The 54,369-nt window shown below is 70.4% G+C and carries 57 protein-coding genes and 2 pseudogenes (2 of these 59 running past the window's edge); 24 read left to right on the plus strand and 35 right to left on the minus strand.

The window, feature by feature from the left end:
- From ABD340_RS35145 to ABD340_RS35155, 3 genes are all read right to left on the minus strand, one after another.
- A protein-coding gene (locus tag ABD340_RS35145) for an aldehyde dehydrogenase family protein (RefSeq protein ID WP_344594950.1) crosses the window boundary here: on the minus strand, positions 1–114 show its beginning. It extends 1,368 nt beyond the left edge of the window; 114 of the gene's 1,482 nt are visible here — the first part of the coding sequence; its start codon is at positions 112–114; the stop codon falls past the left edge of the window.
- 70 nt (positions 115–184) lie between these two features.
- Positions 185–958: an SDR family oxidoreductase gene (locus ABD340_RS35150; RefSeq protein ID WP_344594952.1), complete on the minus strand. Its 774-nt coding sequence runs from the start codon at positions 956–958 to the stop codon at positions 185–187.
- Positions 955–1,740 (minus strand): SDR family oxidoreductase, encoded by a 786-nt coding sequence (locus tag ABD340_RS35155; protein WP_344594954.1) that lies wholly within the window; start codon positions 1,738–1,740, stop codon positions 955–957. The genes ABD340_RS35150 and ABD340_RS35155 overlap by 4 nt, the downstream gene beginning before the upstream one ends.
- Before the next feature lie 357 nt (positions 1,741–2,097).
- Here ABD340_RS35155 and ABD340_RS35160 point away from each other — a divergent pair, with 357 nt between their 5' ends.
- A complete protein-coding gene (locus ABD340_RS35160; RefSeq protein ID WP_344594955.1) occupies positions 2,098–2,862 on the plus strand; it encodes a carboxymuconolactone decarboxylase family protein in 765 nt (254 codons plus the stop codon).
- Positions 2,863–2,931: 69 nt separating this feature from the next.
- Complete coding sequence (locus tag ABD340_RS35165) at positions 2,932–3,606, plus strand: TetR/AcrR family transcriptional regulator (protein WP_344594956.1); 675 nt, start codon at positions 2,932–2,934, stop codon at positions 3,604–3,606.
- Here the strand turns inward: ABD340_RS35165 and ABD340_RS35170 are convergent.
- Together ABD340_RS35170 and ABD340_RS35175 are read right to left on the minus strand one after the other, a co-directional pair.
- On the minus strand, positions 3,541–4,227 hold the full coding sequence (locus tag ABD340_RS35170) for a TetR/AcrR family transcriptional regulator (RefSeq protein ID WP_344594958.1): 687 nt from the start codon (positions 4,225–4,227) through the stop codon (positions 3,541–3,543). The two genes, ABD340_RS35165 and ABD340_RS35170, sit on opposite strands and share 66 nt — an antisense overlap.
- Positions 4,228–4,365: 138 nt before the next feature.
- A complete protein-coding gene (locus ABD340_RS35175; protein WP_344594959.1) occupies positions 4,366–5,289 on the minus strand; it encodes a phosphotransferase family protein in 924 nt (307 codons plus the stop codon).
- Between the two features lie 31 nt (positions 5,290–5,320).
- On the opposite strand from ABD340_RS35175, the gene ABD340_RS35180 reads away from it, so the two are divergent.
- On the plus strand, positions 5,321–5,500 hold the full coding sequence (locus ABD340_RS35180; protein ID WP_344595068.1) for a hypothetical protein: 180 nt from the start codon (positions 5,321–5,323) through the stop codon (positions 5,498–5,500).
- Positions 5,501–5,531: 31 nt separating this feature from the next.
- Here ABD340_RS35180 and ABD340_RS48185 read toward each other — a convergent pair.
- Positions 5,532–5,654, minus strand: a pseudogene (locus ABD340_RS48185) (hypothetical protein); the annotation flags it as partial.
- 58 nt (positions 5,655–5,712) lie between these two features.
- On the opposite strand from ABD340_RS48185, the gene ABD340_RS35190 reads away from it, so the two are divergent.
- A complete protein-coding gene (locus ABD340_RS35190) occupies positions 5,713–6,381 on the plus strand; it encodes an RNA-guided endonuclease InsQ/TnpB family protein (RefSeq protein WP_344594961.1) in 669 nt (222 codons plus the stop codon).
- A gap of 93 nt (positions 6,382–6,474) precedes the next feature.
- On the opposite strand, the gene ABD340_RS35195 is transcribed toward ABD340_RS35190, so the two are convergent.
- The 4 genes from ABD340_RS35195 to ABD340_RS35210 form a co-directional block, all read right to left on the minus strand.
- Positions 6,475–6,723 carry a ferredoxin gene (locus ABD340_RS35195; protein WP_344594963.1) on the minus strand — a complete coding sequence of 83 codons (249 nt, stop codon included), beginning with the start codon at positions 6,721–6,723 and terminating at the stop codon, positions 6,475–6,477.
- 12 nt (positions 6,724–6,735) lie between these two features.
- Complete coding sequence (locus ABD340_RS35200; RefSeq protein WP_344594965.1) at positions 6,736–7,926, minus strand: cytochrome P450; 1,191 nt, start codon at positions 7,924–7,926, stop codon at positions 6,736–6,738.
- A 40-nt stretch (positions 7,927–7,966) separates the two neighbouring features.
- Positions 7,967–8,803, minus strand: coding sequence for a mycofactocin-coupled SDR family oxidoreductase (locus ABD340_RS35205; RefSeq protein ID WP_344594966.1), 837 nt, complete (start codon positions 8,801–8,803; stop codon positions 7,967–7,969).
- 224 nt (positions 8,804–9,027) lie between these two features.
- Positions 9,028–9,633, minus strand: a complete 606-nt coding sequence (locus ABD340_RS35210; RefSeq protein WP_344594968.1) for a TetR/AcrR family transcriptional regulator — start codon at positions 9,631–9,633, stop codon at positions 9,028–9,030.
- A 144-nt stretch (positions 9,634–9,777) separates the two neighbouring features.
- Between ABD340_RS35210 and ABD340_RS35215 the strand changes: the two genes are divergently transcribed.
- Genes ABD340_RS35215 through ABD340_RS35230 form a run of 4 tightly spaced genes read left to right on the plus strand, consistent with a single transcriptional unit; the run spans position 9,778 to position 14,150 of the window.
- The gene (locus ABD340_RS35215; protein WP_344594969.1) at positions 9,778–12,120 is read left to right on the plus strand and encodes a xanthine dehydrogenase family protein molybdopterin-binding subunit; all 2,343 of its coding nucleotides are present in this window, start codon (positions 9,778–9,780) and stop codon (positions 12,118–12,120) included.
- Positions 12,117–12,992 carry an FAD binding domain-containing protein gene (locus ABD340_RS35220; protein WP_344594970.1) on the plus strand — a complete coding sequence of 292 codons (876 nt, stop codon included), beginning with the start codon at positions 12,117–12,119 and terminating at the stop codon, positions 12,990–12,992. The genes ABD340_RS35215 and ABD340_RS35220 overlap by 4 nt, the downstream gene beginning before the upstream one ends.
- Entirely contained in the window at positions 12,985–13,467 is a 483-nt protein-coding gene (locus ABD340_RS35225) for a (2Fe-2S)-binding protein (protein ID WP_344594972.1), read from the plus strand. Before ABD340_RS35220 ends, ABD340_RS35225 begins: the two co-directional genes overlap by 8 nt.
- A 23-nt stretch (positions 13,468–13,490) precedes the next feature.
- Entirely contained in the window at positions 13,491–14,150 is a 660-nt protein-coding gene (locus ABD340_RS35230; protein WP_344594973.1) for an SRPBCC family protein, read from the plus strand.
- On the opposite strand, the gene ABD340_RS35235 is transcribed toward ABD340_RS35230, so the two are convergent.
- From ABD340_RS35235 to ABD340_RS35280, 10 genes are all read right to left on the minus strand, one after another.
- Positions 14,117–14,740, minus strand: coding sequence for a TetR/AcrR family transcriptional regulator (locus ABD340_RS35235; protein ID WP_344594974.1), 624 nt, complete (start codon positions 14,738–14,740; stop codon positions 14,117–14,119). The two genes, ABD340_RS35230 and ABD340_RS35235, sit on opposite strands and share 34 nt — an antisense overlap.
- Before the next feature lie 62 nt (positions 14,741–14,802).
- Positions 14,803–16,116 carry an ABC transporter substrate-binding protein gene (locus ABD340_RS35240; protein ID WP_344594976.1) on the minus strand — a complete coding sequence of 438 codons (1,314 nt, stop codon included), beginning with the start codon at positions 16,114–16,116 and terminating at the stop codon, positions 14,803–14,805.
- 22 nt (positions 16,117–16,138) lie between these two features.
- Complete coding sequence (locus tag ABD340_RS35245; protein ID WP_344594978.1) at positions 16,139–17,155, minus strand: branched-chain amino acid ABC transporter permease; 1,017 nt, start codon at positions 17,153–17,155, stop codon at positions 16,139–16,141.
- Entirely contained in the window at positions 17,152–18,045 is an 894-nt protein-coding gene (locus ABD340_RS35250; RefSeq protein ID WP_344594980.1) for a branched-chain amino acid ABC transporter permease, read from the minus strand. The genes ABD340_RS35245 and ABD340_RS35250 overlap by 4 nt, the downstream gene beginning before the upstream one ends.
- Before the next feature lie 7 nt (positions 18,046–18,052).
- Positions 18,053–18,763: an ABC transporter ATP-binding protein gene (locus ABD340_RS35255; protein WP_344594981.1), complete on the minus strand. Its 711-nt coding sequence runs from the start codon at positions 18,761–18,763 to the stop codon at positions 18,053–18,055.
- Entirely contained in the window at positions 18,760–19,524 is a 765-nt protein-coding gene (locus ABD340_RS35260; RefSeq protein ID WP_344594983.1) for an ABC transporter ATP-binding protein, read from the minus strand. The genes ABD340_RS35255 and ABD340_RS35260 overlap by 4 nt, the downstream gene beginning before the upstream one ends.
- Before the next feature lie 124 nt (positions 19,525–19,648).
- Positions 19,649–21,832, minus strand: a complete 2,184-nt coding sequence (locus ABD340_RS35265; RefSeq protein WP_344594985.1) for an acyl-CoA dehydrogenase family protein — start codon at positions 21,830–21,832, stop codon at positions 19,649–19,651.
- A gap of 12 nt (positions 21,833–21,844) precedes the next feature.
- Positions 21,845–22,711, minus strand: coding sequence for an amidohydrolase family protein (locus ABD340_RS35270; RefSeq protein WP_344594987.1), 867 nt, complete (start codon positions 22,709–22,711; stop codon positions 21,845–21,847).
- Positions 22,712–22,839: 128 nt separating this feature from the next.
- Positions 22,840–24,552 carry a class I adenylate-forming enzyme family protein gene (locus ABD340_RS35275; RefSeq protein WP_344594989.1) on the minus strand — a complete coding sequence of 571 codons (1,713 nt, stop codon included), beginning with the start codon at positions 24,550–24,552 and terminating at the stop codon, positions 22,840–22,842.
- A gap of 39 nt (positions 24,553–24,591) precedes the next feature.
- On the minus strand, positions 24,592–25,782 hold the full coding sequence (locus ABD340_RS35280; protein ID WP_344594991.1) for an amidohydrolase family protein: 1,191 nt from the start codon (positions 25,780–25,782) through the stop codon (positions 24,592–24,594).
- 335 nt (positions 25,783–26,117) lie between these two features.
- Between ABD340_RS35280 and ABD340_RS35285 the strand changes: the two genes are divergently transcribed.
- The 3 genes from ABD340_RS35285 (at position 26,118) to ABD340_RS35295 (ending at position 29,683) form a co-directional block, all read left to right on the plus strand.
- Positions 26,118–27,227 carry a glycoside hydrolase family 5 protein gene (locus ABD340_RS35285; RefSeq protein ID WP_344594992.1) on the plus strand — a complete coding sequence of 370 codons (1,110 nt, stop codon included), beginning with the start codon at positions 26,118–26,120 and terminating at the stop codon, positions 27,225–27,227.
- A gap of 224 nt (positions 27,228–27,451) precedes the next feature.
- A complete protein-coding gene (locus tag ABD340_RS35290) occupies positions 27,452–28,021 on the plus strand; it encodes a TerD family protein (protein ID WP_344594994.1) in 570 nt (189 codons plus the stop codon).
- Between the two features lie 6 nt (positions 28,022–28,027).
- Positions 28,028–29,683, plus strand: a complete 1,656-nt coding sequence (locus tag ABD340_RS35295) for a TerD family protein (RefSeq protein WP_344594995.1) — start codon at positions 28,028–28,030, stop codon at positions 29,681–29,683.
- Between the two features lie 7 nt (positions 29,684–29,690).
- On the opposite strand, the gene ABD340_RS35300 is transcribed toward ABD340_RS35295, so the two are convergent.
- On the minus strand, positions 29,691–30,359 hold the full coding sequence (locus ABD340_RS35300) for a response regulator (protein WP_344594997.1): 669 nt from the start codon (positions 30,357–30,359) through the stop codon (positions 29,691–29,693).
- Positions 30,356–31,510, minus strand: a complete 1,155-nt coding sequence (locus ABD340_RS35305) for a sensor histidine kinase (RefSeq protein ID WP_344594998.1) — start codon at positions 31,508–31,510, stop codon at positions 30,356–30,358. The genes ABD340_RS35300 and ABD340_RS35305 overlap by 4 nt, the downstream gene beginning before the upstream one ends.
- Positions 31,511–31,729: 219 nt before the next feature.
- Here ABD340_RS35305 and ABD340_RS35310 point away from each other — a divergent pair, with 219 nt between their 5' ends.
- From ABD340_RS35310 to ABD340_RS35325, 4 genes are read left to right on the plus strand one after another with little or no spacing between them, the layout of a single operon-like run.
- On the plus strand, positions 31,730–33,190 hold the full coding sequence (locus ABD340_RS35310) for an MFS transporter (RefSeq protein WP_344595000.1): 1,461 nt from the start codon (positions 31,730–31,732) through the stop codon (positions 33,188–33,190).
- Complete coding sequence (locus tag ABD340_RS35315) at positions 33,187–33,579, plus strand: cupin (protein WP_344595002.1); 393 nt, start codon at positions 33,187–33,189, stop codon at positions 33,577–33,579. Before ABD340_RS35310 ends, ABD340_RS35315 begins: the two co-directional genes overlap by 4 nt.
- The gene (locus ABD340_RS35320) at positions 33,576–35,360 is read left to right on the plus strand and encodes an ABC transporter ATP-binding protein (RefSeq protein ID WP_344595003.1); all 1,785 of its coding nucleotides are present in this window, start codon (positions 33,576–33,578) and stop codon (positions 35,358–35,360) included. The genes ABD340_RS35315 and ABD340_RS35320 overlap by 4 nt, the downstream gene beginning before the upstream one ends.
- Positions 35,357–37,072, plus strand: a complete 1,716-nt coding sequence (locus ABD340_RS35325) for an ABC transporter ATP-binding protein (RefSeq protein ID WP_344595005.1) — start codon at positions 35,357–35,359, stop codon at positions 37,070–37,072. Before ABD340_RS35320 ends, ABD340_RS35325 begins: the two co-directional genes overlap by 4 nt.
- A gap of 209 nt (positions 37,073–37,281) precedes the next feature.
- On the opposite strand, the gene ABD340_RS35330 is transcribed toward ABD340_RS35325, so the two are convergent.
- Entirely contained in the window at positions 37,282–37,680 is a 399-nt protein-coding gene (locus tag ABD340_RS35330; RefSeq protein ID WP_344595007.1) for an ATP-binding protein, read from the minus strand.
- Positions 37,681–37,816: 136 nt separating this feature from the next.
- Here ABD340_RS35330 and ABD340_RS35335 point away from each other — a divergent pair, with 136 nt between their 5' ends.
- From ABD340_RS35335 to ABD340_RS35345, 3 genes are all read left to right on the plus strand, one after another.
- On the plus strand, positions 37,817–38,617 hold the full coding sequence (locus ABD340_RS35335) for a helix-turn-helix domain-containing protein (RefSeq protein WP_344595066.1): 801 nt from the start codon (positions 37,817–37,819) through the stop codon (positions 38,615–38,617).
- Positions 38,608–38,859 carry a DUF397 domain-containing protein gene (locus ABD340_RS35340; protein WP_344595008.1) on the plus strand — a complete coding sequence of 84 codons (252 nt, stop codon included), beginning with the start codon at positions 38,608–38,610 and terminating at the stop codon, positions 38,857–38,859. Before ABD340_RS35335 ends, ABD340_RS35340 begins: the two co-directional genes overlap by 10 nt.
- Positions 38,860–39,074: 215 nt before the next feature.
- Positions 39,075–39,797 carry a class I SAM-dependent methyltransferase gene (locus ABD340_RS35345; RefSeq protein ID WP_344595009.1) on the plus strand — a complete coding sequence of 241 codons (723 nt, stop codon included), beginning with the start codon at positions 39,075–39,077 and terminating at the stop codon, positions 39,795–39,797.
- Between the two features lie 26 nt (positions 39,798–39,823).
- Here the strand turns inward: ABD340_RS35345 and ABD340_RS35350 are convergent, their stop codons facing one another.
- From ABD340_RS35350 to ABD340_RS35370, 5 genes are all read right to left on the minus strand, one after another.
- Positions 39,824–40,285: a hypothetical protein gene (locus ABD340_RS35350; protein WP_344595011.1), complete on the minus strand. Its 462-nt coding sequence runs from the start codon at positions 40,283–40,285 to the stop codon at positions 39,824–39,826.
- Positions 40,286–40,421: 136 nt separating this feature from the next.
- Entirely contained in the window at positions 40,422–40,859 is a 438-nt protein-coding gene (locus ABD340_RS35355) for a nuclear transport factor 2 family protein (RefSeq protein WP_344595013.1), read from the minus strand.
- Positions 40,860–40,890: 31 nt separating this feature from the next.
- Positions 40,891–41,769 (minus strand): TIGR03619 family F420-dependent LLM class oxidoreductase, encoded by an 879-nt coding sequence (locus tag ABD340_RS35360; RefSeq protein WP_344595014.1) that lies wholly within the window; start codon positions 41,767–41,769, stop codon positions 40,891–40,893.
- A gap of 256 nt (positions 41,770–42,025) precedes the next feature.
- On the minus strand, positions 42,026–43,009 hold the full coding sequence (locus ABD340_RS35365; protein WP_344595015.1) for a CU044_5270 family protein: 984 nt from the start codon (positions 43,007–43,009) through the stop codon (positions 42,026–42,028).
- A complete protein-coding gene (locus tag ABD340_RS35370) occupies positions 43,006–43,614 on the minus strand; it encodes an RNA polymerase sigma factor (protein ID WP_344595016.1) in 609 nt (202 codons plus the stop codon). Before ABD340_RS35370 ends, ABD340_RS35365 begins: the two co-directional genes overlap by 4 nt.
- 200 nt (positions 43,615–43,814) lie before the next feature.
- Between ABD340_RS35370 and ABD340_RS35375 the strand changes: the two are divergent.
- The 3 genes and pseudogenes from ABD340_RS35375 to ABD340_RS35385 all read left to right on the plus strand — a co-directional run.
- Positions 43,815–43,954: pseudogene (locus ABD340_RS35375) on the plus strand (IS5/IS1182 family transposase); the annotation flags it as partial.
- Between the two features lie 326 nt (positions 43,955–44,280).
- Positions 44,281–44,610, plus strand: a complete 330-nt coding sequence (locus ABD340_RS35380) for a hypothetical protein (protein WP_344595018.1) — start codon at positions 44,281–44,283, stop codon at positions 44,608–44,610.
- Positions 44,607–45,119 carry a hypothetical protein gene (locus ABD340_RS35385; RefSeq protein ID WP_344595019.1) on the plus strand — a complete coding sequence of 171 codons (513 nt, stop codon included), beginning with the start codon at positions 44,607–44,609 and terminating at the stop codon, positions 45,117–45,119. The genes ABD340_RS35380 and ABD340_RS35385 overlap by 4 nt, the downstream gene beginning before the upstream one ends.
- A 532-nt stretch (positions 45,120–45,651) precedes the next feature.
- Here ABD340_RS35385 and ABD340_RS35390 read toward each other — a convergent pair.
- Entirely contained in the window at positions 45,652–46,191 is a 540-nt protein-coding gene (locus ABD340_RS35390; protein WP_344595020.1) for a hypothetical protein, read from the minus strand.
- 111 nt (positions 46,192–46,302) lie between these two features.
- On the opposite strand from ABD340_RS35390, the gene ABD340_RS35395 reads away from it, so the two are divergent.
- Together ABD340_RS35395 and ABD340_RS35400 are read left to right on the plus strand one after the other, a co-directional pair.
- The gene (locus ABD340_RS35395; RefSeq protein WP_344595021.1) at positions 46,303–46,620 is read left to right on the plus strand and encodes a hypothetical protein; all 318 of its coding nucleotides are present in this window, start codon (positions 46,303–46,305) and stop codon (positions 46,618–46,620) included.
- 424 nt (positions 46,621–47,044) lie between these two features.
- On the plus strand, positions 47,045–47,584 hold the full coding sequence (locus ABD340_RS35400) for a putative immunity protein (protein WP_344595022.1): 540 nt from the start codon (positions 47,045–47,047) through the stop codon (positions 47,582–47,584).
- Between the two features lie 688 nt (positions 47,585–48,272).
- On the opposite strand, the gene ABD340_RS35405 is transcribed toward ABD340_RS35400, so the two are convergent.
- From ABD340_RS35405 to ABD340_RS35425, 5 genes are all read right to left on the minus strand, one after another.
- Entirely contained in the window at positions 48,273–48,743 is a 471-nt protein-coding gene (locus ABD340_RS35405; RefSeq protein WP_344595024.1) for a PH domain-containing protein, read from the minus strand.
- A gap of 335 nt (positions 48,744–49,078) precedes the next feature.
- Positions 49,079–49,513 (minus strand): hypothetical protein, encoded by a 435-nt coding sequence (locus ABD340_RS35410; protein WP_344595026.1) that lies wholly within the window; start codon positions 49,511–49,513, stop codon positions 49,079–49,081.
- Between the two features lie 449 nt (positions 49,514–49,962).
- The gene (locus ABD340_RS35415; RefSeq protein ID WP_344595027.1) at positions 49,963–51,471 is read right to left on the minus strand and encodes an alpha/beta fold hydrolase; all 1,509 of its coding nucleotides are present in this window, start codon (positions 51,469–51,471) and stop codon (positions 49,963–49,965) included.
- A 317-nt stretch (positions 51,472–51,788) separates the two neighbouring features.
- Positions 51,789–52,265 (minus strand): DinB family protein, encoded by a 477-nt coding sequence (locus tag ABD340_RS35420; RefSeq protein ID WP_344595028.1) that lies wholly within the window; start codon positions 52,263–52,265, stop codon positions 51,789–51,791.
- Between the two features lie 42 nt (positions 52,266–52,307).
- Positions 52,308–52,970, minus strand: coding sequence for an SAM-dependent methyltransferase (locus tag ABD340_RS35425; RefSeq protein WP_344595030.1), 663 nt, complete (start codon positions 52,968–52,970; stop codon positions 52,308–52,310).
- Between the two features lie 121 nt (positions 52,971–53,091).
- Between ABD340_RS35425 and ABD340_RS35430 the strand changes: the two genes are divergently transcribed.
- Positions 53,092–53,670, plus strand: coding sequence for an XRE family transcriptional regulator (locus tag ABD340_RS35430; protein ID WP_344595031.1), 579 nt, complete (start codon positions 53,092–53,094; stop codon positions 53,668–53,670).
- Between the two features lie 207 nt (positions 53,671–53,877).
- On the opposite strand, the gene ABD340_RS35435 is transcribed toward ABD340_RS35430, so the two are convergent.
- Positions 53,878–54,369, minus strand: the 3' portion of a protein-coding gene (locus tag ABD340_RS35435) for an IclR family transcriptional regulator (RefSeq protein ID WP_344595032.1). 426 nt of this gene lie beyond the right edge of the window; only the last 492 of its 918 coding nucleotides appear in the window; its start codon lies off the right edge, out of view; it ends in the stop codon at positions 53,878–53,880.

Below are 54,369 nucleotides of genomic sequence, written 5' to 3' on the forward strand. Positions count from 1 at the left end.
CGTCGCGGGGTTGACATGGTCCATCGTGCCTGCGGACGCCCGATCGAGCCATGAGCCGTCGATGAGGGGTCCGGTGACGCCCAGATCGTGCGAGGTGGGTGGGGACACGGTCATTCTTGGTACCGCCTTGTTTCTTCAGGGGCCTGGCGTCGTCGGGCGGGTGGCCGGCAAAGCCGCATGATCTTCAAAGCCGCATGACCCAGCCGCCGTCGACGCTGATCGTCTGGCCGTTGATCCACTCACCGGCCGGGGAGGCCAGCAGGAGCAGCGCGCCCAGCAGGTCTTCGGCGGGCGCCTGCTTCTTGCCCGGAATGCCCGCGGCCAGCGCGGCCCGCGCGGGGTGGTCGGCCGGCAGGCTCCGCATGCCCGGTTCGTTCTCGACCAGGCCGGGGGCGATGGCGTTGACGCTGATGCCCAGCGGGCCGAGGGAGCGGGCGAGGCCGGCGGTGGCGCTGACCAGGGCGAGCTTGCTGATCCCGTAGATGCCGCCGCCCATGAAGGCCGCGGCGGACACCTGGTTGATGATCCGACCGCCGCCGCGCTCGACCATGGACGCCTTGACCGCTCTCGTGCACAGGATGGCGCCCATGACGTTCACCCGCATCACGCGGTCGAACCAGTCGGGCGGGAGTTCGAGGAGGTCGCCCTGGGGGATCTCGGCCATGAGGGCGGCGTTGTTGACCAGGATGTCGATGCCGCCGTGCGCGGCGACCGCGGCTTCGGCCATCGCCGCCGTCGACTCGGGGTCGGTGATGTCGACGCGTACGCCGGTGGCCTGGAAACCGTCGGCCCTCAAGGCCGCGGCGGCCCGTTCGCCGCCGTCGCCGTCGAGGTCGGCCAGCACCACCGCGGCGCCGGCCTCGGCCAGCGCGCGGCCGTAGACCTGGCCGATGGCTCCGGCGCCGCCCGTGATGATGGCGACCTTGCCGTCGAGGCGGAGGCGATCGAGAGTGCTCATGGCGCTTCCTTGAGGAGGTGGGACAGGTAGGCGTCGACGTCGGCTCCGTGTTCGCGGAGTTCGTCGGCGGCCTCCGGGGCGGTGAGGATGAGGAAACGGTCCGCGGCGACGCCGTCGGCGACGATCTCGCCGACGGTCTCGGCGTCGAGGACGGGGAAGCTCGGCCCGCGCGGCGGTGCCGGCTCTCCGTGGAAGGTGATCTGCTCGACGATGTTGGTGGCGACGCCGGCCGGGCACAGGCAGGAGACGCCGATGCCGCGCGGCCGCAGGTACAGCGCGAGCGCTTCGGACAGTCCGACGACCGCGTGCTTGGTAGCGGTGTAGGGCAGCCGGTCGTACCCGTAGGGCAGCAGCCCCGCGGTCGAGGCGGTGTTGACCACGTGTCCCGCCCCCTGCTCCAGCAGCAGCGGCAGGAACACCAGGTTGCTGCGGACGATGCCGAGCAGGTTGATGTCGACGACGCGCTGCCAGGTCTCGAGGGGGATGGCCTCGACCGGACCGACGGCGAGGACGCCGACGTTGTTCATCACCAGGTCGACGCGGCCGAACCGGTCGAGTGCCAGATCGCGCACCGCCTCCAGGTCGCCGAGGCTGGTGACGTCGCAGGTCGCGGCGGTGCCGCGGTCGGCGAGCGGGGCGGCGACGGCGGCCGCGCGGTCGCCGTCGATGTCGGTGACCACGACGCGCGCCCCGCGCCGGGCGAAGGCGTGCGCGGCGGCGCGCCCGATGCCGCTGCCCGCGCCCGTGACGACCGCGACGGCGTTGTCCAGATCGATGCTCATGGGACGCTCGCTTTTCCAGCGGGTGACGGACAGGTGAGTGGCGCGCGAGAGTTGGATTACCGATGATGAGAACGAGGATTACGGTCAACGACTGGCATCAAAACATGCGGCCACGGCGAAGTCAATCGCCTTAGTTTGATGGCGGCCGCATCATCGGGATGCCCGTCCTGGGAGGCGGGTTCGGGGGGTGTGGTGTCGCTGACATTTCCCTGGTGGGTGCGGCATAGCTGCTTTGGTTGGCGCTCTCGGGAGCGGTGATCGTGACGAATCACGGGCCATGCTCCCCTTGTCCGCGAGAGTCACGCGACTTAGAGTTCTGCCACTCGAAGGCAAGTCGGGGCGTCAGAGGAGATGCGCATGGGCGATACAGCCGCCGAGCGGACCTATCGCGAGGTCATGACCCGTGAAGCGCCGCCACCGGCCACGCCGTTCGAGGCGGCGACCCGCGACTTCGTCTTCGGGGAGGTGTGGCCGCGCCCCGGGCTGAGCCGGCGCGACCGCCGCTGGGTGACGCTGACCTGCGTCGGCGCGGCGGACGCACCCGAGCCGATCGACGAGCACGTGTACGCGGCGCTCAACAGCGGGGACATGGACTTGGGCGCGATGCTCGAGTTCGTGCTCCACTTCGCCGTCTACTGCGGCTGGCCGAAGGCGTCGCACGTCGAAGGCGTGATCCGCCGGCAGTGGGCCCGGATCCGGCAGGAGCGCGGCGAGGAGATCGAGGCGCTGCCGTTGCTCGACAACGCCACGCTGGGCCCCGACGACTGGGCGGAACGGCTCAAGCGCGGAGCGGCGGAGTTCGTCGACGTCAATCTCGTCCCGGCGCCGAAAGGCGAGACGCCGTACACCCATGCCGGCATCCTCAACTTCGTCTTCGGGCATGTCTGGCAGCGTCCCGGACTCACCCGCCGCGAGCGCCGCGTCATCACCGTGGCGTGCGTCGCCATCGATGACTCGCCCGTGCCGTTGCGGTCGCACGTCGGTGCCGCGCTGAACTCCGGCGACATCTCCAAGGAGGAGATGGACGAGATCGTGCTCCAGTTCGCCGCCTACTACGGCTTCGCCAAGGGGGAGGCGCTGGGTGGCACCGCCGATGCGATATGGGCCGAGCGAAGCCGCTGAGACCGAGGAGGGCGGGCGTCACGTGACTGAAGTTCAAGTCATTTGACTTACATGCCGCCACTTGGTTACATGACCGCCATGTCAACGCTGGCCTCGACCAAGGCGCAGATCGTCGCCGCCGCCGAGCGCCTCTTCGCCCAGCACGGAATCGAGGGCGTATCGCTCCGCCAGATCGGCGCCGAGGCGGGCAACGGCAACAAGTCGGCCGTCCAGTACCACTTCGGGACGAAGGACCGCCTGCTCCAGGCGATCTTCGAGCACCGGTTGCCCGGCATCTACGGGCGGCGCAGGATACTCATCGCCCAGTACCGCCCGGACGACCTCCAGACGTGGGTCAAGTGCTACGTGCTCCCGATCCTGGAACAGGGCGAGCAGGAGGGCAGCCACTACCTCGCCTTCGTCAACATGCTGCGGCATCACGGCCGCCGGGACGTGTTCGAACGCGTTCCCGAGGAGTTCCTGGCATTGACGCGCGAGTTCTCCGAGCGGGTCGCGGCGCTGCTCCCGCACATTCCCGAGCCCCTGCGGGCGCACCGCATCAGCCAGGCCGTGGTCTTCGGCATCGACGCCGCGTCGCACCGAGAGCACGCCAATGTGAACGGGAACCCGGTGCTGCCCTTCGCCGTGCACGTCGCCGATCTCCTCGACGGCCTGGTGGGATTCCTCCAGGCTCCCGTGTCACCGGTCGCCCGCGCCGTCCTCGACGACACCCCGCTCCAGATGACCTGGTCGCCGTTCCTGTGACCGCGGGGCGCCGTTGAAGGCGGCCAGGCAGAACGCCCACAGGCGCTCGGTGGTGTCCTCGAGGCTCTCGCGGGTGGTGGCGAAGGCGTAGCGGTGGTAGACCGACATCACCAGCTTCATCACGAACCATGAGTCGGCGGCGGGATCGGTCGGCTTGAGCAGGCCCAGCGCGGCCGCCTCGTGCAACTCCTGTTCGATCAGATCCGCGAAGGGCTGGTTGATCCGCGCCATCTCGTCGGGAAAGAGCTGGTGGAGGCGCCAGTGCTCGGCGGTGATGAACCGCGGACCGACATCGCCGTCCTGGTGGTGGTGCAGCGATTCGAGCGTGCTGGTGATGAAGAAGCGCAGGCGCGCGACGGGGTCCGGCAGCCGGCGCGCGGCGGCGTCGGTGCGAGCGGCCTCGGCCATGATCTCTTCTTCGAGGACGGCGAGCAGCAGCCGGTCCTTGTCGGCGAAGTACCGGTAGAAGGTCCGCAGCGCGATCCCGGCCTCCTTCGCCAGCTCCTGGATGGTGAAGGAGGACCCCTTGGCGCGAGTCAGCCGGCGCGCCGCCTCCACGATCTCCCGCACCTGCCGGGCGCTGCGCGTCCGCGACCGCCGGACGGAGGGGGACCGTTCCACTGCCCGCTCATTCGTCGTCAATCCGATGGCGCCTTCTCGTCTCGGGGAGGACGCGACGACCGGGATGATCCGCTCGGCACGCTGCTGTCAAGTGTCGCAGTTCGGCCAGGAGCTCGTCGCGTCGGGCGCGTGGACTCCTCAAAGAGAGACCGATGCAAGGGACTCGTGCTCGGTGACCGCGATCCCGAGACGGCGCAGGAGCGTGCCGGTTATCTCCGGGGCGACCTTCTGAGTGACGCCCCAGAGGTAGAAGCCGTAGAGGATGCCCCGGCGGAAGCCCAGCCAGACGTCGTCCCAGGACGGGGGGTCGATTCCGTTGGCGCGAAGACTGTCGAGGTAGTGGCGGAGGAGGTCCTTCTCGGTTCGCCGCCTGTCCTCCACCGTAAGAGTGGAGACGATGTGGTAGCCGACGTCGAGGTACCAGGGTCCGCGCTGTACCAGCTGCCAGTCGACGAGCGAGGGTCGCCGGTCTCCGTCGAGGTAGAGGTTGCCGACGTGGGCGTCTCCGTGGATCACCGACCACGGCGACGCGGTGAGCGTCTGCTCGGTGAGCGCCCGATACGCCGAATACAGCCGTTCGGCGTCGCGGACCTCGTCCGGCACCCCCGCGCCGATATCGCTCTCGAAGTTGGCGCGGAGCTCCTTGACGCCGCGGTGCACGAGAAGGGCGCCGAGCCGCGGCGCCAGCCAGTCGGCCGCGGCGGCCGTGGCGTCGCCCCAGGTCGCGGCGTGCAGCTTGGCGAACTCGGCGAGGCTCTGGGACGTCTGTTCCGGCGTGTAGTCGCTGGTGGCGTCGAGGAACGTGCCGCCCTGGGTGACGGCGTCCTCGGTGATGACCACGCCGTGCTGCGTCTCGGGGTCGATGTCGGCGTACACGCTGCGCAGGGTCCGCACGCCGCTCGTGCCCGCGAGGTGACGGTAGAAGGACACTTCGGGGATTCCGGTTTGACGGGCGTACCAGGTGCCGATGTCGGAGAAGTAGCCCTTGCCGCACAGGTCCGGCGACAACCCGCTGGGGAGGCCGCCCTCGCATTCGATGTGGAAACGGACGTTGGTCGACACGCGGCTCACCACGGGCCCGGGGGTGACGTCCGTGACCCGGATTCCCGGAAAGCGCGGCGCGAGCGCCGAACTGAGCCATTCCGGCGACATCAGTTCCGTCACGGTGCTGGGCACTGGCACGGTGGTCTGGTTCGGCATTGCCTTCCTTTCAGGCGGTCGCCTGCTTGGGATCGAGGCCGGGCGCGGGTGCCGGCGCACACGTCCCGCATGATCTGCTCGCAGCGGTCCAGGATCTGCCCCGTGAACACCTCCCGCCGGTACCTGGGTGTGAAGACCAAGTGCGCATGCAGGGTGTGGACGCCTGGCCCGGGACGACGCTGCGGCCCCTGCGTACATCGGGGTTTCGGTGCCCATCGAGGTGACATGGATGGATTTTGGGATCTGTGGGTGCCGTAACGCTAACGGAGAGTAATCAGCGGTCAGTTGCGGGACGGCATGTGGTTCCTGATCGGCACCCTGGAGATCCCCGAGCCCGAACAGATCGAACCGGCCGACTGGATCGGGGTGGACCGGGGCGTGGTGAACCTGGCCACCACCTCCGACGGGGACAACCACCAGGGCCGCCGCCTTTGCCGCTATCGGCGGTGGCAGGCCCGCAAACGCGCCGAACTCCAGGCCCGCAAGTCCCGCTCGGCCAAGCAGTTGCTGCGCAAGCGGGCGCGCCGGGAGGCCCGGCACGCCGCCCATGTGAACCACAAGATTGCCAAGAAGGTCGTTGCTGTCGCCGCACGCACCGAGCGTGGGATCGCCCTGGAAGAACTGGGCGGGATCCGCGATCGGGTCACGGTTCCCCGCGACCAGCGAGCACGACTTTCCCATTGGCCGTTCCACCAGCTGGGCGAGTTCATCGCCTACAAGGCCCGCCTCAAGGGCGTGCCGGTGATCAAGGTGGACGCCCATTACACGTCCCAGAGGTGTCCCGTGCCGTGGTGCGGGCACCTCGAGCGGGCCAACCGGCCTGACCGGGACACCTTCTGTTGCCGTCGGTGCGGGTTCGCCGGCCCCGCCGACGTCGTCGCCGGGATCAACGTGCGCAACCGCGCACGCTCGGCGTGGGTATTTGTCAACATGCCCGACCCGGCCCCCACATAGGGACGCGGGTGGATGTGACCCCGGCGCGCCAGCCAGTCGTGAAAGGGGAGCATAAGCGGAGCCCTCCCGGACCGAGTCAAACAAGCTCGGCCCTCAGGGCCGAGTAGTTGACGGCTGCTGCGGGAAGACTCGTCGTCCGGTGTCGGTGTCGGTGATGGTGATGGCCTCGACCGGGCACGACTCGGCGGCGTCCAGCACCGCCTCGGACGCCGGCAGCGGCTCGGCCGTCGCGCGTCCCTTTCCTCTCTCGTCCAGGTCCAGCTCGCCGGGAGCGGTGGCGGCGCACAGGCCCGTCCCGACACAGAGGTGCCGGTCGAACGTGACCGTCCAGCGGTCGGTCATCGGTGCCTCCTTTCAGCCGATGACGAGCGGCAGCGTCTTCCAGCCGCGGACGGTCGAGGTCTGTGCCAGTTCGGCGTCGTCCCAGTCCACGTCCCAGTCCGGGAAGTTCTTCAGGATCTCCTCCGCCGCGACGCGGCCCTCCAGCCGGGCCAGTGCCGCGCCCAGGCAGTAGTGCGCGCCGACGCCGAAGGTCATGTGCTGGGAGACTCGGTGGACGTCGAAGCGGTCGGGGTCGGTGAAGCGCTCGGGGTCGCGGTTCGCGGCGGCCGCGATGAAGAGCATGGCGCTGCCGGCCGGCACGGTCTCGCCGTGCACCTCCACGTCGACGGCCACATAGCGGGCCGTGAAGGGGCTGGTCGGCTCGAAGCGCAGGATCTCCTCGATGGCGTTGGGGATGAGGGAGGGGTCGGCCGCGAGTTCGCGGCGCTGCGCGGGATAGCGGGCCATCAGCGCGCCGAACCACCCGATGAGGCGTCCCGTCGTCTCGTTCCCGGCACCGGCGATCACCGAGCAGTAGGTGAGGACCTCGTCGTCGGTGAGCGTGCGGGTGACCCCGTTCTCGTCCTCGAACTCGGCGTTCATCAATTCCGTCATGAGGTCGTCCGAGGGATGCTCCTTGCGCCACTCGAGGTAGTCCCGGTACGCCTCGATGTTGAGGATCTCGCCCTCTCTCGGGTTCATCTTCTCGCGGCCCTCGGTGCTCAGCACGGCGTCCACCCTGTCGCGGATGGCCGGCTGGTCGGGCTCTGGAATGCCGAGCAGCATGCCGATGACGCGCATCGGCATCTCGGCGCCGACGGCCTCGATGAGGTCGAACCGGTCGCTTCCGATCACCGGTTCCAGGGTCCGCTCGCAGTAGGCCCGGATCTGCGGTTCGAGCAGGGCGATCCGGCGCGGGGTGAAGACGCGTGCGAGCAGGCGGCGGTGGATGTCGTGGACGGGCGGGTCCTCCATGATGAGGGTGCCCGGGGGCCACTCGATGCCCGACTGGACCAGTTCGAGGATGTCGCCGCGGACGGAGGGGTAGGTGCGCCAGTCCGCGAGGCCGCGCTGGCAGTCGGCGTACCGCGTGAGCGCGTAGAAGTCGTGCTTGTCGTTGCGGTAGAGCGGTGCCTCCTCCCGCATCCGCTGGAAGATGGGGTAGGGGTTGAGGACGAGTGAGGGGTCGTAGGGGTCCCAGTACAGCTCGTCGACGGTGCTCATGAACTCGCCTCCTGTTGAAGGGCGGGCGTCGGTCGGTGGCCTACTTGAGGAGCGCTCCCGCGTCGATCGGGAGTGTCACGCCGGTGAGGAAGCGGCCCTCGTCCGAGGCCAGGTAGACGACCGCGTTGCTGATGTCGAGCGGCTCCACCCACGGGGTGGGCAGGAGGTGCATGCCCTGCGACACCGCCGCGAAGTCGTCGATGGTCGGGTTCTCCAGGTCGGGGCGGAACATGCGGTAGGTGCCCTCGTGCATCACCATCGGCGTGTTCACCTGGCTGGGGTGCAGCGTGTTGACCCGGATGTTGTGCGGGCCCAGCTCCCACGCCAGGGTCCGCATCAGGCCCACCACGCCGTGCTTGGCGGCGATGTAGTGGCCGATGTTGGCATGGCCCTTGAGCCCTCCGACGGAGCTGGTCAGGATGATCGTCCCGCCGCGGCCGCCGGCGAGGATGTGCGGGGTCGACACCCTGGTGGTGAGCCACACGCCGGTCAGGTTGACGTCGATCATGTCGCGCCAGGTCTTCTCGGTCATCTTGTGGAGCACGGTGCCGTCGCTGCCGAGACCGGCGTTGGCGACGACGATGTCCAGGCGCCCGAGCTCGGTCACGCCGTCGTCCACCGCCGCCTTGAGCGCGTCGTGGTCGCGCACGTCCGCCCGCACGGCGACGATGCGGCGGCCCAGCGCCTTCACCTGCGCGACCGTCTCGTCCAGGTCCTCGGGGGTCGACATCGGGAAGGTCACGCCGTCGAGTTGCGCGCAGACGTCCACGGCGATGATGTCGGCGCCCTCCTCGGCCAGCCGCACCGCGTGGCTGCGGCCCTGGCCGCGCGCCGCACCGGTGATGAAGGCGACCTTGCCTTCGACTCGTCCAGGCATGGGAGACCTCGTTTCCTGAGTTGATCAGCTCGTGGGGGGTGCTGCCGAACCGATGCGGACGGGGGCGTGCCGCCCTCGCCGCCGGCAGGGGGAGACGTTCGGTCTCCACGACGCGCGGTGGCCGCCGGGATCCCCGTGCCAGGGGACCGCGGTGATGCTGAACAACTGTGTAACACGGCGCTTCAGGCAGGGTCAACCATGGTCCGGGCGCGACTTGCGCTCGCTTACTTCGCCTTCTCGGGCGGAGCGGGCGGGCCGTCGATCTGGAGCAGGGACCGCTCGATCAGGTCGAGCGTCTCGGCATGGCCGGTGGTGAGCCCCATGGCCCGTTCCATGACGAAGATCCGGGAGATGGCCGAGATCACCACCAGGATGGCGAGCGGGTGCAGGTCGTCGGCGTCGATCCCGCGCTCTTCCAGGTACCCGGTGAGGGACTCGATCTGAGCGTTGCGAAACCGCTCCGCGTAATCGGCGAGCTCCTGGCGGATCACCTTGCGGTGGTTGGAGAGGGCCGTGAACTCCATCATCAGCGTCGCGCCGGCGGGATGGCTGCTGTACTTCCACAGGGCCCGCAGCGGCTGGTCGGATTCGAGGGCGCGGGACTGCAGCGCGAACTCCTGCTCGGCGCGCCGCCGGAGCACGGCGAGGAAGAGCTCGTCCAGTGACGGGAAGTAGTAGTTGACCAGCGCCGGCGTGACGTCCGCCTCCCTCGCCACCCGCCGGATCCCGACGGCGGCATAGCCCTCGTCGAGCATCAGCCGTTCGGCGGTGTCCAGGAGGAGGAAGCGAGTCTTCGAGCTCTCGGTGCCCCTGCGGCGAGGTGAGGTCATGCCTGCCATTGTTCCTTGACGGTTCACTTGGGGCGATGCTACACAGTCGTTCAGCACCGGACGCGCCCCGGGTGAACGGAGGATCTGCGTGAGACGGATCATGCCCTTCTCGATGATCGAGGGCGTCCCGGCGCCGGTGGGCCGATGAGCGGCTCGCGAACGGGCGCCGCCGCCGCCCGCTATGCCGGCGCCCGCGTCCCACGGGTGGAGGACCTGCGGCTGCTGACCGGCCACGGCGGGTTCGTCGACGACGTCGTCCGCCCGGGCATGCTGCACGCGCATTTCGTCCGCAGCCCGATGGCGCGGGCCCGCATCGCCGGCATCGACGCCTCCGAGGCGCTGGAACTCGAAGGCGTCCATGCCGTTTTCACCGCCGAGGACCTGAACCCGGAGGTGCGCGATCCCTGGTACTCGCTGATCGGCCGTGATGTCGCGGACGCGCCGCGGCCCCCGCTGGCCGAGGGTGAGGTGCGGTTCGTGGGGGACCCGGTGGCGCTGGTGGTCGCCGAAGACCGCTACGTCGCCGAGGACGCGGCCGAGCTGGTCCTCGTCGACTACGAGCCGCTGCCGCCGGTCGTCGACTACGCCACCGCCCAGGACGCCGGGGAACTCGTGCACGCCGGCCATCCCGGCAACCTCGTCGGCGAGCTCGGCGGACGCCCGGTGGCGGATCTGGCCGAGGCCTTCGACCGTGCGGCCCATGTGGCGCGGGAGACGATCCACCAGCAGGCCTACGCGGCCGTGCCCATGGAGACCCGCGGGCTGATCGCGGAGTGGTCGCCGCCCGAGGGTGAGATGACGATCTGGGCGTCCACCCAGGTTCCGCACGAGATGCGCCTGTTCTGCGGCCGGCTGCTGGGCCTGTCCGAGCACCGGATCCGGGTCGTGATGCGCGACACCGGCGGTGGTTTCGGGCAGAAGGCCGTGCCGCAGCGCGAGGACATGTGCGTCATGCTGGCCGCGCGAAAGGTCCCCGCCGCGCTGAAATGGATCGAGGACCGGCAGGAGAACCTCACCTCGGCCGGGCAGGGCCGCCACGAGCACGCGGACGCCCGGATCGCCTTCGACGCCGACGGCCGGATCCTGGCCGCAGCGATCGACCACGTCCAGGACGCGGGCGCCTACCCGGTGCCGTGGCCGGTGCAGACGACCGCCGTCGTCGGTCTGCTCTTCCCCGGGCCTTACCGGGTCCCCCAGGCCACGTTCTCCTGCAAGTCGGTCTTCTCCAACACCACCGGCCGCACGGCCTACCGCGGCCCTTGGCAGTTCGAGTCGCTGGCCCGCGAGGTGCTCCTGGACATCGCGGCGCGCGAGATGGGGATCGACCCGGTCGAGCTCCGCCGCCGGAACCTGCTGCGGCGGGACGAGCTGCCGGTGACGAACCCCAACGGCATGCCCTACAGCGACATCACGCCGCTGGAGACCTTCGAGCAGGCGCTCGAGATGCTGGACTACGAGGCGTTCCGGCGGGAACAGGAGCGGGCCCGCGCCGCGGGCCGCCACATCGGGGTGGGCACCTGCACCTACGTCGAGCCGACCACGAGCGGGATGGGCTTCCACGCCACCGAGGGCGCGACGATCCGGATCGAGCCCTCGGGCAAGGTCAACGTGTACGTGGCGGGCGGCTCGACCGGCAACAGCCTGGAGACCACCGTCGTCCAGCTCACCGCCGACGCGCTCGGCGCGGACATCGCCGACGTCAACACCATCCAGGGCGACACGGCGATCACGCCGTTCGGCGGCGGCACCGGCGGCAGCCGCTCGGGTTCGATGACCGCGGGCGCCATCGCCGAGACCGCGTCGATCCTGCGGGAACGCATGGTGGCGATCGCCGCGCACCACCTGGAGGCGGCCGCCGGGGACATCGAGCTGACCGGCGGGCGGGCCCGCGTACGCGGCACGCCCGACATCGGGCTGACCTTCCCCGAGATCGCCTCCATCGCCTACTTCCAGCCCGAGAAGCTGCCGCCCGGCGTGCCCCCGGGCCTGGAGCACAGCGGCCGCTACCGGGCGCGGAGCCCGATGATCTGGGCGAACGCGACGCACGTGTGCACGTGCGAAGTGGACGTCGTGACGGGCGAGGTGAAGCTGCTGCGCTACATCGTCAGCGAGGACTGCGGCCCGATGATCAACCCGGACGTGGTGGAGGGGCAGATCGCCGGCGGCACCGTGCAGGGGATCGGCGGCGCGCTCTACGAGCACTTCGGCTACGACGGCGACGGCAATCCGCTCACCACCACCTTCATGGACTACCTCCTGCCGACCACCACCGAGGTGCCCGTCATCGAGTACGGCCACGTCGAGACGCCGGGGCCCGGGCAAGGCGGCTACAAGGGCGTCGGCGAGGGCGGCGCGATCGGCGCGCCGCCCGCCGTGGTGAACGCGGTGGCCGACGCGCTCGCGCCGCTCGGCGTCAAGATCACCAGGCTGCCGCTGTCCCCGGCGTCCATCGCGGACCTGGTGAGCGAGGGGACGGCCGCGAAATGAAACCGGCACCGTTCGACTATCACGCGCCCTCGACGATCGAGGAGGCGGTCGGCCTGCTCGCCGAACTGGGCGAGGACGCCAAGGCGATCGCCGGAGGGCAGAGCCTGGTCCCCATGCTCGCCCTGCGGCTGGCGGCCTTCGACCACCTCGTCGACCTGCGCCGGGTGGCGGGACTGCGGGGCGTCGAGCGGCGCGACGGGTCGCTGTGGATCGGAGCCGGTACGACGCAGGCCGCGATCCAGCGGTCCGCGGAGGTCGCCGAGGCCGTTCCGCTGCTGGCCCGCGCCACCCCTCTGATCGGCCACTTCCAGATCCGCAACCGCGGCACCGTCGGGGGTTCGATCGCGCACGCCGACGCCGCCGCCGAATACCCCGCGGTGGCCCTGGCCCTGGACGCGCGGCTCGAGGCGTTCTCGCCCCGGGGGCACCGGACCATTCCCGCCGCCCGCTTCTTCACCGGCCTGTGGAGCACCGACCTGGCCGACGACGAGCTGCTGACGGGGATCACCTTCCCGGCCCGCGGCCCGCGCAGCGGATTCGCGGTCGAGGAGTACGCCCGCCGGCACGGCGACTTCGCGATCGCCGGCGCCGCCGTCGCGATCGGGCTGGACGCCGGCGCCCGGATCCGGCACTGCGGCATCGGCCTGTTCGGCCTCGGCCCGACGGCGCTGCGCGCCTCGGCCGCGGAGTCGGCGGTGACCGGCTCCGCGGCCGCCGAGGTCCCGCCCGACGACGTCGGCCGGACCGCCATGGCGGAGCTCCGGTCGGTCCCGTCCGACCTGCACGGGTCCGCCGACTACCGCAGGCGCGTGGGGGCGGCGATGGTGGCACGTGCCTGGCAGAAGGCCCTCCGGGAGGCGAGCGATGGCTGAGATCGACATCGAGATGAAGGTCAACGGCAGGGTGCGGCGCGCGAGCGTACAGCCCCGGCTCACCCTCGCCGACTTCCTTCGGGGGAACTGCCAGCTGACGGGGACGCACCTGGGCTGCGAGCACGGAGTCTGCGGCGCGTGCACGGTCCTGGTGGACGGCGAGGCCGTCCGCGCCTGCCTGGTGTTCGCCGTCCAGGCCGACGGCACGGACGTCACGACCGTCGAGGGCATCGCCTCACCCGACGGCGAGCTGTCCCCCGTGCAGAAGGCCTTCCGGGAACACCATGGACTGCAGTGCGGATTCTGCACCCCGGGCTTCATCGTCTCGGCCACGGCGCTCCTGCGGGAGAACCCCGATCCCACCGACGACCAGATCCGGGAGGGCCTGTCGGGCAACCTGTGCCGCTGCACCGGTTACCAGGGAATCCTCAAGGCCGTCCGGGCGGCGGCGGACGAGTCCGCCCCCCGGCGCTGAAACCACTGACAGCAAGGATCCGGATGAAACTGGAGAACAGCCTCAGCATCCCCGTGACCGTGCCGGAGGCCTGGCGGGTACTGCTCGACATCGAGCGGATCGCCCCCTGCGTGCCCGGGGCGACCCTCACCGCACGCGACGGCGACCGCTACACCGGCAAGATCAAGGTCAAGCTGGGGCCCATCGGCCTGACCTACAGCGGCACCGTCACCTTCGTCTCCCAGGACGAGGACGCCAGGATCGCGGTGCTGGAGGCCGCCGGCCGGGAGACCCGGGGCAACGGGACCGCGAAGGCCGTCGTCACCTGCCGGCTCGTGGAGGCCGGCGAGGCGACCGATGTCCTGGTGGAGACCGATCTCGCCATCACCGGCAAACCCGCCCAGTTCGGCCGCGGCGCCCTGGCGGAGGTGGCGGGCACGCTCATCGGCCGGTTCGCCGCCAACCTCGCCGAGGTGATCTCCGCCGGGTCCCCGGGCGGCGGCACGGAGCCGCACCGGGCGGACACGTCCGACGCGCCGGCGGCCGGATCCGAGCCGATCGACCTGCTCGACACGGCGGGCGGCGGGATCATCAAGCGCATCGGTCCCGCGGCCGCGGTCACCGCCCTGCTCCTGCTCCTCCTCGTGCTCCGCCGGCTGGGCCGGCGAGGTCAGGAATCCTCGGCGGCGGGGGAGAAGTCGTAGATCAAGCGGATCGCGCTGTCGATGCTCTCGTACACGTTGTCGATCGTCACGCGGCCCATGATCCAGCCGCGCAGTCCGCCGTCGAGAACGGCGCTGAGCGTGTAGATGATCGCCTGGTGATCCGCGTCGGACCGGGTATCGCCGTTGAAAGCCGATTGCACGATGTGGATGAACGCCTTGTCGAGCGAGCGGTAGATGTCGACGACATAGGGGTCGGACGCCGATTGGAGCACCACGAGGACCCGGAAGAACTGCGGTTGCAACTGAAAGGCGCGAATCGTGCGATGGAGCACGTCCCGCACCCGCTCCTTCTCCGTCCCCTCGGGCGGGGCGGTCCGGTCCAGCTTGCGCTGGAGGCCTTCCTGCCAGGCCAGGAATGCGGCCGCGAACAGGTGTTCCTTCGACGTGAAGTACCGGTAGAGGGTGCCCAGGGCCACGCCGGAGTCGCGCGCGACGTCCAACACCTTGACCCGGTCGTAATCGCTGTTCGAAAGGCTCCGCAGCGCGGCGCGGATGATGCGTTCGCGGCGCTCGCGCTGGTCCCGGCGAAGCGTCTCGGGCGCGACCGGGCCCGAGGCATCGGCGATCATCGACACTTCCCCCCGCCGCGTCCGGACAATGAACCTAGAATACAAGTCTAGTCCAGCGGCGGTCAGCGGGTGATCTTCTCGTAGGGGTTGCGGCCGTTGAAGTCCTGGATCCCTCCCAGCGGGATCATCTTCCCCGCCTTCCGGTCGAACCTCTGCTGCGCCACGCCCTCGATGAGGTAGTGGTCGTCGGGGTCGGTGACGAGCTTGACGCCCGGCAGGTAGAAGTTGGGGCCGGTGAAGTTCATGTTGTGGGCCGCCTCCATGACCCCGGCACGGTCCATGGTCTCGGCGTGCTCGATCGCCCATGTCATGAACATCGCGGCGGTCCATCCGGTGGTCGCCGAGGACGGGAGCGTCTTCGCGCCCCCCGGGGTCTTCCGGAGCCATTCCTTGAACAGCTTGACGGCCGGGATACCGGCGTTCTCCGGGGCGTCGGTGTCGTACGCGTTGGTGGAGATGACCAGGCCGTCTCCGGCGCCGGGTTCCAGCTTCTTCAGGAGGGATTGGCTGATCTGCGCCGACTGGATGATCCGGGGCTTCCAGCCGCCGGCGTGCACGTGGTTCAGCGCCTGCATGGCCTGGAGCCCGACGGCGACGTCGTAGAAGGTGTCGGCGCCGGTGGCGGCGAGGCTGGTGATCTGGTTGCCGACGTCGGGGTCGGTGGACTCGAAGGTCTCGACCTTGACGATCCGGATGCCCGATCCGGCGATCCCCTTCTTGAAGCCCTGCAGATACGCGCGTCCGAGGTCGTCGTCCTGATGCAGGACCGCGACCTTCGCGTCGGGGTCGACCGACTTCAGGTACTCGCCGCTGGCCCTCGCTTCGAGCAGGTACGAAATGCTCCCCGCGGGCCCTCCCCAGGGATGGCGGGGGTTGCCGAGTTCGGGCGCCCCGGAGGAGGCGAACAGGGACGGCAGGCATTCCTGCGCGAGCAGCGGCCGGGCCGCCAGGTTGCCGGACGTGCCGAACAGGCCGAGCAGCGCGAACACCTTGTCCTCGTTGATCAGCGCGGAGACGTTCGCCTTGGCCTTGGTCGCCACGTACTGGTCGTCCTTGGCGACGATCTCGACCTTGCGCCGCCTGCCGTCCGCGCCTTTGACGCCGCCCATGCTGTTGACGTAATTGAAATAGGCGTTCATCCCGACGACGAACCCGCCGCCGATGGCGACGAGAGGGCCCGACAGCGGCTGCGACACGCCGAGCTTGATCGTGGTGTCGGTGAGGCCCACCGTGCCGTTGTCGGGGCAGTTCTCGAGTGCCCGGTCGCCGGAGCCGGACCGCGCCCCGGAAAAGGCGGCGCTGCCGCTGCAGGCGGTGAGCCCGAGGGAGAGCAGCGCCACGGCGGCGGACAGGCGCGTGCGCGACATGGATGACATCGGGTTCTCCTTGATGTGCATGTCAGGCGGCGTCGAGGGTCGGCTGCGGGCTGATCGATTCCTCCTTGGCGGCGGTGCCGCGCAAGCGCCGGACCAGGTCACGCAGTCCGCCCGCGAGGCCGCCGGGGAGGAAGAGGGCGAGGAGGATCAGTAGCACGCCGTAGACGGCGGGCGTGAGCTGGGGATCGACACCGAGCTCGGGCAGCAGCTCGGGGACGTAGTACAGGAACAGCGCGCCCATGATCGGTCCGACCAGCGTGCCGGAACCGCCCACGGCCATGCCGAGCAGCAGGTTGATCGACAGCAGGACGGTGAAGTCACCGGGGCTGACGAACTGGTGGGCGACGGTGAACATCCATCCGGAGACCCCGGCGATGGCGGCGCTGCCCGCGAACACGCCGACCTTGACCGCCCTGACGTTGATGCCGACCGTGTGCGCCGCCACCTGCTGGTCCCGGATCGCGATCACCGCACGCCCGAGCGAGCCGTGCACGATGTTGCGGATCAGCAGGAAGACCAGAGCGGCGATCAGCAGCAGCACCCAGTACTGCCAGGCGACGTCGCTGACGCCCAATGCCGCCGGTGCCTCCAGCGACTCGTCCACCGTCAGCCCGGCCGTGCCTCCCGTCCAGTCGGTAAGGCGTACCGGTACCTGTGGGAACACCAGGGCCAGGGCTATCGTGACCAGGGCCAGGTTCATGCCGCGGATGCGCAGTGCGGGCACGCCCGCGCCGGCGCCCACCGCACCCGCGATGAGGGCGGCGACCGGCAGCGCCGTCCAGTACGACCACCCGTAGCTCTGCACCGCGAGTGCGGTGGTGTAGGCGCCGAGTCCCATGAAGGCGCTGTGGCCGATCGACGGCTGCCCGTTGAAGCCCGTCAGCAGATTGAGGCTCATCACCGCGACGGTGAGGACGAGCACCTGCAGAAGACCCCGGATACCGGCCACGCCCAGGACGAAGGGCGCGGCGAAGAGCAGGACGAACCCGACGATCCACGGCAGCGCCGGGACGATCGACCGTTGTGCGCTCGTGTTCATACCCGCTCCACGGGAACTCGGCCGAACAGTCCTTGCGGACGGACCAGCAGGACAAGAAGGATCACCGCGAACGCGGTCGCGAGCTGGAGCTGGGTGCCGATGAACGGCAGGTACCCGGCGGCCAGGGATTGGATCAGGCCGACGAGCACGCCTCCCACCAGCGCTCCGAACGGGCTGTCGAAGCCGCCGACGACCGCCGCGGCGAAGCCGTAGAGCAGCAGGGCGGCCATCATGTTCGTGCTGACGTACACGACGGGTGCCACGAGGATCGCCGCGAGGGCGCCGATGGCCGACGCCAGCCCCCAGCCGATCATCATCATGCGGCCGACGTCGATGCCCGCGAGCCTGCTCGACGCCGGGTTCATCGCGGCGGCGCGCAGGCCGAGGCCGAGCTTGGTGCCCATGAACAGCTGCCGGATGAGCAGCGCCACGACCAGGAGCACGGCGACCGTGCCCAGTTCCATGTACGTGATGGTGACGCCGCCGAGATCCACTCCGCCCGAGGGGAACGGCGAGTCCAGCCGTTCGGTGTCGGTGGTGAAGACGTACCCGGCCAGCGAGTTGATCGCCAGGTACAACCCGAGGGTGACGATCAGCAGCGTCAGCGGCCCGCTGCCGGTGAAGGGCCGGATCACGGTGCGTTCGAGCGCCGCGCCGAGCAGGAACGCGAAGACCAGGCCGGCGGAGATGGCGACCGCCAGGGCCAGGCCGAAGCCCAGTCTCTCGTCGGCGAGCTTCCAGACCACGAAGGTGCTGAACATCGCCATCTCGCCCTGGGCGAAGTTCACGAGCCCCGTCGAGCGGTGGATCAGCACGAGGGCCAGTGCCACCGCGCCGTAGAGGAAGCCGTTCGACGTCCCGTCGACCAGCCGTTGGATGACCAGTTCCATGGCGGCCTCAAACTCCCAGGTAGGCCCGGCGGATGGAGTCGTCGGCGCGGATCTCCGCCGCGGTGCCGGCCGCGACGATCCGGCCGTGCTCCAGCACGTGCGCACGGTCGGCGATCGACAGCGCGATCTGGGCGTTCTGCTCGACGACGAGCATCGCGGTCCCGGTCCGCTCGTTCGTCTCGGCCAGGGTTCGGAAGAGCTCGGCGGTCACCATCGGCGCCAGCCCCATCGAAGGCTCGTCCAGGAGCAGCAGCTTCGGGGCGCCCATCAGCGCCCGGGCCACCGCGAGCATCTGCTGTTCGCCGCCGCTCATGCTTCCCGCGGCCTGGCCGCGCCGCTCGCGCAGCGGTGGGAAGAGCTCGAACATCCGCTCCATGGCGGGGCGCACCTCCGCGGACGGACGGTGGTACGCACCGACCCGCAGATTCTCCTCGACGGTGAGGTCGACGAAGGTGCCGCGGCCTTCGGGCGCGTGCCCGATGCCCAGCCTGGCGCGCTGGTCGGCGCGCAGCCTGCCCACCTGCTCGCCGTCGAACTCGATCGACCCCTGGCCGGGGATCTCTCCGCTGAGCGCCCGCAGGGTGGTGGTCTTGCCCGCGCCGTTCGCCCCGAGGATGACCACGATCTCGCCGGGGTCCACCCGGAAGTCCAGGTCCCGCAGCACGATCAGGGAGCCGTAGCCCGCGGTGAGCGCCTTGACGCCGAGCAGCGCGGTCATGCGGCGGCTCCCAGGTAGGCGGCCACGACGGCCGGGTCGTTCGACACCTCGCCGGGCAGTCCCGCTGCGATGACCTTCCCGAGGTTGAGCACGATCACCTTGTCCGAGATGGACATCACCAGCCCCATGTGGTGCTCCACCAGGACGACGGTGAGCCCGTGCGCGTCGCGCAGCGCTTGGATCGTTCCGCCGAGCTCGTCGACCTCGCCGTGGGTGAGGCCGGCGGCCGGCTCGTCCAGCAGCAGCATGCGGGACCCGCTCATCACCGCCCGGGCGATCTCGACGCGTTTCAGCGTGCCGAACGGAAGGCCGCCGGCCGGTGTGTCCGCGAGGTGGGCCAGCTTGTGCTCGTCCAGCAGGTCGAGCGCCCTGGCCCGCGCCTCCCGCTCGCGGCGCCGCTCCCCGGGCCAGCGCACCGCGCACGACAGGACGCTGGACCGGTACGAGGTGTGCCCTCCCACCAGCACGTTCTCGAGCACGGTCATGCGGGGGAACAGGGCGAGGTTCTGGAAGGTGCGCCCGATTCCTCTGGAGGCGAGTGCGTGGGACGGCAGCGCCAGGACGTTCTCGCCGCCGAACTCGACGACGCCGCCGTCGGGCCGGTACAGCCCGCTGACGCAGTTGAACACGCTGCTCTTCCCGGCGCCGTTGGGGCCGACCAGGGCGACGAGGGAGCCTTCCGGCACCCCGAAGGACACCCCGTCCAGCGCGCGGACGCCGCCGAACCGCAGGGTCAGGTCTCGTACTTCGAGGAGGTTCACCGGGGATCTCCTCGACGGTGGGGGACGGGTGGGCTGATGGCGATCACGTGACCGCCCCCTTCCTCTGTGACACTTCGACGTCCGGAGGTTGCGACTTCCAAGGACGCGGAGGCGCCGGGGCCGGTCAGCGGACCTGTTCCCGCGGCAGCCCCAGGACCTGTTCGGCGATCACGTTCAGCTGGATCTCGCTGGTGCCTCCGCCGATCAGCAGCGACGGCACCGAGAGGAACGCTTGGGCGGTGTCGTCGTCCTGGCCGGTGAGGACGCTCGCCCGGGCGCCCGCCCAACCCAGTTCCACGCGGCGGACCTCCGCGGCGTTCCAGGACGAGGCGACCTTGAGCACGCTGGACTCGGCGCCCGGCCGCAGGCCCGACAGCCGCTTGAGGAAGACCCGCTGCCCCAGCGCCTCGAAGGCGTTGATCCTGGCGGTCAGCGCCCCGATGTCCCGCACCACCTCGGGTCCGTCGGCGCCGAGCGTCTCGGCGGTGCGGGCCGGACGCTCCCGCACGCCGGACATGCCGCTCCCGATGCTCACCCGCTCGTTGCCCAGGGTGGTGCGGGCCAGCCGCCAGCCCTCGCCCGGCCGCCCGACGAGGCAGTCGCCGGGGACGAAGACGTCGTCGAAGAACACCTCGTTGAACATGTAGCCGCCGTTGGCCTCGCGCAGCGGCCGGACCCGCAGGCCGGGGGAGCGCATGTCGACGAGGAAGTAGCTCAGCCCCTTGTGCTTGGGCGCGTCGGGGTCGGTCCTGGCCAGGCAGATGCCCCAGTCGGCCTCGTGGGCGCTGGACGTCCACACCTTCTGGCCGTTGAGCAGCCAGCCGCCGTCCCGCCGCTCCGCCCGCGACCTCAGCGAGGCGAGGTCCGAGCCGGCCGCCGGCTCGCTGAACAGCTGGCACCACACGATCTCGCCGCGGAGCGTCGGCATGACGAACCGTTCCCGCTGGGACTCGGTCCCGTGCTCGATGATCGTGGGCAGGGCCCACTCTCCGACGACGGTCGACGGCTGGGCGAGGCCCGCCCGCTCGTACTCCTGGGAGATCACGACCTGGGCGGCCGGGTCCGCCGCCATCCCGTACGGCTCCGGGTAGTGCGGGGAGACCAGACGGGCCTCCGCCAGCATCCGCCGCCGCTCGTCCGCCGGCGCGGCCGCGACCGCGCGGAGCGCTTCCGCGACCCGGGCGCGCAGGCCCGGCTCCTCGTGGGACAGGTCGATCGTCCTGGTGCGCTCGGTGACGCGGGCGAGCCGTCCCGCGCATTCCTCCCAGCCGTGCACAGGGCCGAGCAGAGCGGCCAGGCTCATCCCCCGCCGCCAGTACAGGTGGGCGTCATGCTCCCAGGTGTAGCCGATGCCGCCGAACAGGGTGACGGTCTCCAGTCCCAGTTCGGCGATCCCGCCGAGGCAGGTGACCGCCGCGGAGGCCGCCGCCAGCGCGAACTGCTCCCGGTCCCGGCCCAGGGCCGAGGCCGCGTCCCAGGCGGCCGCCGACATGAGCCGGCTCTGGACGAACATCCTCGCGCACTTGTGCTTGATGGCCTGGAACGAACCGACCGCGCGGCCGAACTGCTCGCGCACCTTGACGTACTCCAGCCCGGTCTCCTGGCACCAGCGCGCGATGCCGGTGGCCTCCGCGGAGAACAGCGCGGCGGCGAGCGACCGCAGCTCGGTGCTGTCGATCGAGAGCACCCGGTCGGACGGTACGAGCAGCCCCTCGGCCGTGACGCAGCCGATGTCGCGGGTCGGATCCACCCCGGACTCGCGGGTGACCTTGACCGCGTCCCGGTCGTCCGGCTCCAGCAGGAACCAGACGGTGCCCTCCGGGGCCTGCGCGCCGAGGACCACGTGCTCAGCGCTGAGGGCGCCGAGCACGGGCGCCGTCGTGCCGGTCACCTCCCAGCCGTCGCGCCCGCGGACGGCGGCAAGGCCCTCCGCGGTGGTGGCGCACGCGCCCGTGGAGCCTGCGGCGAAGCGGGGCAGCACTTTGGCGCACAGCTCCGCGCGGCCGTGCCGTGACACGACCAGGCTGGTCAGCAGGGTGGGCAGCAGGGGACCGGGCATCAGCCGCCGTCCGGTCTCCTCCAGGACGACGGCGAGCTCGACCAGCCCCGCGTCGTCACCGCCGTATCGGGCGGGAAGGTGCAGCGCGAGGATGCCCTGCTCCACCAGGTGGGGCCAGATCGCCGGCCACATGCCGGCGGCCAGGTCCTCGAACTCGGCCCGGGTCGATTCCGAGCTCACATGCCGGGCGGTGAATCCCGAGACGGACTCGGCCAGCGCCCGCTGCTCCTCGGTCAACGCGATTGACATGTCCGTCCCGCCCTACTTGTCCAGCTTGAGGACGCGGCGGCTGTTCTCGTACAGGAACTTCGGCCACACCTCGTCCTTGAAGGGCACGCGGGGCATGTCGGTGAAGATCCGCTCCAGGGAGAGCCCCATCGGGAAGTAGCCCGCATAGATGATCTTGTCGGCGCCCCGCGTGTTGGCGTACTTGATGATCGCTTCGGGGTAGTGCTTGGGCGCGAACGCCGAGGTGGAGTAGTAGAGGTTGGGCCACTTGAGCATCAGCTTCACGGCGAGCCGCTCCCAGGGCTCGCACCCGTGCCGGGTGACGAATACCAGGTCGGGAAAGTCGTACATGACGGTGTCGATCAGCGCGACCTCCTGCGGGGCGAACTTCAGCCTGGGTCCGGGGACGCCGGCGCAGACGAAGATCGGGATGTCCAGCTCGACGCAGGTGGCGTAGATCGGGTACATCTTCGGGTCGTCGATCGCGACCTGCGGGAAGGTCCCGGCGGGAAAGGCGCCCACGGCGCGGATGCCGTGCGTCTCGTAGTCGCGCCGCAACGCCTGCACGCTGCCCATCACGTCGTTCGGATCGTCGATGTTGCCCGCCGGGATGAACCGGTCCGGATGCCGCTTGAGCGCGGTACGGGAGGTCTCGTCGGAGACGCCGATCAGGCCCTGCGCGATGCCGAAGCGGTCCATCTCCCGCAGCGTGACGCCGATCGGGTCGTCGGCGGGAAGGTCCTTGGGCACCTGCTTGAACATGTACTCCGCGGGGAACCGCATCTCCTCCAGCGAGCCGCGGTCCTTGGTCTGCCGGCGGATGAAGTCGTACTGGGAGAAGTCCTCGTGCGGAAATCCGATCATCGTGTCGACGACGGGCAGGCCGGACGGCATGGCCATGAACGATTCCTTTCCGGGTCTGCGTGCTATCTTGAAACAAGAATTCAGTTTCGACAAGGGGGTGGAAGTCGGATCGTCTCGCAGTGCCATGCCCTGGGTGACAGCATGAGCTCGCTCAAACTGAAATCTCATTCTGTGCTGGCGCGCGGCCGCTCCTCCTGCTCCAGCCGCTGCTTCAGCAGCTTGCCGGTCTCGGTGTAGGGAAGCGCCTCCCGGAACTCCACCCGCGCCGGGACCTTGAACGACGCCAGCGCCGCCGCACACCACTCGCGCACCTGCTCCTCGCCGAGCCGGGAACCCGCGCGGCGCACGACGAAGGCCTTGGGCTCCTGCCCGTACTCGGGGCTGTCGACGCCGATGACCGCGGTCTCCACGATGTCGGGGTGCTCGATCAGGCGGTTCTCGATCTCGATCGGATAGACGTTCTCGCCGCCGCGGAGGATCATGTCCCGCCGCCGGCTCTCGAGATACAGCAGGCCGTCGCGGATCCGTCCGAAGTCGCCGGTCCGGTACCAGCGGTCCTCGCCGAGACAGGCCCGGGTGGCCGCGGGGTCCTCCCAGTAGCCGAGGAAGACCGACGGCGTGCGCAGGTGGATCTCGCCGGCCTCGCCCTCGGGCAGGACCTCCCCGTCCTCACCGCGGACCTGCACCTCGACGGTCGGCTGCGCCGGCCCGACGGACTCCGGTACGGCGAGGAAGAGGTCGCCGCCGGTCAGGGTGCCCAGACCGACCGTCTCGCTCATACCGTAGCCGTTGCCCAGCCGCAGCGCCGGCAGGCGCTCGTGCAGTCGGCGCACCAGTTCGGGCGGGAACACCGCCCCGCCGGAACCGGCGCTGGTCACGGAGCCGAGGTCGTAGGAGTCGATGTCGGGATGGCGGAGCAACCGCCAGTACTGGGTGGGCACGCCCGACCAGGTCGTGACCCTGTGCTCGGCCGTCAGCCGCAGCCAGACCTCCGGATCCCAGGGGCCGGGCGGCGGGAAGACCAGCTTGGAGGGAAAGGCCGCTCCGGTGATGAGGACGGCGACCAGGCCGGAGATATGGAACATCGGGCTGGACACGATGAAGCAGTTCTGCGGCGGGGGCGCGGCCGGCGCGGGCGAGCCGGCGGCCGCGATCGCCGCGCCGAGCAGGTTCACCATCGCGAAGTTGATGATGTTGCGATGCGACAGCGTCGCGCCCTTGGGACGTCCGGTCGTCCCGCTCGTGAAGAGGATGACCACCGGGGCGTCCTCGGAGATCTCGGGCGGGGACGGCGCCCTGCCCCGGAACGCGCGCGCCTCGGCGTGCAGCTCGTCGAGCAGCCTGACGGGCACCCCCGGGGGAACGGACCCGGGCCCGAGGCGGGCGAGCCGGCGCTCGTCTCCCGCGACGAGCACCGGCTGCGACAGCTCGATCCCGTAGTCGAGCTCCGGGCCGGTCCACCAGCCGTTGAGGCTGGTGATGACACCGCCGAGCGAGACCACCGCCCACATGAGGATCGCGTACTCGGCATGGTTGGCGGCGACGATCGCGACGCGGTCCCCGGCCCGGACGCGGTACCGCTCGCTCAGCAGCACGGCCGCGGCGTCGATGTCCGCGAGCGCCTGGCGGTAGGTCCACCGCCGCCGCGGCGAGATCAGGAACGGCCGGTCCAGCGCGGCGGCGGACCGCGCGTCGAGCAGCCTGCGCAGCGTGCGCGGCCGCTGCGCGAACACGAGGTGGTCGTGGCCGAGCACCGGCTCGGTGACGAGTTCGAAGGGGGCGCCCGGACCGAGCAGCGCCTCGCGGACGTCCGGCGGTACGACGGCGGAACCTTGCCAGCGCAAACGTGACGGCCGCACCCGGGCCGGCTCATCCATGGCGTGTGCGTCCCGCGCGAGTTCCACGGCCGCCCCCGGTCAGACCGGACGGCGGGTGGCGAGGAACAGGCCGCTGTCGCGCATGACCGTCCGGCACTGCTCCGGGGTGTAGTCGAAGTTCTGCAGGTCCTTGATGTACGACGCGGGCTCGGCCAGACCCTCGACGTGCGGGTAGTCCGAACCCATCAGGATGTGCTCGGCGCCCACCAGCCGGAGCAGACCGGCCAGTTCGTCCTCATAGAAGGGTGAGACCCAGATGTGCCGCTTGAAGGTCTCCCGGGGATCCTCCGGGAAGAGATGGGGGATCTGACCATAGGCCTTGGTCAGCTTCTCGAAGAGGTGGAAGACCCAAGCCGAACCGACCTCGATGGAGGCCACCCGCAGGTTCGGAAAGCGGTGGAAGAGCCCCAGGGCGAGGTGGCTGCCGATGGTGTCCTGCAGGGCGTCGGCGGACACCAGGCCGCGGAAGGCGTTGGCTCGGAACGCCTCAGTGAAATCGCTCTCGCCCCAGGCTTTGAGGTACTTCGTGTACGCCGTCTCGCCACCGTGGTAGAGCACCGTGATACCCGAATCGTTCGCCAGCTTCCAGAACGGGTCGAACATGGGGTCGGCGGGAGCACGCGACCCGACCTCGGTCATCACCGGTCCTCCCACCATCACGACGAACCGCGCGTCGCGTTCGAGGGCCCACTCCAGCTCTTCCGCGGCATTGGCCGGGTCGGAGAGCGTGATGTAAGGGGCGGCGAAGAGCCGCTCCTGGTAGGCGAAACCCCAGTCCTCCTCCAGCCAGCGGTTGAACGCGCGGAAGGCGGCCCGCTGGGCGGGCAGGTCGTCGACCAGCGCCTGCTCCATGCCGACCCCGAGGGTGGGCAGCATGATGCACCCCTGCATGCCCTGCTCGTCCATCAGCGCGATGCGGGCATCGCGGTCGCGGTACTCCGGACGGATGGGCTCGAGATCGCCGAACAGCCTGCTCGGATCGGCGTTCCGCGGGTTGCGCCCGCGGAAGTACTCGTCCATGACACCGGGAGCCGCGACCGGATCGAACGTCGGGTTCGGGATGAACTTGTTGATCTTCCCTCCGACCAGGAGGCGGGTCTTGCCGTCGATCCGCGCCCACTGCATGGCGCGCTTGCGGTACTCCGGCTCGAGGTGGCGCGTGAACGCGTCCAGGGCCTCGTAGTAGTGGTTGTCGCAGTCGAAGAAGCGGAACGGCAGTTCGGTCGTCATGTGTGTTGCCCTTCGTGAGGGATCAGCGACGGACCGCCCCGGGCGACTGGCCAGAGCGGCCGCTCGGATGCCACTTCAAGCTAGAACAGAATTCTTGTTCTGACAAGGATCGCTCGACCGGGCGGCGCCGCTCGACCGTCGGTTCGGCCGCATGCCAGGTGCTTCCGCTTGGCCGACCGGCACCGGATGGCTCCGGCCAGGGGCATCGGGATAGAACAGAATTCCTATTTAAGGATCGACGTCGGCAACGGTCCGCTAACGGTCACTTCGTCCGATGGCGGTACGCCCTCCCCGTCGGACGATCTCCAGTGCGAGATCATCGAAGGGAAGCGCCTATGCGTCGAATAATCCGGCCGCTCGCCGTGGTCGTCCTCGCGGCCGTCACCACGGCCTCCGGGACGGCCGCGGCCGCCGAGCGGGGCGGCCCCCTCGCCCCGGACTCCGGGCCCCTGGCGGGCGGTAAGCTGCGCGCCACCGCCGATCAGCCGTTCGTGGGCGACCGCGGCCCGGAGACCCTCAAGGGTCCCAACCTCCAGCCGGTGTGGGGCCCCGCCGACACCGGTACCTGGGGGCAGGACACCTACGACCAGATCCGTGCCAAGGGCTTCACCAGCGTGCGGTTCGTGCTGTTCTGGAGCCATTTCGAGCCGGCCCAAGGCCAGTGGAACGAGACGGCCTTCACGGTGCTGTCGAAGGCGCTCGCCCGCGCCAAGGCCGCCGGGCTGTACGTCGTCATGGACTCCGTGCACCTGGTCGGCGAGGACGAAGGCCAGCGGGACGTGCCCGTGTGGGCGCGCGAGACCGACGGCATGGAGGCGGTCGCCGCCAACGGCCTCGGCTTCCTGAAGGAGCTGGCGTCCCGGTACGGCGACGACGAGACGGTCGCCGCCTACGACCCCGTCAACGAGCCGCATCGCTGGCCGGTCGACCACGCCGGCGTCCTGGCCGACTACACCAAGATCGTGAACGCGATCCGGACGGTGGACGCCGACACGAGCATCGTCATCGAGCCGACCTATGGCGACGCCAAGGTCCCGGCTTCGGCGTTCGCCTCGTTCACGCCGTCCTCGCGCACGGGGCTGATCTGGTCGTTCCATGACTACTACGTGGGCGACGCCGGCGAGGGCTACGACGCCAACGGCGTGGGCAAGAGCCCGAACGCCTCGGACGGCACGACCGGCTACAACGCCTCAGGCAAGGCCAACATGGCGACGCACCTGCAGGTCCAGATCGACATCGCGGCGCGGGCCGGGATGCCGCTGTGGATCGGCGAGTTCGGGATCGGCGCGGGTGCGACCGGGCACGACCAGTTCATCAAGGACAAGGTGGCCCTCTACAAGTCCAAGGGCATCGGCTACGCCTGGTGGGAGTACAGCGACGACGGCACCTTCGCCATGGTCGACGGTAACGACGCCTGGAAGCCCTGGGTCTCCTACCTGTTCTGACCCCGGAGTCCGCACGTCCTGAACGGCAAGAGGGCACGGCCCCGATCGCGGTCGGATCGGGGCCGTGCCGTTGGACGGCACTCCCGGCGAACGGGGTGACAACCGAGGGCCGGGCTGCAAGGCTTTTCGTCGCACCTTGTTCGCCTTTGTGGTGATCGGGATGCCATCGGTCGGCGCGCTCCCGGGGAGCGGCGCGGCACAGGGGACACGGGAGGGCGACGGTTGTGACCGTTTCGATGGTGAAGGGCCAGCGGATCTCGCTGGAGAAGCCGGGCGGAACGCTGCGCATGGTCCGGATGGGCCTGGGCTGGGACGCGGTGCGGAAAGAGGGCTTCTTCGGCTCCCGGCAACGGGAGGTCGACCTCGACGCCTCCTGCGTGCTCTTCGCCGACGGCCGCCTCGCCGACGTGGTCTTCTTCGGCAAGCTGGTCAGCGACGACGGCTCGGTCCGGCACACCGGGGACAACCTGACCGGCGCGGGCGACGGCGACGACGAGTCGCTGATCGTCGATCTGGCCAGGGTGCCGGTGCACGTCAGCTCGCTGGTGTTCACCGTGAGCTCGTTCAACGGGCAGACCTTCGACGAAGTGGACAACGCCTTCTGCCGGCTGGTCAACGAGAGCGAGGGCGGCGAGCTGGCCCGGTACACGCTGACCGGCGGAGGCGCCCATACCGCCATGGTGATGGCCCGGCTCTACCGGCACGGCGAGGGGTGGAAGATGAACGCGATCGGTGAGCCGTGCAGCGGCCGTACCTTCGAGGACATGCTGCCGACGATCGCCGGTCTGGCCTGACCCGCGATGCTCGAACTCTCGCGCGGCGCCAACACCCCGCTGCCCGCCCTGCGGGTGACCGCCACCGTGTCCTGCGCCCTGCCCGTGGACGTCAGCGCCCTGCTGGTGGGCCCGGACCTGCGCGTGCGCTCCGATTCCGACCTGGTGTTCTTCAACGCCCCCGAGGCGTCCGGCGTGCGCTGGACCGACGGCGGCGGCCGCCAGCGCGTCGACCTCGACCTCGACGCCGTCCCCGCGGACGCCCAGGCGGTGCTCATCGCGGTCAGCCTGGCCGGGAGCGGGGTCTCGTTCGGGGCGGTGCCGCCCCCGCAGGTCCAGCTCGGCGCGTCCGGAGGCGAGCCGGTGGCGCTGTTCACCGTCGCGGGACTGGGCCCCGAGAAGGCGATCATCGCGCTGGAGCTCTACCGCCGCGCCGACCGCTGGAAGGTGCGCGCCGTCGGGCAGGGCTACGCCGGCGGGCTGGCCGAGCTGGTCGAGGCGCACGGCGTCGAGGTGGACGACCCGGGCGAGGCGGCCGACGGGGCAGCGCAGCGGGGCATGGGCGCACCGCCGCCCGGCCCCGCCGTCGGGGCGCCGCCGGGCCACCCGGCCCCGCCGCCCGCCCCGCAGGGGACGCCCGAACCGCAGGCGCCGTCCGCCGCGGAGGTCGGCTACCTGGAACGGTGCTGGCTGGTCTGGGAGGACGCGAGCCGCTCGGTGGCCGCGTCCCGCGCGTCCACCGAGCACGCGCTCAACATCCGCAACGACGAGGTCGCGGGGCGGGCGCCGCGCGGGCGCTTCGAGCAGCTCATGGCGGCGGCCGACCAGCGGCTTCGGGGCGACGCCGCGCAGCTGCGCGACGAGCTGGCCCGGGTGGAGCCGCACGTCACCGCCGAGGCGGCGCCGTTCGAGGCGCCCTCCTGGCTGACCTGGCGGCCCCGCGCCGACCTGGCCGAGGGGATGCTGCTGGGGCGGCTGTCCACCGCGGAGCTGCCCGATCTGCGGGTGCCGCTCCTCCTGCCGGTGCCCTGGCGGCGCGGCGTGTGGATCTCGCGGGGCACGGTGCCCGGCGACGCGGCCGCCTACGCCTGGTCGCTGGTGACCCGGTTCCTGGCCGCCGTCCCGCCCGGGCTGGTCGGGCTGGAGGTGATCGACGCGGCGGGACTGTCGGGCGCCGGCTGGCTGAACGCGCTCGACCCGGCCCGCGGCGCCGGGCTGCTGGGCGGCGGGGTGGCGGCCGGCCCGGCCGCGGCCGAGCGGCTCCGGCGGCTGCTCGACCTGGTGGACCTGCGCCGGATCGGCGGCCCGGACGGCGAGCCGCCCTCCGGGCCGGGCGGCGGCCCGCCGCTGCGGCTGGTGGTGATCATGGACGCCGGTGCCGCCCTCGACGGCGAGGAGGCGCACCGGCTGCTGCGCCTGGTGGAGGACGGACCGCTGGTCGGGGTCCCGGTGCTGCTGGTGGAGACCGACACCCCGGCCGCCGAGTCCGTGCGCGCCATCCGGCTCCGGCAGTCCTGCAACAACCTCCCGGCCGGCCAGGGCATGGTCGGCGACTCGTGGGTGGGCGTGGACTGGACGCTCACCCCGGAGGTGCTCCCGGACGGCGGCGACGGCTCGCGCGCCCCGGCGCTGCTCGCACACGTGCTCGGCGCCCACGCGCGCACCATCGCCTCGTACGACTAGGGGTACGTCACGTCCGGCCGCCGCGCCGCGGGGTGACGAGGCCGGATTCGTAGGCGAACACCACGAGCTGGGCGCGGTCCCTGGCGCGCAGCTTGGTCATCGCCCTGCTGACGTGCGTCTTCGCGGTGGTCGGGCTGATCACCATGTGCGCGGCGATCTCGTCGTTGGACAGGCCCCGGGCCACCAGCGCGGTGACCTCGCGCTCGCGGTTGGTCAGCACGTCGAGCCCCTCGGGCGCGGGCGCGGGGCGGCGGGTGACGTACTCGCCGATCAGGCGGCGGGTGATCGCGGGGGACAGCAGCGCGTCGCCGCGGGCCGCGACTCTGACGCCCTGCAGCAGGTCGGCGGGCTCGGTGTCCTTGACCATGAAGCCGCAGGCACCGGTGCGGAGCGCGTCGAAGACGTACTCGTCGAGGCCGTAGTTGGTGAGGATCACGACGTGCACGCCGCTCAGCCGCTCGTCGCCGGCGATCAGCCGGGTCGCCTCGATGCCGTCCATCACCGGCATCTGGATGTCGACGAGGGCGACGTCGGGCCGGTGCTCGAGGGCGAGCGCGACGCCCTGCTCGCCGTTCGCGGCCTCGGCCACCACCTCGATGTCGTCCTCGATCTCCAGCAGGGCCCGGAAGCCGCCGCGAATGAGCGCCTGGTCGTCCACGAGCAGCACGCGGATCACGATGGTTCTCCAGCCGGTTCTCTCAGGGGGAGCTCGGCGTGCACGGTGAAGCCGCCCTCGGCGCGGGGCTCGGCCCGCAGCCGGCCGCCGAGCGCGGCGACGCGCTCGCGCATGCCGAGCAGACCCTTGCCGGGCACGGGCGGCGCGTCCGGGTCGGCCTCGCCGTCGTCGTCGACCCGCACGACCAGTTCCCCGTCCGCGTAGTCGATGCGCACCGCCGCGGCCGCCCCGCCGGCGTGCCTGGAGACGTTGGTGAGCGCCTCCTGGACGATCCGGTACGCGGCCCGGTCCACCTCGGCGGGCAGCTCCCGCCGCGTGCCGGAGATCGTCACCGTGGCCGGCAGCCCGGTGGAGCGGGCCCGCTCCACCAGGTCGTCGAGCCGGTCGAGGCCGCTGGCCAGGGGCTCGCCGTCGGAGTGGTCGGGGTCGCGCAGCACTTCGAGGGTGGCGCGCAGCTCGCGCATGGCGTCGCCGCTGGCCTCCTGGATGGCCAGCAGCGCCGGGGGCACGTCCTCGCCGCGCTTGCGGGCCACGTGGACGGCCACCCCGGCCTGGACCTTGATGACCGAGATGCTGTGCGTGAGCGAATCGTGCAGTTCCCTCGCGATGCGCAGCCGCTCCTCGCCCGCGCGGCGCCGGGCCGCCTCGTCGCGGGTGCGCTCGGCCTCGGCCGCCCGCCGCTCGGCCTCCTCCAGGTACGCCTGCCGGTGCCGGGTCACCGTCGCCGCCACGCCGGACGCCACGAACCAGCCGAGCAGCAGCGAGACGTCCAGGAGAACCTGCCAGGACCCGTCGGCGCCGGGCAGGTTCGCCACCAGGCCGGTGCCCAGGAAGACCACGCCCGCCAGCGCCGCGGCCGGCAGCCGGCCGGCCCTGACCGCGGCGAACACCGACACCATCACGGGAAAGGCGGCCGCCGGGCCCGGCTGGATGCGCGCCTCGACCACGAGCATGCAGGCCGTGCTGACGAGCAACGACACCAGGGGCGCCCGCCGCCATGCGACGAGCGCGAGCGAGCCGCCCAGGGCGGCCGCGAGATCCAGCGCGCCCGCGTGCGGCGCGACGAACACGACGACCGACAGCAGGACGGCCATCGCCGCGGCGAGCAGGCCGTCCTGGGCAAGCGGCGGCCACCGGTCCATAAAGCTCATTTGTGTAGATTAAGGGCCTTTGTGTTGGCGGGCCTCCGCAGCAAGTCGTAATAGATCACTACTCCCCGGGATGTAGTCGGGCCGCCCCTACTTCCCAGGTGCCGGGCGGAGGAGTCTCCCCGGGCATGATGACCGCCGACCGGCCCGAACACCACGATGTCCGGCATGCAGATACGTGAGCCCGGAGAGCCGCCGAGAGCGGCGCAGAGGACCGAGCCGGTGACAATTAGGGAAATCGAGTCGGGTGCCCGGCCGGGGCTCACGCTCGCCGCGGTGGCCGTCGTGCAGTTCATGGTGTCGCTGGACCTCTCGGTCGTGAACGTCGGACTCCCGCAGATCGCGGCCGGCCTCGGCTTCAGCGCGGTGGGACTGACCTGGGTGATCCACGCCTACGCCCTCACCTTCGGCGGGCTGCTCCTGCTGGGCGGCAAGGCCGCCGACCGGTACGGCCGCAAGCGGGTCCTGCTGTTGGGGCTCGGCCTGTTCGGCCTCGCCTCACTCGTCGGCGGCTTCGCCCAGGAACCCGGCCATCTCGTCGCCGCCCGAGCCGCACAGGGCATCGGGGCCGCCGCACTGGCCCCCGCCGCTTTGGCGCTGCTGGCCGCGACGTTCCCCGAAGGCAAGGCCCGCATCCGCGCCTTCGGAGTATGGAGCGCGGTGAACGCCACCGGAGGCGCCCTCGGCGTCCTGATAGGCGGCCTGCTCACCGAGTACGCCGGCTGGCGCTGGGTGATGTTCGTGAACGTGCCGATGGCCGCTTGCGCGCTGGCCCTGGCCTGGCGAGGCGTCGCCGCCGGCCCGCCTCCGAGGCGCGGCGGTCGTCCCGACGTGCCGGGCGCCGTCCTGGCCACGGCGGGCATGACCCTGCTGGTGTTCGGCGTCGTCCGCACCGACCAGTACTCGTGGACGTCGCCGGTCACCCTGACCACCCTGGCGGTCGCCGCCGTGCTGCTGGCCGCGTTCGTCCACGTCGAGCGGACCACCGGCCGCGAACCGCTGGTCCGGCTCGGCCTGTTCGCCAACCGCTCGGTCGCCGGCGCGAACGCCTTCATCCTGCTGGTCGGCGCAGCCATGGCCTCCTCGTTCTACTTCATGTCCCTCTACCTGCAGCGAGTCCTCGGGACCGGGCCGGCGCTGACCGGGATCGAGTTCGTGCCGTTCGCCCTCGCCGTGGTCGCCGGGGCCGTGCTCGCCGTCAAGCTCGGCTACCGTCTCGCGCCGCGGACCCTTCTGGGCATCGGCGGACTGCTGGCCGCGGCCGGGTTCGCCTGGTTCGGCCTGATCAGCTCCGACGGCGCCTTCGCCACCGACGTCCTCGGGCCCTCGATCGTCACCGGCGTCGGCTTCGGGCTCTGCCTCGGACCGGTCGTCTCCATCGCCACCGCCGGCGTCGCGTCCCACGAGACCGGCACCGCCTCGGCCCTGCTCAACAGCTCGCGCCAGATCGGCGCCTCACTCGGGCTCGCCGCCCTCGGCACCGCGGCGCACGACCGCACCGGCCCGGCCGCCACACCCGAGGCCCTCAACGACGGCTACGCGCTCGGCCTGACCCTCGGCGCCGCACTCCTGCTCGCCGCCGTCCTCGTCGCCCTCGCCGTCCTGCGCCGGACCGGCCCGCCATCGCAGGCCGAGCAGACCGATGACCGCGACGATCACCTGAGGAAGGACGTCCCGGCATGACCGTCACCCCGATCGATCTCTTCGCGTCCCTTCTCCACCTCCACCAGGGCGGCGGGATTCACGCCGAGCCGCGAGCCGCCGACTCCGAGCGGGACGGCTGGCGGGTGATGGCCTTCCATGCCAAGACCGACGCCGACGTGCACGCCGACCAGTGGGAAGTCCACCCCGAGGCCGAGGAGGTCGTGTCCTGCCTCATCGGGAAGATGCGCCTCTACCTCCGCCCGGAGCGGCCGGGACAGCCGGAGGAAGAGATCAGGCTGGCGGCCGGAACCGCCGCCATCGTCCCGCGCGGGCGATGGCACCGCATCGAGCTGGACACCCCCAGCAACATCATGGCCGTCACCCTGCCGCGCGGCAGCCGGCTGGAGAAGCGGACCGAAGCGCGATGACCACCACCGACCTCGCCCACACGAGGGAACAGAGCCTGGCAGGGCTGCTGCGCCCTCACCTCTGGAGTTTCGCCGCCGTCGTGATCCTGCAGGTCCTCGGCGCCGTCGCGGGTCTGGCGCCGCTGCTGGCGGTCGTCGAACTGGGGCGTGCCCTGCTGTCGCCCGGCCCGATCGATCACGGGCATGTCCGGATCGTCGTGACCGCGGGCGCGGCCGGCCTGCTCGTCCGGCTGCTGTTCACGGCCGCGTCGTCGGGACTCGGGCACATTCTGGACGGCCAGGTGCAACTGGCGTTCCGCCGGCGACTGGCCGCGCGGCTGGGGCGCGTGCCGATCGGGTGGTTCTCCCGGCGCCGGACCGGCGAGCTGGCGAAGGTCGTGGGCGAGGACGTGAGCGCCGTCCACCCGTTCATCGCCCACACCCCCGGCGAACTCGTCTCCGCGTTCGTGGTGCCGCCGGCGTCGCTGATCTACTTGTTCGCCGTCGACTGGCGGCTCACGCTGATCACGCTGATCCCGGTGGTGCTGGCAGTGGCGCTGGTCCCCCTGATGATGACCCCGACCCGGCTGCGCGAGCAGAAGGAGTTCGACGGGGCCATGGAACGGATCGCGAGTTCGGTCGTCGAGTTCGTCCAGGGCATCTCGGTGGTCAAGGCGTTCGGCGGAGGCGAGCGCGCCCACCGTGAATTCCGCACGGCCGTGGCCGATTTCGTCGGCAGCTTCTACCGGATGGTGCGCGGTCTGTCCGGGATCGCCGCGGGGATGCAGGTGGTGCTGTCGCCGCCGTTCGTGCTGCTGGTCGTGCTGATCGGCGGCACGGCTCTGATCACGACCAGTGGCATGGCCCCGGCCGACCTGCTCCCCTTCCTGCTGCTGGGACTGGGACTGGCCGCTCCTGTGGAGGCCCTCGGCCACGGCTTCGACGACATGCAGGCCGCCCGGCGCGCGGTCGGCCGGATCCGGGACGTGCTCGCGGTGCGGTCGCTACCGGAGCCGGCGCGCCCGGTCGCGCCACGGGGTCACCGGGTGGAACTGCGCGGCGTCCGATTCGGCTACGAGACCGATCACGAGGTGCTGCGCGGGATCGACCTGGTGCTGGAGCCGGGGACGGTCACCGCGGTCGTCGGGCCGTCGGGCAGCGGAAAGTCCACGCTCGTCCGGCTGCTGCCGCGGTTCTTCGACCCGACCCGCGGTTCGGTCGCCCTCGGCGGCGTCGACCTGCGCGAGCTCGGAAGCCGGGAGCTCCACCGGATGGTCTCCTTCGTCTTCCAGGACGTTCGCCTGCTGCGCGCGTCGGTCGCGGACAACATCGCGCTGGCGGTACCGCGAGCCGACCTCGACGACGTGGTCCGCGCCGCCCGGCTGGCGCAAATTCATGATCGGATTCTTGAGCTGCCGCGCGGCTACGACACGGTGATCGGTGAAGAGGCCGGGCTGTCGGGCGGCGAGGCACAGCGGATCTCGATCGCACGCGCACTGCTCGCCGACGCGCCCGTCCTGGTGCTCGACGAGGCGACCGCCTTCGCCGACCCGGGGACCGAACGGGCGGTGCGCCGGTCCCTGGCGGCGCTGAGGGGCGACAAGACGATCCTGGTCATCGCCCATCGCCTGGAGACGATCGCCGCCGCCGACACCGTCGTGATGCTGGAGAACGGGTCGATCGTCGAGCGCGGCAGGCCCGCCGAGCTGCTGGCACAGGACGGAGGGTTCGCCGCGTTCTGGCACTCCCAACGATCGGCGGTCGCCGACGAGACCCGACCGCAAGGAGGCCGGCACCGATGATCCGAATGCTGCTGCGCGTGCTGGGACACGAGTACGCCCGGCCGGTGCGTCGCACCGTGTTCCTGATGACGACGGCCGCGGTGGTCGAGGGCCTGTCCTACGCGCTGCTGGTTCCAGTGCTGCGGGCGCTCTTCGGGAGCACGCCCGGAGACGCCCGGCCCTGGCTGATCGCGTTCGGGGCCGCGGTCGCGGTCTACGCGGTGCTGCGCTATGTCGCCGATCTGTCCGGTTTCCGCGCCGGGACCACGCTGTTGCGCGGCATGTACCACCGGCTCGGCGACCATCTGGCCCGGCTGCCCATCGGCTGGTACAGCCCGGGCCGCGTCGGGGAGGTGTCCGTCCTGGCCAGCCGCGGCGTCCTGCAGGCGATGAGCGTGATCGCGCATCTGCTGGCACCGCTCATCTCCGCCTGCGTGACCCCCCTGACGATCGTCGTCGTGATGCTCGCCTTCGACCGGCGGATGGGGCTGGCCGCGTCCGCCGCCGTACCGGTCGTGGCGGCGATCCAGATCTGGACGGGACGCTCGATGGCCGCCACCGACGCCGAGCGCGTCGAACGCGACCATGAGGCCACCGCGCGAGTGATCGAATATCTCCAGGCGCAGCCGGTGCTGCGCGCCGGCGGCCGGACCGTCGAACGCTTCCGGCTGCTCGACGACTCGCTGCGCGAACTCCAGCGCGCGTCCCGCCGTTCGACGCTGTCGGCGCTGCCCGGCGTACTGGGCTTGACGCTCACGGTGCAGGCGATGTTCACCGTGCTGCTGTTCCTGGGCGCCTACCTCGCGCTCGGCGGGCACATCGGCGCGGCGGAGGTCTTGACGATCCTGGTACTGGCCGCCCGCTGCGCGGATCCGCTGCTGTCGCTGTCGGACATCGGCGGCCAACTCCGCGGCGCACGTTCCGAACTGGCCAGACTCGACACGGTGCTGCGCACCGAGCCGCTGCCGGAACCCCGCGAACCGATCCAGCCGGTACGCCATGACCTGGAGTTCGAGTCCGCGACCTTCCGGCATGGCGACCGCACGGTGCTCGACAACGTGTCGATGTCCGTGCCAGAGGGACAACGGCTCGCCGTCGTCGGACCGTCGGGTGCGGGCAAGAGCACCCTCCTCCAACTGCTCGCGCGGTTCTACGACGTGGACGCGGGCGTGGTCCGCGTCGGGGGCGTGGACGTGCGCGCCATCGACACCGAGGTGCTGATGGCGCAGATCGCCATCGTCTTCCAGGACGTCTATCTCTTCGACGGCACGATCGAGGAGAACGTGCGTCTCGGCCGTCCCGACGCCGGCGAGGCCGAGGTGCGGGCGGCGGCGACCGCGGCGCGGTTGGACGAGGTGATCGAGCGGCTGCCCGGCGGATGGGCGACGAATGTCGGCGAGGGCGGCGCGCTGCTGTCGGGTGGTGAGCGCCAGCGTGTCTCGATCGCGCGAGCGCTGCTGAAGGACGCGCCCATCGTGCTGCTGGACGAGGTGACCTCCGCACTGGACCCGGTGAACGAGGCGGCCGTCCACGAGGGGATCGAGCGCCTGATGGCGGGCCGGACGGTGGTGATGGTGGCGCACCGGATGCGGACCGTCCAGCGCGCCGATCGCGTCGTCTTCCTGGACGGCGGCCGGATCGTGGAGGAAGGCGGCCACGACGAACTGCTGCACCGCGACGGCCGCTACGCCGATTTCTGGGAGCTCTCCATGGCACCGGCAACGAGGGAATGAGCGGCCCCGGCGCACGCGCGGTCGCCGGTCAGCGCTTGTTCTTGTTGTTGTACAGGTACATGGTGAGCGGCGCGAAGACGGCGATGAGCGCGGTCGAGGTGATGAGGACCAATGCCATCTCGCCGCCGGGGCATGGGCCTCGGCACGGGTAGCGAACGCAGCCAGTAAATAGCGGAGGGGCGGACGCGGGGCCGCCCCTCCGCTGGGCTTCATGATGCGTTGAGGACCGCGAAGACGACCTTGCCGACGTTGCCGGCGAGCGGGCGGACGCCCCAGCAGCGGCAGAGCTGGTCGACGATGAACAGGCCCCGTCCGGCCTCGCTGATGGTGTCGGCCCGCTGCATGCACGGCAGGTCGCAGGTCGCGTCCTGGACCTCCATCCACAGCGCGCCGTCATCGGTGCGCCCGATCCGAAACGTCACATCGCCGTCCGACGCGGATGCGTAGTGCAGGGCGTTGGTGACCAGCTCACTCGCCACCAGGCACGGCGCGAAGTCGTCCATGCCCCACTGGCCGATGACCAGCCGCACGAACCGCCGCACCTCCGCGACCACCTTGAGGTGCTGCTTCACCACCATCTCGTTCTCGCTGCACGCCGCCTCGCCCATGACCTCTCCTCACTGTGTGTGGTGAACACCACACATTCAGCCACTTTCGGAGCTAGGTTTGGCATGCCGCTCGAAAGCGGATTGCAGCAGTAAGCGCACAGGCGAGGGTGCAGGTTACCGAGAGGGGTAAGTGATCATGCCAGCACGGCGTCAGCGTCGCAACGAGTCCCCCGCGCTCGTGGCCTTCGGCCGCCAGATGCGCCGACTACGAGAAGCCAAAGACGTCCTGCAAGAGACGATTGCTCACCTGACAAAGGTCAGCGCTGCCCAGGTCAGCCGGATCGAGAACGGCAAGAAACGCGCCACCCGCTCCTTCGTGGAGATCGTGGACGACTACCTGGAGGCGGGCGGATCGCTCCTCAGTCTGTGGGAGGACCTGAATCGGGATGGCCACCCGGTACCGATCTGGTTCGACTGGCCCCAGACTGAGTCGGACGCCGCAGAACTCGTCACCTGGGAGCACACGATCGTTCCCGGGCTGCTCCAGACTCCGGCCTACGCCTGCGCCTTCCTCAACTCGGACGAGGCCGTGGAGGCTCGCATTGCGCGTCAGGCCATTCTCACTCGTGAGGACGCACCGCCCACGGTGCTGATCGTGCTCCTGGGCGAATATGTGCTCGACTACCTGGTGGCCTCACCCGAGGTGATGCGCGAGCAGATAGAGCACCTGGTCACCGTCAGCGAGCTTCCCAACGTCACCATCCAGATCGTCCAGAACAACGGACGTCCGGCAGGCACGGGAGGCGCTTTCGTGGTGGCTACCATGGAAGACCGGAGCGAGGTCGCCTACATGGAGACGACGGTACGGGGCATCACGACCGACAACCCCTCCGACCTCGCCAAACTATCCGAATCGCTTAGAGAGTTGCGTGCGAGGGCGCTCCCCGAACACATGTCCCGGGACAAGATGAAAGAGGCGCTGGAGAAATGGATCTGACGAACCTCACCTGGCGCAAGGCGAGCCGCAGCGGCGAGAACGGCGGTAACTGCGTGGAGCTGGCAGTGCTCTCCTGGCGCAAGAGCAGCCGCAGCACCTCCAGCGGCGGCAACTGCGTCGAGCTGGCGGACGCGGCCGACGCGGTGGCGGTACGGGACAGCAAGGACCCGGACGGGCCCGTCCTCCTGCTGACCCGCGCGGCCCTGCGCACCGCCGTGAACTCCGCCCTCACGACCCGCTGACCAACCCACGACCGTCCCCCAGCTCGCACAACGCTGAGTCGCGGCGCGTCGTCCGGGACCACCGTCCACCGCCTGGACGGCCCGCCGCACACCACCACCGCCCCCACAGGCACGCCCCTGGCTCGTCCACCGGCCGCCCCACCCCGCCCAGCCGACCGGCCGCGCATCACCACACCGTGACGGACCACGCCCGCTCGGGGAAGTACGCTGGGCCGGTGTTCTCGCCTCAAGGCCCGTCTCTGCGTGAACTGGCGATCCAAGCGCTGTCCTCGGTCGAGCGCGGCTACGACCTGCTCGCCCCGAGGTTCGACCACACGCCATTCCGCACCGCCGACAGCGTTCTCGACGCGACCGCCGACGCGCTGCGTCCGCTCGGGCCGTTCGGCCAGGGCCTGGACGTGTGCTGCGGCACGGGCGCCGGGATGCGGATCCTCAAACCCCTGTGCCAAGAACGGGTCACGGGAGTCGACTTCAGCACCGGCATGCTCGCGCAGGCACGCGAAGCACACCCGGACGCCGAGTGGGTACAGGCCGATGTCCGGGCCCTGCACTTCGCCGAGGCGTTCGACCTCGCGGTCAGCTTCGGAGCGCTCGGCCACTTCCTGCCCTCCGAACGGCCCGCGCTCTTCGCCGGGGTGTACCGCGCGCTGCGGCCGGGCGGGCTCTTCGCCTTCCCGATCGGCGCGCCGCCGCCCATCACGTCGGGCTGGTACTGGGCGCTGCTCGGATTCGACCTGGCCATGCGGGTCCGGAACGCCGTGTGGCGTCCCCCGTTCGTCATGTACTACCGCACGTGCCCGCTGCACGCGGTCCGCGACGACCTGACAGCAGCCGGATTCACCGTGACGACGGCCCCCTTGACGCCCCTGGGCCGACGCGAGGACGGCAGCCCCCGGTACCGGCTCATCCTCGCGCGCAAGCCCGCACGCCCTGACTGACCACACCCGCCCGCAGCCGCGGCGGTTCAGCCGGGTATGCCGCTCGTCGGGAAGATCGATACTTCGCTCGTGTAGAAGCGCGAGCTGTTGCCCCTGACGTAGAACGGCACGTCGTCGGGGCTGGGGCCCGTGCTCGCCTCGTCGGCCGCCGGTGAGTAATGCTGGTGGGGATTGCCGGGGCCCAACTCCACGGGAATCGTCAAGCGACCCTCGCGGTCGGCGGCGGCCTCGCGCACCGTGGAGCCGCCGCGGCCGGCGATCGTGACGCGGTACCGCGTGCCCCGGCGACCCATCGGAACACGCCGGTGATGCAGGAGGACTCGTCGCCGGGCCGCGACCTCTCCTTCCCAGATCGCGTTGAAGATGCGTCGCGGCGCCTGCGCGTCGCCGATCAAATGGACGTCCAGGTCAGTGCCGTCGAGTTCACGAGCGAGACCGTCGCTCGCCTCGTGCGGGTTCTTCCCGCGCGAGCGGCTGAAGGAGTTCATGGCGCCGCTGTCGCCGCTGAACGGCCACCCGAGTCGGGGCAAGGTCCCGGGCGTGGAGACCGGCACCGGCCCCGTGGGCCGCGGGCGCGGTGGCGCGCCTGGTCATCTTCCCCGACCCCTGAGGGGGCTGTGTGGCCTACGGCGAGGTCAGGGTGGCCATCGCGCGATCCGGTTCCCAGTGGGCGCGGAACGAGGTGATCAGGCCGCCGTCATCGACGGTGAAGACGGTCAGGCAGTCGATCGTCATGGTGGACCCGCCGTCCAGTGTCGTGGTGATGGTGACGACGTTGGCGCAGGCCGGGCCGTTGGCGAACGAGTCGCTCACCCGGAAGTGGAACTTCCGCACCCGGGCGATGTTCTCGTCCCAGAACCGCTCGATCCCGTCCGGCCCCCGGTGCCCCTTGCCCTCGGGGTCGAGCATTGAGGGACCGACGGGGTCCTCGATGACGGCGTCCGGGCCGAACAGCGCGAGCCACTCCTGCTTGCGCCCGGCGGCGGCCGCGGCCATCGATGCGCGCGCCGCCCGGCGCGCGGGGTGGTCGCCGTCCGGCGCTTCCCAGGTGACCGCGTCCATAGCGCAAACTGTAACGTGTTCTTGTTTCCGGTCAAGACCCGGCCTTCGCGATCACCGTCTCGGCGAACCGCTCCAGGTGCTCGACCTTCTCCTCCAGCGGTTGGGTGTCGCGGCCCTTCACGTACGGCAGCCGGAATCCGATGATCAGATCGGTGACGCCCTTGTCCTCCAGCCGCTTCACCCCGTCCGGCGTGTACGCGTCCAGCGAGATCGCGTGCACCTCGAACGGCCGGTCCGCGGTGCCCTCCTCCGCGCGGAGCGCGGCCAGCCGGCCCAGCAGCCGGTCCAGTTCCGCCGCCTTGCCGCCGCCGTGCATCCACCCGTCCCCGAGCCGGGCCGCCCGGCGCAGCGCCGCCTCGCTGTGCCCGCCGACCAGGATCGGGATCGGCTCGGTGGGCGCCGGGGACATCTTCACCGCGGGCAGGTCGAAGAACTCGCCGTGGTACTCGAAGTACCCCCCGCCCGTCAGCCCGCGGACGACCTCGATCGCCTCGTCCATCCGCTTGCCGCGCCGCTCCCACGGCACCCCCATCACCGTGAAGTCCTCGGGCCACGGGCTCACCCCGACCCCGAGCCCCAGCCGGTTGCCGGTCAGGTACGCGATCGAACCCGCCTGCTTGGCCACCAGCGCCGGCGGCCGTACCGCCAGCTTGAGCACGAACGGCGTGAACCGGATCCGGGACGTCACCGCCCCCATGGCCGCGATCAGCGTGAACGTCTCGATGAAGTCCTTGTCCTCCAGGAACCCCCGATCGCCGTCCGCGGTGTACGGATAGACCGCGTCCGACTCCCGCGGATAGACCAGCGAGTCGGCGACGGCGAAGCTCGCGTACCCCGCCTCCTCGGCCGCCCGGGCCAGCGGCAGGTAGTACGACGGGTCGGTCATGGACTCCACGTAGGTGAACCGCATGGACGGAGAATATAGAACACGTTGCAGTTTGGGTATGGCCGCGCAGGCGTTTGAGCACGCCGCGAACTGCCCCGGCCAAGCGTTCCCGCCAGGTTCCCGGCGTCGCCCCGCCTGTTTCCCGCACCACGACTTGGGACGTGGAGGGACGGGTGTCGCGCCGTGTGGTTCTGAGAACCACTTGTGCCCCTCACTCAGGTGGCCTGGGTGGGGCCGATCCCGTCCGTCTTTGGTGGTATCGCGCACCTTCGCGGCAGGGTCAGGACGTGCCTTTGAGGTAGGCGGGCGGGATGGCGTCGACCACTCGCTGGTCGACGACCATCCGCGAGAGCAGATAGGTGCCCTGCTTCTGGTCGGCGCCGTACCGCATCAGCGGTTCTTTCTTCTTTTTTCCATTCGCGAGTTCCCTCTCCGGGAACTCCTTGCCGCCCTTGGGCTGGAACGAACGGTCGTGGTCGGTGACGGTGCGGGTGCCGATGAAACGGTACGTCTTGGGCTCGAACAGCAACTCGATCCGGACGCCGCGCCAGGTCTGCCCGACCGCGATGTGCTGCGGAGCCGATCGGACGACCTTCACGCCGGGGATCGTCCCGGTCGCCTTGAACATCGCCGCCTGTGCGGCGGGCGTCAGCCTGGAGTTGGTGACGATCTCCTGGACGTGCATGAAGGCCCGCACATCGGGCGGGAGGAGCCTGCCATCCGCGCGCTTGTAGAGCCAGTCGCGCATGGCCTTCACATCGACCGGCAGGTCGCGGCGGTAGAACGGCTCGTTCTTGCAGTCGGCGGGTGCCTCGGACGGAACGGGCCGCTTGAGGGCCTCGCAGAGCCAGAACCGCTCGCCCCCTTCGATCTTCAGGCCGATGCGCTTGCCGTTCACCGAGTACCAGGTCTTTTCACGGACCACGCCGGGCGAGTCGAAAGCCCGTGACTCGGCTTCGGTGTAGACGTACTGGCCGGGGCGCGGCTCGGCGGCCCGGGCCGCGGTGCCGGCGGCGCGGTCGAGGACCTGGGTGGCGCTCATCGGGACGACCTTGGCCGGGCGGGTGGCCGGGTCGGTGTCCGGTACGGCGATCAGGGCGGCGGCCACGCCGCCGGCGAGGGCCGCCGCGGCAAGGCCGCCGAACGCCAGGCGGCGGGCCGGGACGCGGCGGCGGGCGGTCATCTCGGTCAGGAGCGCGGCGCGCCGGGCCGCATGGCGGTCGGCGGGCATGTCCTGCCGCGCCGGGGGCTGCAGGTCGATCATGAGGTCTCCTCCGTGAAGAGCGTGGTGCCTGCCCTGTGTCCGTCCGTACGGGGCGGTCCCGTGTGCTGTTTGAGCCGTTTGCGGGCCCTGGCCAGCCGTGACCGGACGGTGCCGACCGGGACGCCGAGCGCCGTGGCGGCTTCGGCGTACCCGAGCCCTTCCCAGACGCAGAGCGCCAGGACCTCCTGGTCGCTGCGCGACAGTTTCCTGATGGAGGCGAGGATCTCCCGCATCTCGTGTTCGGCCTCCAGACGGGCCGCGGCGGACACGGCGTCGTTGGGGGCCGCCGGCAGGGCGCGCACGCGTTCCAGGGCGGCGCGGTGCCGGCGCAGGCTGCGGCGGTGGTTGTGGAGGACGTTGGTGGCGACTCGGTAGAGCCAGGGCAGCAGCGAGTCCGCGCTCAGTCGTACGTGGGCGCGCCGGCGCCAGGTCTCCAGGAAGACCACGGAGGTGAGGTCCTCGGCCGCCGACCAGTCCGCCGTTCGGCGGAAGCAGTAGTTGTAGACGGTGCGCGAGTACCGGTCGAAGAGCTTGCCGAAGGCTTGCTCGTCGCCGTCCCGGGCACGGCCCCACAACTCCGCGTCCGCGGGGGGTTCGAAGGTCATGACCCTCTAGTGTCCGATCCGCCCTTCCGGTTCCCCCGATCTTCAAGATTCTTTCGAGTCCGCCTGCGCACGGCGACACCTACGCCGAGGACGGCCTGACGTACCCGGCTCTGGACGGCATCCCGACCCCGATCGACCAGGTCGTGGCCGACCGGGCCTTTTACTCCTGATGCGGGCGCCCGAACGCACATCCTCACTCCCTACAAGGGACGGGATGTGAACGGACGAATGCCCAGCTCAAAGCATGGCGGATCCTCCGCAAGCCACGCTGCTGCCCTACCGCACAGGGCACATCGCCAAAGCCGTCCACACCCTGCAACTCCGCGAAACCTCATCATGCGAAAAAGGCTCATTGCGCGGGCCGCGCCCGGGGAATGCAGCAGGAGCACGCCGGCCGCTGGGACGACTTCGTCAGTAGTCCCTTTCTGGACGGAGACCTCTGAACGGTGTTGTCTGTCGCTACGGTGTGCAGTACTTATCCGTTGCGCTGCGATCGAGACGACGAGCCGACACAGTCCTCAAGGGAAGGTACCCCCAGACACTGCCTGCCCACCCGCCCATGCGGCGTCTGAAGACCTCGTTGACGGTCACGGCGCCTACACGATGATGCTGTGTGATCTTCGTCTGGGAATATGGGGCAGAGTGGACAGCGAAAGGACCCGAAACATGTCTGCGCGACCGCACATGGCCAAGCTGGACGACGTCACCCGGTTCGCCGAGGGACTGACCAACGACTACCTGATGTGCCGCACCTGGGCGCATTCCTGGGACCCGGGCACCTCGGCGGTGCAACGCACCGGCGGGCGCATCCACTGGACGGTGGAGTGCTCTACCTGCGGCACCACCCGCACCCGCGTCATGACTCCCAGCGGCAGCATCGTCGGCAATCGCTACGCCTATCCCGAGGGCTACCAGTCCGGTGGCATCGGCCGGATCGGGCAGCGCGGCCTTGCCACCATCCGGATGGAATCGCTCAAGCGCATCGGCGGCGCGTGATGCAAGAGATCGTGATCGCCACCTACTGCGACCGCTGCTACCAGGCCGACCAGACCAAGACCGAGACCTCGTTCACCGTCGAGGTGAGCATCGGTGTCGACCAGGCGCGGCTCGACCTGTGCCCGCGCTGCGACCAGGACCTGCTGGAGCCGGTGCGCGAACTGATCAGCACCCGCGCCGCCGCCCAACGCGCCCTGGACCGGTCTGCCGGCTCCTCGTCCGACGCCGAGGAGACCGAAGAGCGTGCACCGCGGCCGAACTCCAATGTCGCGGTGCGCTGCGGCCGATGCCAGGCACAGATCGCACTGCGCAGCCGCGGTAACCACGCCCGCAACAGCCACGCCTGCAAACCCCAGGACATCACCTGGAGCTTCGGCGAGGAGGTGACCGAGGTCTGGATCTGCACCTGCGAGCTGGCGTTCCCCACCGAACACGGCCGCAACACCCACGCACACCGCACCGGTCACGCACTCCCGGACCCCTCCGGACCGCAGCCACCATCACGCTGATGCACCACAGGACGGCACGCTTCTGAGTCAGAGCGCTGCCGGCCGGCTCCGCCAGGATCCGAGCATGCGCCCGGGGGCTGCTTCCTCGCCCGGTACGGGGATGCGGCCCGCCACCTTCATCGTCTCCGACCTCCCGGACGGCTTCACGGGGTCGTCATCCAGCTGGCCGCGATGCGGCGTTGATGGCCTCGCGTGACCGTGACGCCTCCCGATATCCGAGTAACCGTGGAGCGGCGGATCCGTGCTGACGCCCACGGTGTTGAACTCGATCCATCTCGGTGCTTCGGGACGGCGACGACGGCCTCCGGATCTCATGGGAGCGGGCTTCGCCATGGAACCCGTCGACCGAACGGGCCCTCGCCGGCAAGGGCGAGGACGGCGTCCTGGTGGTCGCCTTGAACCGGCCCGAAGTGCGCGACGCGCTCGCCTCCGCGGTGGCGGTCTCAATCATTGCGACCACAACGACCTCTCGCCGTTGGAGGCGCGGTGGTCTGCACTCAACTTCACGCCGCTTGGCGCTGGTGGTCCTGCGTCAGAAGAGTCCGGTGTTGACCTCTGGATCGTCCCAATTAAGCGTGTAGGAAGTGCAGCCCGGCGGCTTCTGGCCCCAAGTGGTGGTGAGCGTGACGGTGCCGGCCGTGCCGGGGATCGTCGGGTTGTGCGCGGTGGCTCGATTGCCGGGAACGGTTGACAGGGTGCCGGAAGCGACGGTGCGGGCGTCGGCGCGAATTCCCCAGTGCACCCTCGCGCCAGAGCAGGTTCCATGGAAGGCGACGTGGAGCAGGCCATCGAGTTCGCCGTCCCAGCGCAGCCAGGATCCGAAGAGGCCGTCGAGGCGGAAGGCCGTCGTCAGCTCGCCGGTGACCACCCAGGACCGCCGGTAGGTGTCACAACCGTGTTCCACGGCCCCGCAGGGCTCGGAACCGAGTTCGGAGATCCGGGGCTCGGGCCCTTCCTGGTAGGTCAACCACCGGTCGGGACCCTTGAGCACGATGACGCCGCCGAAGAAGAGCGTCATGATCGCCGCGATCAGCAGGCATCCGAAGAGGCGATCCCGCACGGTTGACGTCACTTCACCGTTATAAGGCACTGCGTTTGCTCCCGGTAGCACGCCAAGGCTGCGGCCAGAGCTCGCATCGACCTTGAAAGGGGCAGCCTGTCCGGACGAGAAGCAGTTGCCCCGATGAGACGAGCCGTAGTCCTGTACGCGTGCCGTGTGTCGGGATCAAGGGGAGGCGCCTGGCGCGCCCAGAACACCTGGCCGACCGCGGACAGGTCCGCCACCCTGCGACTCGGCGGCGGCTCGTACCTGGACGACGGCGGCTCCTCCGCCCTGCTGGCCCTGGACCCGTCCGGCCGGCCGACGCCCAAGGACGCGGCGCCGTCCGGCAACGGGGACCTGGAGAGCGCCCCCGGTAGCGTGCCGACCGCTCCCAAGGGCCTGGAGTGGGGAACGAGATGGTCAAGCTGTACGACGTGGCCAAGGACGGCACCGCCGTGATGCTGGACGAGCAGGTCTCCCGGCTGGACCCTGGCGGCCGGACACGTCCTGGCCGCGGAGATCGGCTCCATCCAGACTGGCGACTGGCTCGACACACCGTCCAAGCAGAAGATCATCAGGGACGCGCGGCTCGACCCTGGACGACCCGGCCGACGACGTCCGCACCGGCGGCGAGCGCTCCCCCTACCTGAGCTGGCACACGGTGCAACTGCCCGCCGGCCCCGCGGCGTTCACCCTGCCCCCGGCCCGCGCCTGTTGCGAGACCTGGCCGCGGCGCATGGGGACGAGGACGACGAGCAGCCGTGAGGCTTATCCGGGGTGTGTGCGAAGCCGATGCCTGACGTAAGCGGACCGAGGCTTCTTGGCGTGGTTGCGGTTTACAGAGATAGAGGCGGCGCTCCCAGCCGGTGGGAGAATCGAATCCATGACGACGGTGTCCGGTGATTTCGAGTTGACCATGGACGAGCTGCGAGTCGTGGCGCGCTACGTGGCGGAGAGCGCTCAGGACGTCCTCCCGGTGTTCGAGAAGGCTGTTCCCGGTGATCCTCGTCCGCGCGCGGCCGTTGATGCCGCATGGGAGTTCATCAACGGTGCAAAAAGGACCAAGCTGCAGCGCGTCACCTCGCTGGACGCACACCGAGCCGCAAAGGAAGCGGGCACCGAAGCCGCACGTCTTGCCGCACGCTCCGCCGGCGATGCCGCATCCGCGGCGTACCTGCACCCGATATCGAAAGCCACCCAGGTAGGCCACATTCTGCGCGCTGCCGCAAGTGCCGCGCGCGTCGCCGAGTTGAACGCAGGTGACGATCCTGCGGTTGGAGACATGCTGATCGACCAGGCTCGGCAACGCGCCACGCCGACCCTGATCGCTGTTCTTTGCCGGTATCCCCTCGCGCCAACCGCTAAGAATCGCGTTGGGCAACTCATGAGCACCTTGGACGCTTCCCTGCGCGCGTCCCGCTGAGGGATCGCCAGCATCGACCCCGGCTCCGCTCTTCGCCACTGGGAGGAAGAGCGCGTCCACCTCATAGTCGCTACGCGGTCCGCCTGATGTTCCCAGAGCAGGAGCCGGCGCCGGTTCGTCGGCAAACATCTTCCCCACGTTGCAAGCGAGATCCGGTCGGTACGGACGAATTCGTGATCCCGGCGCTGGTGAAGGTACCTCGACCGCCGCGGTGAACGCCGCCGGAGGGGGACAGGGGGCGCCAGCACGGCGCGTGGGCGGCCGGAGCGCGCCCCCCGAGTTAGGCCACTGGTTCGATCATCACATCCGCTCTGCCTCCCGGGCACCTGCCGCAGTAAAAGCGCAGGTAGTAGTGCACCCCCGGGATGCGCGGGTGCATACCGCATCGCCGCGACCCGCTTGCGCAGATCGATCAGCGACGACGGCTCGGGGTTGGCGGTCAGCTGGGCCGCCGACGCCCGGTTTGGCCACTCGGGCGGCCCAGCAGGCCAAGGACTCGGGTCGGCGCCACCAACCCCAATGGAGATCGATCACCGCACGCCACAGCCGGTACGCCGGGCTGCGGGGCAAGTCGGGCGGCATCTGCTGGCCCGCGCCCCGCGACAACATGAGGGGGAACGACGTCCGCGCAGCTAAGCGCCCGTCCACGTTCGCGAACAGCGGGTCCTCCGCTGGGCGGCGCCGGGTTTCAACGGCGGAACTCGGTCAGGCGCGCATAGAGCATCGCCAGGCCGGGGGGGGTGTACGGCGGGGGCGTGGAGTGGCGCTCCCCGTTCTCCACCGCAGGCGCGAACACCCCCACCGGATAGAAGAAGACCCGGCGTTCGGCGCTGGCCGTCCGCAGGTACACCTCCCAGTAGCGGAGCGACGCGTGTAGGGAGATCTCGGTGACGTCGTCCCAGGCGTAGCGCCAGCGGCGCAGTGCACCCACGATCGTGACGCCCTCGTCGTCGACGATGGCGCGGCTGCGCAACGCGCCGACGGCCGTCACAAGGGCCACGGCGAGGGAGGCCAGAAGGATGATCGCGCCGAGCGTCGCCAGATACGACAGGCCTCCGAGCAGGGCGCGCACAAGCAGGCCGGCACTGATGGCCAGGAACACCACCAGCGCGGTCATGATCAACAGATAGCGGTAACAGCGCACGGTTAGTTGTTCCATGTGGCAGATGTCTAGCAGATCGGGGCCGGGCACCCGGACCCGAGTCCCAGGTCAGTGGCTCTCCACTCGGGTTGGCCCGGAACTCCGATAGCTCGGCGACCAGGTCGGCGAGGGAGACCTCGCCTTCGGCGTAGAGGCGGCGGATGGAGCGTCGTGCGGGCCCGGAGAGTTTGGGTTGCTTGCCCTTGAGCTTGCCAGGCCACAGGCCGATGCCTTCGCGGGTGCGCTGGATGCTGGAAGAGCCGGCCGAGCCGCCCAGGCCGAACAGGACGCCGCGGCTCTTCGACCCCACCGACCGGCTCAAAACTCGCGCTCTGTAGGCCGCCGGCACCCACCTACGCGGGTGCGCGGATCGACTCCAGGTCGGCTCGGGACAATACCATCGCGTCGATCTCCCGCCGTCCCTGGATGCTGGCCTTCAAAAGCCGATGGAAACCGTCCAGCACGACCAGACGGCCGTTGTGCTCGACCAGATGGATCGGGTAGCTCAGGTCACTGGCCATGACACGGCGCAGATGATCGGGATAGCCATCCGGATCCTCCCGGACCTGACGCGGACTGACCCGGAAGCGCTCGCCATTCAGCTGCCACAACGGCAGCTCGAACAGCCACGCCAACTCATCGACGGCTATTCGCTGCACCGGCAGTTTGAGCCGCCACAACCGCTGGATCCGCCACGGCACCAGCGGCAGCGTCTCTTTGATCACCCCCGGCATCGCCGCCAGCAATTCCTCCTGGCTCACCTGCGGCGCTACGCGATCCGACCCCACGAGCCCTCCTCCGACCCCCGTCACACCAGGCGATCATCTCAAGCGCGGAAGGTAGGGCCGGCACTCCCGCTCCCGGAAATGCCACCTTGTGTGACGCATGCGCTCGGCCACTTGTGACAGGTGAACTGCCCCACCCCAGGCAGGCGCGGCGAGCAAGGGTTAGATTGAGCTTCAACAGCCCCGCTGTCCGTGCGGATCTCCGACCGGCTGGAGTTGTACCCGCCCGGCTCATAGCTGGCTACACGGGGCCCGGGCCTCGCCCGGTCCGGAGCGACTGAGCCCGAACACCTGGCAGCCGCGACGCTGCGGTCTACGGAAGGGCGGCGGGCGCCGCCTCCGCTCACGAACTTTTGGCCGGCGGCTAGCTGCAGTCCGCCGAACCCGCCCCCCGAGACGGGGTACGTCGGGTGCTGCCGGTTCCCGGCTGGGCATCAACGGGTGTTGGCTGGTCACGGCTGGACGGGGGCGGGTGGGATGTTGGCCAGGCAGGAGGTATCGCTAGCCTGCAGGTCGCGGATGAATCCGGTCTGGATCGCGGCCACGCAGCCGCTGGGTTCGTTCTCGGCGATGTGGCCGACGTTGGGCACCTCCACGACGGTGGCGCGGCGGAACTGGCGCGCGGCCTGCCGGCCTTGTTCGGTCGGGGTGTCGGCGTCCAGGTCACCTGAGACCACCAGCACCGGGACGTCGGGGAGCGGCAAGCCGGTCGGCTGCGGCTGGCCGTGGCGGTCGGGCCAGCGGATGCACGCGTTGCCCCTGCTGTAGCTCACGCTGGTCCAAGCCTGCTTACCGAAGGGCCAGTACTCCTGCTCGGGCAGTGCCGCGAGCCGGGCCGAGAACTGGCGGAGCCGGGCGGCGACCGGCGCTTTGCGGTTCCACGCCGTCGGGTGGTCGTTGCACGTCACGGCCGCTGCCTGTTCGGGATTGAAGGGCTGCTCCTCAACCTGGCGGAGCGCTGATCCGCTCAGCGGTGCCACCCGTCGGGCGGCATCGATGAGCGCCGTGTAGTCGGCGTGCAGGGCGCTGCGGACCATCGTGGGCACACCGCCGATGTCGGCGGGGGCCCTGCCGGCCAGGTTGTAGACGATCGAGGCCAGTGCGGTGTCGTCCAGTCGCCGTTGCTGGTCTCCTAGCGTGTAGGGGATCGGCTGCGCGCGCAGTCGCTGGGCGAGCCGTGCGATGTCGCGCAGGACCTGGTCGCCGTCGCAGGCGCCTGCGCTGCGCTCGCACACCAGCCGTAGCGCTCGGCGCGCGGCCCGCGCATTGGGACGCGCCCACATGTCGAAGTCGAGTGGGTAGGCGCTGGAGAGCACCATTGAGCGCACCCGCTTGGGATGCCGCTGCGCATAAACCGTCATGAGGTAGGTGCCGTAGGACTGTCCGAGCATGTCCAGCCGCTCGATTCCCAGCCTGGCCCGGACCGCGTCGATGTCGTCGGCGATCTCGGCCGAGGTGTAGCCCCGCGCGCGAGTCCCCAGCCTCCGGCCGCATTCGCCGACCGCCCGTACGAAACCATCACGGGTCGCAGGCAACGACTCCAGGGTCCCGCACTGGACGGGGGTGGAGCGGTTGACCCCGCGTGGATCGACCAGCAGCAGGTCGTGGTCGGTCAGGAGGCCGCTGAACATCTGCGCGTACCGGGACGCGGACGCGATCGCGGAATCGCCCGGACCGCCGGGATTGATCGTCACCGTCCCCCTGGCGGGCCGGGAAGTACCGCGGTGCCTGATCAGCGCATAGGCCACGGTGATGCCGCCCAGCTCGGGACGCGCCCGCACCAGCGGTACCCGCACCGTTCCACACACCGCACCAGAGACCGGCACACAGTCGGCGGCCCCTTTGTGCGGCTTGCGCGGCGGCGTTTCTGCACGCCCCGCAGGGGTGGCGACCGCTCCACCGGCCGCGACGACGGCGAGCGCGATCGCCGTCATTCCCGCAGTCGTGAACATCGGTTTCATGCCCGGAGTATGGAATGTGCATGATCGGCCGCACATCGTCCTGCACGGGGAACCGGCCGCTCACCCCCAAGAGGGAGAAGACCCGGCGCCGGGCATCCCGGAGTGCCGCTCCCGGGACAGCCGTCGCTGGGAAGGGGCGGCTCTCGCCGACCCTGGCCTGCGGTGGAGGGGCTTGCCGACCAGCCGGACCGCGACCGGTCGACGCTGTAGCCCGATCGCTGCCGGCCGGCCCGGACCCGATGGTCCGGTGGCGGTGGACACGGGGACCTTCGCGATCACGTAGGCGCCGAGTGCGCCGCGGGCTGGTGGCCGGTTTGTCAGCGGCCGGTGGATCCGTCGATCTGCTCGCGGAGGATGTCGGCGTGGCCGGCGTGCCGGCCGGTCTCTTCGATCATGTGCACCAAGACCCATCGCATCGAAGGTGCCGTCCCTGGACGCGGGGGTCGCGGGGCGGGAAGGGCCAGATCCGGGCAGGCGTCGATGACCTGGTTCGCTCGCTCGACGGTCTTGCGGTAGTCGGCGAGCACGCCGTCGATGGTGTCCTCCGCGGATGGCCGCATGGTCGCGCGCCAGTCGCCGACGTCCTCACCGAGGAAGTAGAACCGTTCGACGAACGCCAGGTGCTTGAGCAGCCCGAGAAGGTTGGTGCCCGAGGGCACTCCGCCTGTTCGGACCTGCGGTTCCGGCACGTCCGCGACCTTGTCCGCGACCGAGTTCCGCAGATAGTCGAGGAAGCCCCGCAGGGTGGCCTTCTCGGCGGCGCCGGTCCGCGGGGGCGTGGCGTCCTCTGGCATCGAGTCACTCCGTTCCGACGTGAAGTCGTGTGGTTCAGGTGGTCATCCGGCGGTTCGCTGGACGAGCAGGATGTTGTCGGTGACGGTGGCGGTCTCACCAGCGGGTCCGGTGGCCCGGCGGCGGGGCGTGTCGGCGCGCAGGACGGACCAGTGCCCGGGGTCGAGATCAAGTTCGTCGGCGATCTCGGTGGGAGCGGGGAAGTGGTTGTCCTGGCTCCACGACCAGGGCGCGGTGGAGCCGTGGTCGACGATCAGCAGCAGGCCGCCGGGGCGCAGGGCCCGTGCGGCGGTGCGCAGGACTCGGCTGCGGAGCAACGGGAACGGGGACTGGAAGTACTGGGCGGAGACGAGATCGAACTGGCCGGCCGGGAAGCTTCTGGCCAGATCGTGCTGTTGGGCGGTGACCCGGTCCGCGACACCGAGATCGCGGGCGCGTTCCCGCACCCGTTGGACGGCGGTGGTGGAGATGTCCACGGCGGTGACGCGCCAGCCCCGCCGGGCGAGCCAGAAGGCGTCGCCGCCGGCGCCGCAGCCCAGGTCCAGGGCGGCGCCGGGGCGCAGCGGTGCGGCGGTCTCGGCGAGCAGCGGGTTGACACGTGCGCCCCAGGCGCGCCGGGTGCGGTGGTGCCGCTCCCAGAACAGCTCGGCGTCCTCGTCCGACGTGCCCTGGTCGGTGGTGGGTCGCTGGCGTCGGGTGGAATCCATCTGAGTTGCCCTTCGTCGGCCGACGTGCCGAGCGTGATCTTCGACGCCGGTGATGTACCGACAGCATCGCCACCGCCGATTCCTTCTTGCAAGAAAAGTTGCGGATCCGCATCATCGAGGCATGGACAACTCCGCGGGAGACGTTCTGGCCGGAGTCGGGTCGCGTCTGCGTGCCCTGCGCCGGGCGCGGAACGCGACGCTGGCGGCGCTGGCAGACGAAACCGGCCTCACGGCCAGCACCCTGTCCCGTCTTGAGAACGGCAAGCTCCGCCCCACGCTGGAGCAGTTGCTGCCTCTGGCCCGGGCGCACGGCGTCCCGCTCGACGATCTCGTCGCGGCGCCGCCCACCGGCGACCCGCGCATCCACCTGCGGCCAGTGCGGCGATCCGGGCTGGTGATGGTGCCGCTGACCAGGCGGGCCGGCGGTATCCAGGCCTACAAGGTGATCTATCCGCCCGCCGGCCGGGCGCCCACGATGAATCCGCAGACCCACGAGGGATACGAGTGGTTCTACGTCCTCAACGGACAGGTCAGGTTCGTGCTCGGCGAGCAGGAGTTCCGGCTCGGCGTCGGCGAGGCCGCGGAGTTCGACACCCGCATGCCGCACTGGATCGGCAGCGCCGACAGCCGGCCCGCGGAGGTGCTCACCCTGTTCGGTGCGCAAGGAGAGCACGCCCATCTGGCACCGTCCAGGCACTGACCGTTTCAGCCCACTGCCGGCCGGTGGCGGCGTCTCCGGCCGACGCCGAGAACTGTGTCGCCGACCCTGACCGGCTGTCATCCGGTGCAAGGTGGGGCGCGGATCGGCCGCCCGCGCACTCTCGAGGCCGGCACGACGTGGTTCTCGGTCGCGCGCCTGGTCGTACGCCGCCGGAAGAGCTCGGCCGGGACGGGGTGTCGGTGCCTCTCAGTGACCTGGCGCGCCGGCGGTGACGTCGTGTCCCGGCGCGCGGCCTCGTGCCTGGCGGGTCGCGATCGCGGCCGACTGGGCCAGCCGGTGGCCGAGGTCGAGGACCTGGCCGACGCGCAGCGGGTGCTCGGGGCCGCTGAGGCTGAGCGACAGCAGGACGCGGCCGATCGGGTCGAAGATCGGGGCGGCGATGGTCTTGAACACGATCTCGTCCGAGGGCGGCAGGCCGTCGAACGGGAGCAGCATCTCGTCGGTCTTCTGGAGCACTTCGGTGAGGTGCTGCTCCGCGTCCTCGTCGGTCGGTTCGCTGCGCACCCGTGCCATGGCGGCCGTGACGGCGGGCGAGGCGATGGCGGGCATGGGGATGCTGAAGCCCCGGGCGCGCGTCTCGGCGAGGACGTCGCGGTAGAGGCCGGCGAGGGGGCCGGCGATGCCGGCGCGTTCGAGCCAGGCGGTGACGGTGTCGTCGTCGGCCCAGGCCATGAACAC

This window comes from Actinomadura vinacea, assembly GCF_039532545.1.
Classification (GTDB): Bacteria; Actinomycetota; Actinomycetes; order Streptosporangiales; family Streptosporangiaceae; genus Spirillospora; species Spirillospora vinacea.

Excerpts from the sequence above, each read along its gene's own strand:
- ABD340_RS35150 (WP_344594952.1), bottom strand. The coding sequence starts at position 958 with ATGAGCACTCTCGATCGCCTCCGCCTCGACGGCAAGGTCGCCATCATC.
- ABD340_RS35155 (WP_344594954.1), bottom strand. The coding sequence starts at position 1,740 with ATGAGCATCGATCTGGACAACGCCGTCGCGGTCGTCACGGGCGCGGGC.
- ABD340_RS35160 (WP_344594955.1), top strand. The coding sequence starts at position 2,098 with ATGGGCGATACAGCCGCCGAGCGGACCTATCGCGAGGTCATGACCCGT.
- ABD340_RS35165 (WP_344594956.1), top strand. The coding sequence starts at position 2,932 with ATGACCGCCATGTCAACGCTGGCCTCGACCAAGGCGCAGATCGTCGCC.
- ABD340_RS35195 (WP_344594963.1), bottom strand. The coding sequence starts at position 6,723 with ATGACCGACCGCTGGACGGTCACGTTCGACCGGCACCTCTGTGTCGGG.
- ABD340_RS35200 (WP_344594965.1), bottom strand. The coding sequence starts at position 7,926 with ATGAGCACCGTCGACGAGCTGTACTGGGACCCCTACGACCCCTCACTC.
- ABD340_RS35205 (WP_344594966.1), bottom strand. The coding sequence starts at position 8,803 with ATGCCTGGACGAGTCGAAGGCAAGGTCGCCTTCATCACCGGTGCGGCG.
- ABD340_RS35210 (WP_344594968.1), bottom strand. The coding sequence starts at position 9,633 with ATGACCTCACCTCGCCGCAGGGGCACCGAGAGCTCGAAGACTCGCTTC.
- ABD340_RS35215 (WP_344594969.1), top strand. The coding sequence starts at position 9,778 with ATGAGCGGCTCGCGAACGGGCGCCGCCGCCGCCCGCTATGCCGGCGCC.
- ABD340_RS35220 (WP_344594970.1), top strand. The coding sequence starts at position 12,117 with ATGAAACCGGCACCGTTCGACTATCACGCGCCCTCGACGATCGAGGAG.
- ABD340_RS35225 (WP_344594972.1), top strand. The coding sequence starts at position 12,985 with ATGGCTGAGATCGACATCGAGATGAAGGTCAACGGCAGGGTGCGGCGC.
- ABD340_RS35230 (WP_344594973.1), top strand. The coding sequence starts at position 13,491 with ATGAAACTGGAGAACAGCCTCAGCATCCCCGTGACCGTGCCGGAGGCC.
- ABD340_RS35235 (WP_344594974.1), bottom strand. The coding sequence starts at position 14,740 with ATGATCGCCGATGCCTCGGGCCCGGTCGCGCCCGAGACGCTTCGCCGG.
- ABD340_RS35240 (WP_344594976.1), bottom strand. The coding sequence starts at position 16,116 with ATGTCATCCATGTCGCGCACGCGCCTGTCCGCCGCCGTGGCGCTGCTC.
- ABD340_RS35245 (WP_344594978.1), bottom strand. The coding sequence starts at position 17,155 with ATGAACACGAGCGCACAACGGTCGATCGTCCCGGCGCTGCCGTGGATC.
- ABD340_RS35250 (WP_344594980.1), bottom strand. The coding sequence starts at position 18,045 with ATGGAACTGGTCATCCAACGGCTGGTCGACGGGACGTCGAACGGCTTC.
- ABD340_RS35255 (WP_344594981.1), bottom strand. The coding sequence starts at position 18,763 with ATGACCGCGCTGCTCGGCGTCAAGGCGCTCACCGCGGGCTACGGCTCC.
- ABD340_RS35265 (WP_344594985.1), bottom strand. The coding sequence starts at position 21,832 with ATGTCAATCGCGTTGACCGAGGAGCAGCGGGCGCTGGCCGAGTCCGTC.
- ABD340_RS35270 (WP_344594987.1), bottom strand. The coding sequence starts at position 22,711 with ATGGCCATGCCGTCCGGCCTGCCCGTCGTCGACACGATGATCGGATTT.
- ABD340_RS35275 (WP_344594989.1), bottom strand. The coding sequence starts at position 24,552 with ATGGATGAGCCGGCCCGGGTGCGGCCGTCACGTTTGCGCTGGCAAGGT.
- ABD340_RS35280 (WP_344594991.1), bottom strand. The coding sequence starts at position 25,782 with ATGACGACCGAACTGCCGTTCCGCTTCTTCGACTGCGACAACCACTAC.
- ABD340_RS35285 (WP_344594992.1), top strand. The coding sequence starts at position 26,118 with ATGCGTCGAATAATCCGGCCGCTCGCCGTGGTCGTCCTCGCGGCCGTC.
- ABD340_RS35295 (WP_344594995.1), top strand. The coding sequence starts at position 28,028 with ATGCTCGAACTCTCGCGCGGCGCCAACACCCCGCTGCCCGCCCTGCGG.
- ABD340_RS35305 (WP_344594998.1), bottom strand. The coding sequence starts at position 31,510 with ATGAGCTTTATGGACCGGTGGCCGCCGCTTGCCCAGGACGGCCTGCTC.
- ABD340_RS35315 (WP_344595002.1), top strand. The coding sequence starts at position 33,187 with ATGACCGTCACCCCGATCGATCTCTTCGCGTCCCTTCTCCACCTCCAC.
- ABD340_RS35320 (WP_344595003.1), top strand. The coding sequence starts at position 33,576 with ATGACCACCACCGACCTCGCCCACACGAGGGAACAGAGCCTGGCAGGG.
- ABD340_RS35325 (WP_344595005.1), top strand. The coding sequence starts at position 35,357 with ATGATCCGAATGCTGCTGCGCGTGCTGGGACACGAGTACGCCCGGCCG.
- ABD340_RS35330 (WP_344595007.1), bottom strand. The coding sequence starts at position 37,680 with ATGGGCGAGGCGGCGTGCAGCGAGAACGAGATGGTGGTGAAGCAGCAC.
- ABD340_RS35335 (WP_344595066.1), top strand. The coding sequence starts at position 37,817 with ATGCCAGCACGGCGTCAGCGTCGCAACGAGTCCCCCGCGCTCGTGGCC.
- ABD340_RS35340 (WP_344595008.1), top strand. The coding sequence starts at position 38,608 with ATGGATCTGACGAACCTCACCTGGCGCAAGGCGAGCCGCAGCGGCGAG.
- ABD340_RS35350 (WP_344595011.1), bottom strand. The coding sequence starts at position 40,285 with ATGAACTCCTTCAGCCGCTCGCGCGGGAAGAACCCGCACGAGGCGAGC.
- ABD340_RS35355 (WP_344595013.1), bottom strand. The coding sequence starts at position 40,859 with ATGGACGCGGTCACCTGGGAAGCGCCGGACGGCGACCACCCCGCGCGC.
- ABD340_RS35360 (WP_344595014.1), bottom strand. The coding sequence starts at position 41,769 with ATGCGGTTCACCTACGTGGAGTCCATGACCGACCCGTCGTACTACCTG.
- ABD340_RS35365 (WP_344595015.1), bottom strand. The coding sequence starts at position 43,009 with ATGATCGACCTGCAGCCCCCGGCGCGGCAGGACATGCCCGCCGACCGC.
- ABD340_RS35370 (WP_344595016.1), bottom strand. The coding sequence starts at position 43,614 with ATGACCTTCGAACCCCCCGCGGACGCGGAGTTGTGGGGCCGTGCCCGG.
- ABD340_RS35380 (WP_344595018.1), top strand. The coding sequence starts at position 44,281 with ATGTCTGCGCGACCGCACATGGCCAAGCTGGACGACGTCACCCGGTTC.
- ABD340_RS35395 (WP_344595021.1), top strand. The coding sequence starts at position 46,303 with ATGAGACGAGCCGTAGTCCTGTACGCGTGCCGTGTGTCGGGATCAAGG.
- ABD340_RS35400 (WP_344595022.1), top strand. The coding sequence starts at position 47,045 with ATGACGACGGTGTCCGGTGATTTCGAGTTGACCATGGACGAGCTGCGA.
- ABD340_RS35405 (WP_344595024.1), bottom strand. The coding sequence starts at position 48,743 with ATGGAACAACTAACCGTGCGCTGTTACCGCTATCTGTTGATCATGACC.
- ABD340_RS35415 (WP_344595027.1), bottom strand. The coding sequence starts at position 51,471 with ATGAAACCGATGTTCACGACTGCGGGAATGACGGCGATCGCGCTCGCC.
- ABD340_RS35420 (WP_344595028.1), bottom strand. The coding sequence starts at position 52,265 with ATGCCAGAGGACGCCACGCCCCCGCGGACCGGCGCCGCCGAGAAGGCC.
- ABD340_RS35425 (WP_344595030.1), bottom strand. The coding sequence starts at position 52,970 with ATGGATTCCACCCGACGCCAGCGACCCACCACCGACCAGGGCACGTCG.
- ABD340_RS35430 (WP_344595031.1), top strand. The coding sequence starts at position 53,092 with ATGGACAACTCCGCGGGAGACGTTCTGGCCGGAGTCGGGTCGCGTCTG.